The 57,671-nt window shown below is 29.5% G+C and carries 53 protein-coding genes (2 of these 53 running past the window's edge); 39 read left to right on the top strand and 14 right to left on the bottom strand.

Going from position 1 to position 57,671, the window contains the following annotated elements; translation table 11 throughout:
- Nucleotides 1-414: the 5' portion of a DUF4331 domain-containing protein gene (locus OLM55_RS08630; protein ID WP_264558504.1), read on the bottom strand. Its footprint begins 234 nt before the window's first position; the window shows 414 of its 648 coding nt (coding positions 1-414); the start codon lies at nucleotides 412-414; its stop codon lies off the left edge, out of view.
- A 112-nt stretch (nucleotides 415-526) separates the two neighbouring features.
- Here OLM55_RS08630 and OLM55_RS08625 point away from each other — a divergent pair, with 112 nt between their 5' ends.
- Nucleotides 527-1,057, top strand: coding sequence for an RNA polymerase sigma factor (locus tag OLM55_RS08625; protein ID WP_264558503.1), 531 nt, complete (start codon nucleotides 527-529; stop codon nucleotides 1,055-1,057).
- Nucleotides 1,050-1,832 (top strand): anti-sigma factor, encoded by a 783-nt coding sequence (locus tag OLM55_RS08620; RefSeq protein WP_264558502.1) that lies wholly within the window; start codon nucleotides 1,050-1,052, stop codon nucleotides 1,830-1,832. Before OLM55_RS08625 ends, OLM55_RS08620 begins: the two co-directional genes overlap by 8 nt.
- 265 nt (nucleotides 1,833-2,097) lie before the next feature.
- Here the strand turns inward: OLM55_RS08620 and OLM55_RS08615 are convergent, their stop codons facing one another.
- Complete coding sequence (locus tag OLM55_RS08615) at nucleotides 2,098-3,561, bottom strand: hypothetical protein (protein WP_264558501.1); 1,464 nt, start codon at nucleotides 3,559-3,561, stop codon at nucleotides 2,098-2,100.
- Between the two features lie 62 nt (nucleotides 3,562-3,623).
- Between OLM55_RS08615 and OLM55_RS08610 the strand changes: the two genes are divergently transcribed.
- From OLM55_RS08610 to OLM55_RS08450, 33 genes are all read left to right on the top strand, one after another.
- Complete coding sequence (locus OLM55_RS08610; protein WP_264558500.1) at nucleotides 3,624-4,307, top strand: SIR2 family NAD-dependent protein deacylase; 684 nt, start codon at nucleotides 3,624-3,626, stop codon at nucleotides 4,305-4,307.
- 160 nt (nucleotides 4,308-4,467) lie between these two features.
- Nucleotides 4,468-5,814 carry an adenylosuccinate lyase gene (purB, locus tag OLM55_RS08605; RefSeq protein ID WP_264558499.1) on the top strand — a complete coding sequence of 449 codons (1,347 nt, stop codon included), beginning with the start codon at nucleotides 4,468-4,470 and terminating at the stop codon, nucleotides 5,812-5,814.
- A gap of 39 nt (nucleotides 5,815-5,853) precedes the next feature.
- Nucleotides 5,854-8,616 carry a T9SS type A sorting domain-containing protein gene (locus OLM55_RS08600; protein WP_264558498.1) on the top strand — a complete coding sequence of 921 codons (2,763 nt, stop codon included), beginning with the start codon at nucleotides 5,854-5,856 and terminating at the stop codon, nucleotides 8,614-8,616.
- Between the two features lie 56 nt (nucleotides 8,617-8,672).
- A complete protein-coding gene (locus OLM55_RS08595) occupies nucleotides 8,673-9,362 on the top strand; it encodes a M24 family metallopeptidase (RefSeq protein WP_264558497.1) in 690 nt (229 codons plus the stop codon).
- Between the two features lie 29 nt (nucleotides 9,363-9,391).
- Nucleotides 9,392-10,027 (top strand): hypothetical protein, encoded by a 636-nt coding sequence (locus tag OLM55_RS08590; RefSeq protein WP_264558496.1) that lies wholly within the window; start codon nucleotides 9,392-9,394, stop codon nucleotides 10,025-10,027.
- 73 nt (nucleotides 10,028-10,100) lie between these two features.
- Nucleotides 10,101-11,864, top strand: coding sequence for an acyltransferase family protein (locus tag OLM55_RS08585; RefSeq protein ID WP_264558495.1), 1,764 nt, complete (start codon nucleotides 10,101-10,103; stop codon nucleotides 11,862-11,864).
- 81 nt (nucleotides 11,865-11,945) lie between these two features.
- Entirely contained in the window at nucleotides 11,946-13,064 is a 1,119-nt protein-coding gene (locus tag OLM55_RS08580) for a radical SAM protein (protein WP_264558494.1), read from the top strand.
- Nucleotides 13,065-13,161: 97 nt separating this feature from the next.
- Nucleotides 13,162-13,815: a TetR family transcriptional regulator C-terminal domain-containing protein gene (locus tag OLM55_RS08575; protein WP_264558493.1), complete on the top strand. Its 654-nt coding sequence runs from the start codon at nucleotides 13,162-13,164 to the stop codon at nucleotides 13,813-13,815.
- Between the two features lie 2 nt (nucleotides 13,816-13,817).
- On the top strand, nucleotides 13,818-15,128 hold the full coding sequence (locus tag OLM55_RS08570; RefSeq protein WP_264558492.1) for an ABC1 kinase family protein: 1,311 nt from the start codon (nucleotides 13,818-13,820) through the stop codon (nucleotides 15,126-15,128).
- Nucleotides 15,128-15,406, top strand: coding sequence for a TIGR03643 family protein (locus tag OLM55_RS08565; RefSeq protein ID WP_264558491.1), 279 nt, complete (start codon nucleotides 15,128-15,130; stop codon nucleotides 15,404-15,406). Before OLM55_RS08570 ends, OLM55_RS08565 begins: the two co-directional genes overlap by 1 nt.
- A gap of 98 nt (nucleotides 15,407-15,504) precedes the next feature.
- Complete coding sequence (locus OLM55_RS08560; RefSeq protein ID WP_264558490.1) at nucleotides 15,505-17,736, top strand: cation:proton antiporter; 2,232 nt, start codon at nucleotides 15,505-15,507, stop codon at nucleotides 17,734-17,736.
- A gap of 51 nt (nucleotides 17,737-17,787) precedes the next feature.
- Nucleotides 17,788-19,257 carry an FAD-dependent oxidoreductase gene (locus OLM55_RS08555; protein WP_264558489.1) on the top strand — a complete coding sequence of 490 codons (1,470 nt, stop codon included), beginning with the start codon at nucleotides 17,788-17,790 and terminating at the stop codon, nucleotides 19,255-19,257.
- A 355-nt stretch (nucleotides 19,258-19,612) separates the two neighbouring features.
- On the top strand, nucleotides 19,613-20,659 hold the full coding sequence (gene xerA / locus OLM55_RS08550) for a site-specific tyrosine recombinase/integron integrase (RefSeq protein WP_264558488.1): 1,047 nt from the start codon (nucleotides 19,613-19,615) through the stop codon (nucleotides 20,657-20,659).
- 281 nt (nucleotides 20,660-20,940) lie between these two features.
- Entirely contained in the window at nucleotides 20,941-21,870 is a 930-nt protein-coding gene (locus OLM55_RS08545; RefSeq protein WP_264558487.1) for an alpha/beta hydrolase, read from the top strand.
- 169 nt (nucleotides 21,871-22,039) lie between these two features.
- The gene (locus OLM55_RS08540) at nucleotides 22,040-22,492 is read left to right on the top strand and encodes a DUF5063 domain-containing protein (protein WP_264558486.1); all 453 of its coding nucleotides are present in this window, start codon (nucleotides 22,040-22,042) and stop codon (nucleotides 22,490-22,492) included.
- A 452-nt stretch (nucleotides 22,493-22,944) separates the two neighbouring features.
- The gene (locus OLM55_RS08535) at nucleotides 22,945-23,991 is read left to right on the top strand and encodes a hypothetical protein (protein ID WP_264558485.1); all 1,047 of its coding nucleotides are present in this window, start codon (nucleotides 22,945-22,947) and stop codon (nucleotides 23,989-23,991) included.
- 191 nt (nucleotides 23,992-24,182) lie between these two features.
- Entirely contained in the window at nucleotides 24,183-24,647 is a 465-nt protein-coding gene (locus tag OLM55_RS08530) for a hypothetical protein (protein ID WP_264558484.1), read from the top strand.
- Nucleotides 24,648-24,818: 171 nt separating this feature from the next.
- Nucleotides 24,819-25,541, top strand: a complete 723-nt coding sequence (locus OLM55_RS08525; protein WP_264558483.1) for a hypothetical protein — start codon at nucleotides 24,819-24,821, stop codon at nucleotides 25,539-25,541.
- A 171-nt stretch (nucleotides 25,542-25,712) separates the two neighbouring features.
- Nucleotides 25,713-26,111, top strand: coding sequence for a hypothetical protein (locus OLM55_RS08520; RefSeq protein WP_264558482.1), 399 nt, complete (start codon nucleotides 25,713-25,715; stop codon nucleotides 26,109-26,111).
- A 149-nt stretch (nucleotides 26,112-26,260) separates the two neighbouring features.
- A complete protein-coding gene (locus tag OLM55_RS08515) occupies nucleotides 26,261-26,710 on the top strand; it encodes a hypothetical protein (RefSeq protein ID WP_264558481.1) in 450 nt (149 codons plus the stop codon).
- Between the two features lie 191 nt (nucleotides 26,711-26,901).
- The gene (locus OLM55_RS08510) at nucleotides 26,902-27,417 is read left to right on the top strand and encodes a hypothetical protein (protein ID WP_264558480.1); all 516 of its coding nucleotides are present in this window, start codon (nucleotides 26,902-26,904) and stop codon (nucleotides 27,415-27,417) included.
- Nucleotides 27,418-27,607: 190 nt separating this feature from the next.
- A complete protein-coding gene (locus OLM55_RS08505) occupies nucleotides 27,608-28,498 on the top strand; it encodes a hypothetical protein (protein WP_264558479.1) in 891 nt (296 codons plus the stop codon).
- Nucleotides 28,499-29,142: 644 nt separating this feature from the next.
- Nucleotides 29,143-29,679, top strand: a complete 537-nt coding sequence (locus OLM55_RS08500) for a hypothetical protein (protein ID WP_264558478.1) — start codon at nucleotides 29,143-29,145, stop codon at nucleotides 29,677-29,679.
- Between the two features lie 163 nt (nucleotides 29,680-29,842).
- A complete protein-coding gene (locus tag OLM55_RS08495) occupies nucleotides 29,843-30,088 on the top strand; it encodes a hypothetical protein (protein ID WP_264558477.1) in 246 nt (81 codons plus the stop codon).
- A gap of 4 nt (nucleotides 30,089-30,092) precedes the next feature.
- Nucleotides 30,093-30,377, top strand: a complete 285-nt coding sequence (locus OLM55_RS08490) for a hypothetical protein (protein WP_264558476.1) — start codon at nucleotides 30,093-30,095, stop codon at nucleotides 30,375-30,377.
- A gap of 135 nt (nucleotides 30,378-30,512) precedes the next feature.
- A complete protein-coding gene (locus tag OLM55_RS08485; protein WP_264558475.1) occupies nucleotides 30,513-31,256 on the top strand; it encodes a hypothetical protein in 744 nt (247 codons plus the stop codon).
- A gap of 160 nt (nucleotides 31,257-31,416) precedes the next feature.
- Nucleotides 31,417-31,980: a hypothetical protein gene (locus OLM55_RS08480; RefSeq protein WP_264558474.1), complete on the top strand. Its 564-nt coding sequence runs from the start codon at nucleotides 31,417-31,419 to the stop codon at nucleotides 31,978-31,980.
- 154 nt (nucleotides 31,981-32,134) lie between these two features.
- On the top strand, nucleotides 32,135-32,731 hold the full coding sequence (locus OLM55_RS08475; RefSeq protein ID WP_264558473.1) for a hypothetical protein: 597 nt from the start codon (nucleotides 32,135-32,137) through the stop codon (nucleotides 32,729-32,731).
- A gap of 277 nt (nucleotides 32,732-33,008) precedes the next feature.
- Nucleotides 33,009-33,446, top strand: coding sequence for a lipocalin family protein (locus OLM55_RS08470; protein WP_264558472.1), 438 nt, complete (start codon nucleotides 33,009-33,011; stop codon nucleotides 33,444-33,446).
- Nucleotides 33,447-33,617: 171 nt separating this feature from the next.
- Nucleotides 33,618-34,187 (top strand): hypothetical protein, encoded by a 570-nt coding sequence (locus OLM55_RS08465; RefSeq protein WP_264558471.1) that lies wholly within the window; start codon nucleotides 33,618-33,620, stop codon nucleotides 34,185-34,187.
- A gap of 153 nt (nucleotides 34,188-34,340) precedes the next feature.
- Nucleotides 34,341-34,823 (top strand): hypothetical protein, encoded by a 483-nt coding sequence (locus tag OLM55_RS08460; protein ID WP_264558470.1) that lies wholly within the window; start codon nucleotides 34,341-34,343, stop codon nucleotides 34,821-34,823.
- A gap of 174 nt (nucleotides 34,824-34,997) precedes the next feature.
- On the top strand, nucleotides 34,998-36,140 hold the full coding sequence (locus OLM55_RS08455; RefSeq protein WP_264558469.1) for a DUF6794 domain-containing protein: 1,143 nt from the start codon (nucleotides 34,998-35,000) through the stop codon (nucleotides 36,138-36,140).
- Nucleotides 36,141-36,314: 174 nt separating this feature from the next.
- The gene (locus OLM55_RS08450) at nucleotides 36,315-37,010 is read left to right on the top strand and encodes a hypothetical protein (RefSeq protein WP_264558468.1); all 696 of its coding nucleotides are present in this window, start codon (nucleotides 36,315-36,317) and stop codon (nucleotides 37,008-37,010) included.
- 103 nt (nucleotides 37,011-37,113) lie between these two features.
- On the opposite strand, the gene OLM55_RS08445 is transcribed toward OLM55_RS08450, so the two are convergent.
- Nucleotides 37,114-37,605, bottom strand: coding sequence for a thermonuclease family protein (locus tag OLM55_RS08445; RefSeq protein ID WP_264558467.1), 492 nt, complete (start codon nucleotides 37,603-37,605; stop codon nucleotides 37,114-37,116).
- 97 nt (nucleotides 37,606-37,702) lie between these two features.
- On the opposite strand from OLM55_RS08445, the gene OLM55_RS08440 reads away from it, so the two are divergent.
- From OLM55_RS08440 to OLM55_RS08425, 4 genes are all read left to right on the top strand, one after another.
- Complete coding sequence (locus OLM55_RS08440) at nucleotides 37,703-38,506, top strand: hypothetical protein (RefSeq protein WP_264558466.1); 804 nt, start codon at nucleotides 37,703-37,705, stop codon at nucleotides 38,504-38,506.
- 68 nt (nucleotides 38,507-38,574) lie between these two features.
- Nucleotides 38,575-39,027 carry a DUF5675 family protein gene (locus OLM55_RS08435; protein ID WP_153200083.1) on the top strand — a complete coding sequence of 151 codons (453 nt, stop codon included), beginning with the start codon at nucleotides 38,575-38,577 and terminating at the stop codon, nucleotides 39,025-39,027.
- A gap of 12 nt (nucleotides 39,028-39,039) precedes the next feature.
- Nucleotides 39,040-39,303, top strand: coding sequence for a hypothetical protein (locus OLM55_RS08430; RefSeq protein ID WP_264558465.1), 264 nt, complete (start codon nucleotides 39,040-39,042; stop codon nucleotides 39,301-39,303).
- A 4-nt stretch (nucleotides 39,304-39,307) separates the two neighbouring features.
- Nucleotides 39,308-39,550, top strand: a complete 243-nt coding sequence (locus OLM55_RS08425) for a hypothetical protein (protein WP_264558464.1) — start codon at nucleotides 39,308-39,310, stop codon at nucleotides 39,548-39,550.
- Nucleotides 39,551-39,753: 203 nt separating this feature from the next.
- Here the strand turns inward: OLM55_RS08425 and OLM55_RS08420 are convergent, their stop codons facing one another.
- The 11 genes from OLM55_RS08420 to OLM55_RS08370 form a co-directional block, all read right to left on the bottom strand.
- Nucleotides 39,754-40,176, bottom strand: a complete 423-nt coding sequence (locus tag OLM55_RS08420; RefSeq protein ID WP_264558463.1) for a DUF6943 family protein — start codon at nucleotides 40,174-40,176, stop codon at nucleotides 39,754-39,756.
- Nucleotides 40,177-41,147: 971 nt separating this feature from the next.
- Nucleotides 41,148-42,260 (bottom strand): Card1-like endonuclease domain-containing protein, encoded by a 1,113-nt coding sequence (locus OLM55_RS08415; protein WP_264558462.1) that lies wholly within the window; start codon nucleotides 42,258-42,260, stop codon nucleotides 41,148-41,150.
- Nucleotides 42,260-42,835 (bottom strand): hypothetical protein, encoded by a 576-nt coding sequence (locus tag OLM55_RS08410; protein WP_264558461.1) that lies wholly within the window; start codon nucleotides 42,833-42,835, stop codon nucleotides 42,260-42,262. Before OLM55_RS08410 ends, OLM55_RS08415 begins: the two co-directional genes overlap by 1 nt.
- Nucleotides 42,835-44,280 carry a phospholipase D-like domain-containing protein gene (locus OLM55_RS08405; RefSeq protein ID WP_264558460.1) on the bottom strand — a complete coding sequence of 482 codons (1,446 nt, stop codon included), beginning with the start codon at nucleotides 44,278-44,280 and terminating at the stop codon, nucleotides 42,835-42,837. The genes OLM55_RS08410 and OLM55_RS08405 overlap by 1 nt, the downstream gene beginning before the upstream one ends.
- A complete protein-coding gene (locus OLM55_RS08400) occupies nucleotides 44,280-45,641 on the bottom strand; it encodes a hypothetical protein (RefSeq protein ID WP_264558459.1) in 1,362 nt (453 codons plus the stop codon). The genes OLM55_RS08405 and OLM55_RS08400 overlap by 1 nt, the downstream gene beginning before the upstream one ends.
- A 1-nt stretch (nucleotide 45,642) precedes the next feature.
- Complete coding sequence (locus tag OLM55_RS08395) at nucleotides 45,643-49,794, bottom strand: AAA domain-containing protein (protein ID WP_264558458.1); 4,152 nt, start codon at nucleotides 49,792-49,794, stop codon at nucleotides 45,643-45,645.
- Between the two features lie 361 nt (nucleotides 49,795-50,155).
- A complete protein-coding gene (locus OLM55_RS08390; protein WP_264558457.1) occupies nucleotides 50,156-50,479 on the bottom strand; it encodes a helix-turn-helix domain-containing protein in 324 nt (107 codons plus the stop codon).
- A gap of 101 nt (nucleotides 50,480-50,580) precedes the next feature.
- On the bottom strand, nucleotides 50,581-52,062 hold the full coding sequence (locus OLM55_RS08385) for a Fic family protein (protein WP_264558456.1): 1,482 nt from the start codon (nucleotides 52,060-52,062) through the stop codon (nucleotides 50,581-50,583).
- 318 nt (nucleotides 52,063-52,380) lie between these two features.
- A complete protein-coding gene (locus OLM55_RS08380; RefSeq protein WP_264558455.1) occupies nucleotides 52,381-56,208 on the bottom strand; it encodes a hypothetical protein in 3,828 nt (1,275 codons plus the stop codon).
- Nucleotides 56,209-56,317: 109 nt separating this feature from the next.
- Nucleotides 56,318-57,034 carry a hypothetical protein gene (locus tag OLM55_RS08375; RefSeq protein ID WP_264558454.1) on the bottom strand — a complete coding sequence of 239 codons (717 nt, stop codon included), beginning with the start codon at nucleotides 57,032-57,034 and terminating at the stop codon, nucleotides 56,318-56,320.
- Between the two features lie 18 nt (nucleotides 57,035-57,052).
- On the bottom strand, nucleotides 57,053-57,671 hold the 3' portion of the coding sequence (locus OLM55_RS08370; protein ID WP_264558453.1) for a PD-(D/E)XK motif protein. The gene runs 368 nt beyond the window's last position; the window shows 619 of its 987 coding nt (coding positions 369-987); the start codon falls outside the window, past its right edge — the gene reads right to left on this strand; its stop codon occupies nucleotides 57,053-57,055.

Genomic DNA, 57,671 nt, shown 5'->3' with positions numbered 1-57,671 from the left:
AGCTGTTTCTGCATATTCTGTGATTGCAACACTTCCTAAAGCAGATGAAGTTTTTACTGTACTTGTTGAACCTGCTAATCCTGGAGCAACTGGTCCAAAGAAATACATTTTACCATCTTTAGGTACTGCTTGAATAACTAAATCTTCAATATTATCTCCATTATTATCAATGTTAAATTCAACCATAACATTTTCATCAAATGCGGCATCAGCAGTTGCTGAAGGAGAAAGTAAACCTTTAACATTAGCTACAAAAACTAAATTATTAGTATTTGAACCTTGAAAAGAATAGAAATCTGTAATATCAGAAGTTCCACCTTGAACTGCAGGAGCATCAATATGATCTGCAGCGACTAAAACAAGACCTAACACTCCGAAGAATGATAACCCTAAAAGTAATTTTGATTTTTTCATTTTGTTAGTTTTTAAATGATTTATAACTACAGTTACGAGAGGAATTCATTTTTGGTTTTAAAAAAGTAAAAAAAAGTTTATTTTTATTTTTTTAGTACTAACTTTACCCTCTATGGAACAAGAACTTTTAGTAAAAGAATTGCTTAAGAAAGACAATAATTCGTTTACCTTATTATATGACAACTATTCAAAAAGTTTATATGGCGTCATTTATAACCTAATAAGAAATAAGGAAGAAGCGGAAGATGTTTTACAAGAAGTATTCGTGAAGATTTGGAATAATATTGATTCTTATAATGAATCTAAAGGGCGTTTATATACTTGGATGCTCAATATAGCTCGTAATACAACTATTGATAAGTTACGCTCTAAAGGCTATAATAACAGTCAAAAAAACCTTTCTGCAGATAATTTCGTATATATGTTAGAAGACAATTCAAAAACAATGAATAGAATTGATGCAATTGGTATTAAAAAGTTTATTGATAAATTGAAACCAAAATGTATTCAAATTATTGAATTGTTGTTTTTTCAAGGTTATACCCAACAAGAAGCTTCTGAAGAGTTGGAAATTCCTTTGGGAACTGTGAAAACGAACAATAGAAATTGTATGAATGAATTAAGACTGATGATCAATGAATAGTAGAGAATACATAGAATCTGGAATTTTGGAACTGTTTGTTTTTGGTAAACTTACAGATGCAGAAAATAATGAAGTACTTGAAATGGCTAAAAACAATCCTGAAATTCAGGAAGAAATTAAAGCTATTGAAAATGCAATTATGAACCTTTCACAAAGTGTTGCACCCCATTTATCTGCAACAAATTATGAGAAAATTAGAACGCAGCTTTTAGAAAAAAATAAAGTAATTCAATTACAACCTCGTAAAAATTATGCTCAATATATGGGCTGGGCTGCTGCAGCTGTTTTTGTACTTGGGTTTGGATTACAATTTTACAAATTAAACCAATCTAATGAAACAATAAATAAATTGTCAACTGAAAAATCAGTTATGCAAGAATCAATTGTAGATTTAGAATTGAAAAAACAAGATGCAGAATCTGTTTTAGCAATTGTAAGAGACAATAATAATATTCAGGTTGCTCTTGGAGGTCAAGAAGTTGCTCCAAATGCTTTTGCAAAAGCATATTACAACAAAGAAACAAAAGAGGTATATATTGATGCGGCTGGTTTACCGGCTCCACCTGAAGGAAAAGTTTACCAAGTTTGGGGTTTAAAATTAGATCCTTTAACACCAAAAAGTATAGGTTTACTTAACAATTTCACTGCAAGTAACTCAAAAGTATTTAAAGTAGACAAAGCAGATGATGCGGAAGCTTTTGGAATTACATTAGAACCTGCAGGCGGAAGTGTTTCTCCAACATTAGAACAGCTTTATACCTTAGGAAAAGTATAATTCACTAGTATACAAATAAAAAAAACCGCTATATAAGCGGTTTTTTTTATTTGTAGTAGTTACGCACAAACATTTAGGTTTAATCACGTACAACAAACATCTATTATAGTTAAAAAAAGAATTGATAAATACTATATTCCTCTCTAAATAATTAAATACTTGTTATTAATATCACTTACAAAAAGACTCAATTGTTTATATTAGTTGCATAAAAAAATCCCAATGAAATTAATCATTAGGACTTTTGAAAATAAATAACTAACCATTATTCCTTTATATCATACTTTACTTCTCTACCTAAAACAGGTTTTAATCGATTAGGACCTATAGGAAAACGAACACCCACGTGCTCAGAATCTATACTTCCGTCTTCTTTTAAAGTATCTTTTCTATTTGCAACAACATTCCATGAAAAAGAAACGTTAGAATTTCCATTTTGTAATTCTTTTACTAAAAACCCTTTTGCGGTTTTCTCAGTTACATAAACACCTTTACAATCGCCTTCTAGTTGAATGAAAACTTTCATTGGATGTTCTTGACTTACAAAAATGTTTTTTGAAAAAATTGGATCCAAATCAATATAAGCAACTCCATTTATTAGTTTTCCTGTTCCAAAATCTTCAAACAAAATTTCGGGTGTTTCAGTTGCATGAAGAATTCTATTATTCCCGTCATCGTCTTTTACCATAGTAGAAACACTTCCTCCTCCTAAAACTTTATAAGATGTATTATTATTACGTGCACCTACAAAAACATAATCAGAATTTGAAGTGTTTGCATCAAAATAACCTCCATAAGTAACATCTCTTCTTGCTGCTCCACCTCCAAAATAATCAAAATCTTTACCCGCTATTCTTGCTTGAGGGCCATTACTTGTAGATAAGTTATCATCTTGATCATACTCAAAATAAGCTGAATAATAATCGTTACTTCCTGTTTTACCAACTCCTCTTACGTGCAAACCTGTTGTTCCTTGTCCAGAAACACCAACTGATTCACCTGGAAGTTCAGTAAACGTAGTTCTACCAGCAACACCTAAAACCCCCATAACAGTATTTGTAGAGCTAGAAGCTAAATTAGCACTAATACCAATAACTCCTCTACCACCATCAGCATCTAAATTTCCTCCATCAATAACAAATTGTGTATTATCAACATTTAATGCTCTTATTGTTCTTGGTGAATTATCACTGTAAGCAAATAAACCAATTTGTGTTCCGGTTGGAAAAATTGTTGTTAGTGTATTTCCTAAAGGATTTGTTGAGTTTCCAATAATAACTTCGCCTGAATTTTTAGTAGTCATTCGTAATTGATTATTGGTTTTAAATTGTAAATCTCTATTGTCTGATGTTCCCAAATAATTAGTTCCTGGAGTTGTTCCTGCGTTACCTAATAAGGACCAATTTTGTAAACTTGGTGTTCCTGTGTTTGATTTTAGAGCAACCCATTCAGTTCCTGACCAATAATAAAACCCTGGAGAAACCGCTGTTGCTCCCACACCATTTATATTAGTATTATAAACCAAAACACCTGTTGCAATAGGTGCAGGACCTACAGGAGCTTGAATAATTGTTGATGTTAATGCAACTCGAGGAATTAACAATCCTCTTGAACTGCTTTCAATTTGTAATTCTACACCGTTTAAAATATTAGTTGTCCCTATTCCTACTTGAGCAAAAAAAGTAATAGAAAATAAAAGACTAAATAAAACAAGTAATTGCTTTTTCATAAGTTTAATTTTTAGTTATATTTATCATATACGAGAAAGTGTAATCATTGGTTTTAATATTTATGAAAAAATTAGTTGTACTAAGTGGAGCAGGTATTAGTGCTGAAAGTGGAATTAAAACTTTTCGTGATGCAGACGGACTTTGGGAAGGTCATGACATCATGGAAGTAGCTTCGCCAATTGGGTTTGCTAAAAATCCGGAATTAGTTTTAGATTTCTACAACAAACGAAGAGCACAACTCTTAGAAGTGCAACCAAATCAAGCACATAGTATTCTTGCCGAACTTCAAAATGAATTTGATATACACATCATCACTCAAAATGTAGACGATTTACATGAACGTGCCGGAAGCAATAATGTAATTCATTTGCATGGTGAATTATTAAAAGCTCGAAGCGTTTATAACGAACAAATTATTTTAGATTGGAAAACCGATTTATTTCTTGGCGATGTAGATAAATTTGGAAACCAACTTCGTCCTCATATTGTATGGTTTGGCGAAGAAGTTCCCGAAATGGACAAGGCATTAGAAATTGTAGAACAAGCCGATATTTTAATAGTAATTGGAACTTCTTTACAAGTTTATCCTGCTGCTGGATTAATCAATTATGTAAACCAAAATATTCCGGTATATTATATTGATCCAAAACCTGCTACGATTTATGACTTGCCGAATCCTCTTGAAGTAATTCCACTTTCGGCCACCGAAGGAATGAAAATATTGAAAGATTTGTTGGTACGTTGATTTGGTAATTTATTTAACTGTATTTCTTTTAAAAAAGCAATTACAATATCAAGTTTCAACTTCAAAAAAGTAAATGCTAAAAAAAACTAATCACTAATTACTAATTACTAATCACTAATCACTAAATTTGCACTTCGTTAAAAAACAACAACACAACAACATGCAACACTTATCAGAATTAAATGCCATTTCGCCTATTGACGGTCGATACAGAAACAAAACTCAAAATTTAGCTCCTTATTTTTCAGAAGAAGCCCTTATAAAATATAGAGTTTTAATTGAAGTAGAATACTTTATTGCACTTTGCGAAGTTCCATTACCACAACTTTCTGGTGTAGACAAAGCAGTTTTTCCAGCATTAAGAGCAATGTACGAGAACTTCTCTAGTGAAGATGCTCTTTGGATTAAAGAAACAGAGAAAACGACAAATCACGATGTTAAAGCGGTTGAATACTTCATTAAAAGTAAATTTGACGCATTAGGATTAGAAAAATATAAAGAATTCATCCATTTCGGATTGACTTCTCAAGATATAAACAATACAGCCATTCCGCTTTCTACAAAAGAAGCATTTGAAAATGTTTACTTGCCTTCTTTAATTTCTGTTATCCAAAAATTAAAAGAATTAAGCGTAGAATGGAAAGATGTGCCATTATTAGCACGAACTCACGGACAACCGGCCTCTCCTACTCGTTTAGGAAAAGAAATTTTAGTTTTTGTAGAGCGTTTAGAAGAGCAAATGCGTTTGTTGTTCAATGTGCCTTTTGCAGCTAAATTTGGTGGTGCAACTGGGAATTATAACGCACACAAAGTTGCGTATCCAAATAACGATTGGAAAGCGTTTGGTTCTCAATTTGTAGAAGATATTCTAGGTTTACACCATTCTTTCCCAACTACACAAATTGAGCATTACGATCATTTTGCAGCCTTTTTCGATGCTTTAAAACGCATCAATACTATTTTAATTGATTTAGATAGAGATATTTGGACGTACGTTTCAATGGAATATTTCAAACAAAAAATTAAAGCAGGAGAAATTGGTTCGAGTGCTATGCCACATAAAGTAAACCCGATTGATTTTGAAAATAGTGAAGGAAATTTAGGAATTGCCAATGCTATTTTTGAACACCTTTCTGCTAAATTACCTATTTCTCGTTTACAACGTGATTTAACAGACAGTACGGTTTTACGTAATGTTGGAGTTCCTTTTGGACATACCATTATTGCTTTTGAAGCTACATTGAAAGGATTGAATAAATTATTATTAAACGAAGCTAAATTTGCCGAAGATTTAGAAAAAAACTGGGCAGTTGTTGCCGAAGCTATTCAAACGATTTTAAGACGTGAAGGGTATCCAAATCCGTATGAAGCTTTAAAGGAATTGACAAGAACTAATACGGTTATCAATAAAGAATCTATTCAGGCGTTTATTGAAACGTTAAATGTTTCTGACGACATTAAAAACGAATTGAAACAAATTACTCCAAGTAATTATTTGGGGATTTGAGTTTAAATATTATATTTGATAGGTTTTTAAAAATTTTATATGAAAAAATTAATACTTTTATTATTTCTAAGTAACTTTTATTTAGTTAATGCCCAAATTTTTGATGTTGATAATAGTTTTAACCCTTCAGACACAGGTGAATTTGTTCAAAACATTGGGTTTACAGGTGATTTTCTTAATGATGGAAAAATAATTTCTGTAAAAAAAACCTTCAATAATGAAAAAAAAATAGTTCGAATAAATCCTAATGGAAGTATTGACAATTCATTTACACAAACTTCATTTTATTATCCAGAAGCTATTGAAATTAATGTTTTTACAAATAAAATAGATGGAGACTTTTACATTGCTAGAAAAAATCTCAATAATACAATTTTAGAACATTACAATCCAGATGGTACCATTGATACAAATTTTAATATTTGCTTAATAACTTCAAGTTCAGGTTTAAAAGATGTTTATGCACTAAAAATAATGAATGATGGTAATTTAATAGTTGCCGGTAATTTTAATAACGTAAACTCTTTAAACTATTCTAATATTTGTAAAATATCTAATCTTGGAATAGTAGATACAAATTTTAATATTGGAACAGGTTTTAATAATATTATTAGGGCAATTGATATACAGTCTGACAATAAAATAATTGCAGTAGGTGAGTTTGATACATATAATGGTAATAATTATAATAACTCTATTAGAGGAATAGCTCGATTAAATTATAATGGATCTTTAGATACTAGTTTTGGCGTTTATTATTCAATTAGTTCTTTTGGTGGAACTCAAAATGGGTATAATCATTCCTCTGGTCAGTTCTATGATGTTAAAATTCAGAATGATGGAAAAATTGTTACTTCTGGAGTAAATATAAGAAGAAATGGGTCAAATTACAGTCAAGGTTTAGTTAGATTAAATAGTAATGGTTCAATCGACCTGAGCTTTACTTCAACTGCTTCTGGTTCGAAAAAATTTATAATTGATAATTATGGTTGGTTTTATTATCAGAGCGGTAATAGATTGAGATTAGCGAATAATATTGGATTTACACAATACACCTCGTCCTTTATTGACCTTAATACAAGTCCAAATAATACATATTATTTTATATTATTAAATAATAAGATTATTGTTAACGGAAATTATATAAATTCTGATGGTATTACAAGAAATGGTTTTTTTAGATTAAATATGAATGGTAGCATTGATTTAACTTTTAATCCTCATTTTGGACCAAATATGATGAATAATGATAAACTTAAAATATTTAAATTACCAGATAATAAGTTGTTAATGTATGGAGGATTTACAACTTATAATGATATACCAGTAAAAAAACTTTTTAGATTAAATGAAAATGGAACTATTGATAATACCTTTAACCTTGATAGTACATTAACAAACTTAATTTTTTCTTCAAACACTGAAAATCCTTTAGAATTCAATCGTTACAATTATGATGGCAGCATTTATTTATCATTAATAAATCCTTATGGTTCAACATATATCATTAAACTAGATAATAATGGTTCAATTGATAATACTTTCAACAGTATTTATAAGCATCCTCTACAAATGATAGTGACAAACGATAATGAATTAATCTTAGTAGGTGCTAATTCAAATTCTTTTTTTACAAATAATGGATACAATATTTTAAAAAAATTTGATGCTAATGGATTAGTTGACAATAACTTTATGACCCAACCAGGTTTCATTCAAATCAAGCATATTGAATATTTAAACAATGAAAATATTATTTTAACAGCATACAATTCAAGTTATGACGATATTATCACTACAGTAGATTCTAATACTGGTAATAATTTAAATGAATTTTATACAACAACAAATGGGAATAATGGAAAAATTAGAACTAAAAAATTAAATGATAAAATTTATTTTTCCAATGAAGGTGGTGGACTAAACTCTTCTATATCTAGATTAAATAATGATGGTACATTTGATTATAGTTTTAATCAAATTTCAATTAATTATCCAAAATATTTCAATTTTTTTAGCAGTAATAATCACATTATTGTATTAGATAATGACAATCTTAATAATTTAAACAAAATACTAAAAGTATATGATTATGATGGAAATTATTTGTATAATATTGATATACCTGTTAAAAGTGGAACAGATAATAGTACTTTAAATTTTTACAATTCATTTGCTATACAAAATTGCGAAAGTATAATTGTTAGTGGAGATTTTGAAAATATTTTAAATTCAAACAAGTCATTTATTTCTAGAATTAAAAATCCAAATCTTTCACTAACTCCAGCACCAACTGGAGATACCATTCAATCTTTTTCTTTAGGACAGACATTGAATGATTTAATCGTTTATGGTCAAAATATCCAGTGGTATAGCAATCAAAATATTTGTTCAGAAATAACACATAACTGGTATAAAAATTCACTTTCAAACAATTCTACAAATATCCTATTACCAAATAATACGCCATTAGTAGACGGAACTACATATTATGCATCACAAACAATTAATGGTATAGAAAGTAACCATCGACTACCAGTTACAGTCCATCAGCTTCTCAGTAATGATTCTTTTGACAATAAAAAAGTATGGATATATCCTAATCCTACTAAAAACTTTATTAACATTAATACTGAAAAAGAAATTTCAAAAGTAGAATTATTTAACTTGGTCGGTCAAAAAATTAAAAGCTTTAAAGACTTAAATGAAATTGATATTTCTGACCTACAGAATGGAACATATCTAATAAAAATTATCTTTTACGATAATAGTATTATAGATGATAAAATAATTAAATTTTAATTAAATTATTTTGGTTTTGTAGCTAATTCGTATAATCAAAACCATATAACCAAAATATGAAACCAGCCCTTACCCACTTAATCGAAGCCGAGAAAAAAGCAGAAATCTTATTTCAAGAAATTGAAAATAGAAATCTGGTAATTGCTGGAAAAACGGAACGTGAATTGAATAATGAGGTATTTGAATTGGCATTTGAATTGTTTGGCATTCGTAAGTTTTGGCACAAGCGCATTGTTCGTTCGGGTAAGAATACTTTATTGCCTTATAAAGAGAATCCGCCTAACTTAGCTATTCAAGAAGATGACATTCTATTTTTTGATTTCGGACCTGTATTTGAAGATTGGGAAGCAGATGTTGGTAAAACTTATGTACTTGGAAATAATGCGCCAAAACTAAAGTTAAAACAAGATGTAGAACTTGCTTGGAAAGAAGGAAAAGTGTATTTCGATTTAAATAAAGACAAGCTAACTGGCGCTGATTTTTTTAATTACACTAAAGAATTGGCTAAAAAATATGGTTGGGAATATGGAAACCATCATTGCGGACATTTAGTGGGTAATTTCCCGCATGAAAAACTTCTTGGCGAAGATGAAATCAATTATATTCATCCCAATAACGATGTCAATAACGATGTATTAATGTCGGCAAAAGATATTAATGGAGAAGAACGATTTTGGATTTACGAAATTCACTTTATAAACAAAGAGCTAGAAATTGGAGGCTTTTTTGAGCAATTATTGTCTTAAAACAAAATAATTTACACATTTAAAATATCATGATAAAAACAATTATAACATTCACTTTTGCATTAATTTCATGTTCCATTTATGGGCAAAACTCAAAAGAAACCAGTTCTCCCGCTTTCAAAATTGATATTGAAATTAATGGTGAAAAATATCATGTAAATGATGGTGATACTTTAACTGTTAATAACAATAAAATAATTGCTCGAATTTCTAATTCTGTAACGTTTGATTATGGAATTTTAAAATTTGATTATCCTAAACATTTTGCATTTTCAAGCGAAACAGATTTTGGATATCAAAATTGGACGTTAGACGGAAATAATTTTGTTGTTTCCTATTTTAAATTAAGTTCAGAAGTTGAATTAGACATGCTAATAAAAGAGATTGTTATAAAATTTGGTAAAAAGAACTGCACCGTTAACAAAAAAACTTCTAAAATTGGCAATACAAGCCTTGAAGGCAAAAGAATTAACGTTGAATTATTAGGTCAAAAATTAACTTATGACATGTATAAAGTTAAATCAAATGATGGAAGTTCACATTTCATCTCTTTCCAAGATTCAAAAAACGATGATGGAAGTGATTCATTAGAGTCTATAGAAACATTATCTTTAATTAATTCCACTTTTTTTATTAAACAAAACAAGCAAGAAAGAGTTCGTTAAATAAACGAGAGAAAATAGTATTTTAAAACAACTTCAGTGGAGAAATACTATATTTGTTTTTTAGCTTATATAAATGAACAAACATCATTCCTTAAAGTACCGAAAAGACATAGATGGTTTAAGAGCAATTGCAGTATTGGCTGTTATTTTTTTTCATTTTGGATATTTTACAAACGGTTATTTAGGTGTTGATATCTTTTTTGTAATAAGCGGTTTTTTAATTACTTCAATTATTTATAAAAGTGTTTTAGTTCGTAATTTTTCTATAAAAACCTTTTATTTAAAGCGAATTAGAAGAATATTTCCTTTAGTATTTTTCACCTCTGCAACAGCCTTAGTTATAGGTTATTTTACAATGTTACCAGATGATTTAGAAAACTTAGGTGCATCAATCGTTGCCACAAATTTCTTTGCTAATAATATATTACAATTAATTACCACCGGAAATTATTGGTTTACTGTAAATGACTTTAAGCCTCTAATGCACACTTGGAGTCTAGGAATTGAAGAACAGTTTTATATTGTATATCCATTCCTGTTTCTCTTTCTTAAGAAAAAGAATATTTTACCAATACTAATTATTTTAACGTTTTTCTCTGCTTTTGGTTTTCTTTTAACTGAAAATGAATATTATCAATTTTACTTAATGCCATACCGATTCTTTGAACTTTCAATTGGCGGAATTGGTGCTATTGTATGTTTAAATAAAAAAGTAAGCAGTCATTTAAAAGCTATTTGTTTGGTACTAATTATCTTTCTTTTGTGCGTTGACATTTCAATCCCTAAAAATATAATTGTACTCGTTTTAATTAGTTCTACATTGATTGTTTTGTTAGAATCTGAAGCAAAAAATAAACTACTACATAGCGTTTTAGAAAATAAAATAATGATTGGCTTAGGGAAAATAAGTTTTAGCTTGTATATGTGGCATCAAATTGTTTTGGCGTTTACTAGATACATCATTAAATATGATTTTAAACCTATAGATTACTTCTTTATCTTTGGAATTACAGTAGTTTTATCAATTCTTAGTTATAACTTTATTGAACAACCTTTTAGAAATAAAGAAAAAGTAAGTAATACCCAGACTTTACTCATTACTGGAATTTCGTTTTTACTTTTAACCGGAACTTCGTTTTATTTTTATGCAACTTCTGGAATCATAAAAGATATTCCCGAATTAGATATTACTAAAAATAAAACACCTCTTAATTATAATGTATTCAACACCAAAAAAAATCCACATATCAGTTATAATGCTCGGATTTACGATTATGATAAAGAGTTTACATCTAAGACAAAAATTAAGGTTTTAGTTATAGGAAATAGCTTTGCAAGAGATTGGGCTAATGTACTATTAGAATCAAATTATGCTTCAAAAATAGAACTTTCGTATATTGAAAATTCTGATAACTTAATTGAACATCAATCTAAATTTGACTCAGCTGATTATATCTTTTTCTCAGCAATTAAAATGCAAAATTATAAATTGCTGAGAAAACAACTTTCAATTGACTCTAATAAGGTATGGAATGTAGGGCTTAAAAACTTTGGGGTTACAAACGGAATCTTTTATAATGCCAAAAAAGATACTGCTTATTACAAACAAAGAACAATTATGGCAAAAAGTTATTTTGAAGATCATTTAGCCTTAAAAAAAGAATGGAATGAAAGATATATTGATTTAATTGCATTAGTAATTGACAACAAAAAAACGGTTCCTGTTTTTACTCCAAATCATAAATATATTAGTCATGACTGCAAGCATTTTACAAAAAACGGTGCACTATATTTTGTTGAATTATTAAAAATAAATGAAGGGACAATATTTAAATAATTTTTTAACCAATTACTTTCTTTGTTCTTGCCTATTTTTATAATAAATTTACATTTCTATAAAAACATCTTTACTTAAAATATGAGTGATTTTAAAAATACTACTTCTTCACGAAGAAAAAGAAAATTAGAAAAAGCATTTTTTAGAATCAAACATTTACCAAGAGGTTTAGATTTTTTCAGGTATTCTTTTAATAAATTATATACTTATTATTTAAAACTGATAAAAAGTACTAAGGTTGCTCATCCATCAAGTATTATGATAGAAGTAACTAACCATTGTAATTTAAAATGCATTACTTGTCCTAGAGAATATGTTTTTGGCGATGAAATGGACAAAGGCTTTATTCCTATTGAAGAATTAAAAAAAGTTGTTGATCAGGCTTATCCTTATGTAGATTCGATAGGACTTACAGGACTTGGTGAAACCATGTTGTACAAACCACTTGTTGAAGCGGTAAATTATATTAAGTCTAAAAACAAAGGCATAATCATTTCAATTTCTATAAATGCTCATTTACCTAAAAGTATCGAAATTGCTGAACAGATAATTGGAAAAATAGACACTATTCAAATTTCAATAGACGGATTAAGAGATGTATATGAAAATGTACGATTAGAAGGTGATTATTCTTTTTTTATTAAAAACACTGCTGAAATTGCTAAAATTGCTAAAAAACAAAACGGCAATACCGAACTAATGTTTAATATGGTAGTAATTAAAGAAAACTATCATCAAATGGCAGAGATTGTAAAAGTGGCTGGAGAAATAGGTATAAAATATGTAGATTTTCAAACTATGAATGTTACCTCAACACCTGCAGTAAGTACAGATATTTATAAAATGTACGACACTCCACAATTTAAAGAAGCACTTAAAGAAGCCTATAAAGTGGCTCAAGAAAATGGTGTTGAACTAAGTACATTTGATTTTAAAACTGCCAATAACTTTCAAAAATGTTCATTGCCTTGGAGTCATTTTTACGTGAGTTGGAACGGATGGATGTCGCCATGCTGTGCAAAACCCTTTCCTAAAATATTAAACTTTGGAAATGTTTTTAAAGACGGACTAATGAAAACTTTAAACACTCCAGAATATCGAGCTTTTAGAACACAATGGCACAAAAATGAAACTCCCGATTTTTGTAAAAAATGCCATATAATAGATATTCCTCCTATTGATTTAGATAATAAACACTAATTTTCAATAACTCTCTGGTCAATTTTATATTTTGTTTAACTTTTAATACTATTTTTTAAACAAATAATTCTTTATCTTTGAAGTAAAATAAATTGCTATGGCTAAAGAAATAAAAATAAGTAAAGAAAAAATCATAAGTGCATACACTAAAATGATTGTAGAAGAAGGTAAAAAACCAAATTCAATTTACCATTTTTGTCAGTTATTAAAAATAGAAGAACCTCAATTTTATCAATTCTTCTCTAGTTTTGAACACCTTGAGGAAAGTATTTTTGAAAATTTATTTGAAAGTACTTTAAATTTACTTTCAAAAAGCGATGAATACAACAGTTACGATGCTAAAACAAAAGTATTGAGTTTTTACTTTACTTTTTTTGAGCAATTAACTGCCAACAGAAGTTTAGTACTTCATCTTTTAACCGAAGATAGAAATAAGCTTGAAAATCTTAAAAAACTAACAGGTCTTAGAAAACACTTTAAGAGCTATATTGATGGTTTAGGAATTGAAACAATTAATATACCACAAGAAAAGATACAAAAAATCCAACACAAAAGTATTTCTGAAATGGCATGGATTCAAATGATGATGACTTTAAAGTTTTGGATGGAAGACAAATCGCCTTCATTTGAAAAAACAGATATTTTTATTGAAAAATCAGTTCATGCAAGCTTTGACATGTTAGACGTTACGCCTTTTAAAAACATCATTGATTTTGGTAAATTTCTTTGGAAAGAGAAAATGAATAACTAATTATGAAAACACTAGACAGTATTCCTACGTCCAAAATTCAACGTGCTTCTAAACTGATTCAAACAGGTGCAAAAGTAGGTGTGAATTATTTAAAATATTATGGTGATAAATTGGTTAAAACCGAAGAAGAAGCCAAAGAAAGCTTAAATCAATCTAATGCTGAAGATATTTACGATGGCTTGAAACAAATGAAAGGAAGTGCTTTAAAAGTAGCGCAAATGCTGAGTATGGAAAAAAGTATTTTGCCTCGTGCTTATGTAGAGAAATTTTCTCTTTCTCAGTTTTCTGTTCCGCCTTTATCGGCTCCTTTGGTTATCAAAACATTTAAAAGTTATTTTGGAAAAGCGCCAAATGAAATCTTTGATACATTTAACCCAGAATCCATTAACGCAGCAAGTATTGGGCAAGTACATCAGGCGGAATTAGAAGGTAAAAAATTAGCCGTTAAAATTCAATATCCGGGTGTAGCACAAAGCATTTCGTCGGATTTAGCATTGGTAAAACCCATTGCTATTAAAATGTTCAATATAAAAGGAAAAGATTCTGACAAATATTTTCGGGAAGTTGAAAATAAGTTAGTAGAAGAAACCGATTATATCAATGAAGTAAAACAAAGTAAAGAAGTTGCTTTGGCTTGTAAACATTTGCCCAATTTATTGTTTCCAGAATATTATGAACAATGGTCTTCTGACCGCATCATTACAATGGATTGGATGACAGGTAAACACCTTTCAGAATTTACTGCTGTAAATACAAGTCAGGAAACTTCAAATATAATTGGTCAAGCCCTTTGGGATTTTTACATGTATCAAATGCACGTAATTAAAAAAGTACATGCCGATCCGCATCCAGGAAACTTTTTAGTTTCGGAAGAAGGAAAATTAATTGTGCTCGATTTTGGTTGTATGAAAGAAGTTCCAGAAGATTTTTATGTTCCTTATTTTGAATTGGCTAAAAAAGAAAACATCAACAATCCAGCAATTTTTGAAGAAAAGCTGTATGAATTAGAAATCTTAAAACCTGAAGATACTGCTGAAGAAAAAGTATTTTTCTCTAAATTATTTCATGAAATGCTGAGTTTATTTACCCAACCGTTTCATGAAGACTCGTTTGATTTTTCTGATGACGTTTTTTTTGGTAAAATTGCCGACTTGGGTGAAAAATATTCAAAAAGTACTGAGATTAGAAATATGAATGGAAATAGAGGTTCTAAGCACTTTATTTACATTAACAGAACCTTCTTTGGTTTATACAATTTAATGCACGACATAAAGGCTAATAAGGTAATCATTAATAATTATAAGCAGTTTTAATGAAAAGAGAATTAAGCTATATAGAAATTGATAGAGTAATTGAAATGGCTTGGGAAGACAGAACTACTTTTGAAGCTATTGAATTTCAATTTGGTTTATCAGAAATGGACGTAAAAGCATTAATGCGAAATAAATTAAAACGTTCAAGCTATGAATTATGGCGTAAACGAGTAACCAATAGAAAAACCAAGCACGAAAAATTGCGAAGTTTTACAGAAGGTCGATTTAAATGCAAACTACAAAGACAAATTACTAACAATAAGATATCCAAGCGATAAAAAAATCCACTAGAAAACACTAGTGGATTTTTTTGTTAATTTTTCTTAAAATTAAGTTTTGAAAGAAGCAAATTTAGTATTTTTAAAAAAAATCAAAAATGCTAATCCCATTAGTTGCCAATACTACTGTTCATATACCTAATTTAATAAATGATTTAGGATTAATTCTAATTACAGCGGCAATTGCTGTATTGATTTTTAAAAAATTAAAACAACCGCTAGTTTTAGGTTATTTAGTTGCTGGTTTTTTAGCTAGTTCTCATTTTTCATTTTTCCCTTCTGTAAAAGATACAAATAGTATAACGGTTTGGGCCGAAATTGGTGTAATATTTTTACTATTTAGCTTAGGTTTAGAGTTTAGTTTTAAAAAATTAATAAAAGTTGGAGGAACTGCTTCTATAACAGCATTGACGCAAATTATTTCCATGATTATTCTTGGTTACTATGTAGGAAAATTTATGGGTTGGGATGAAATGAACTCAATATTTCTAGGAGTAATTTTATCTATTTCCTCTACCACAATTATTTTAAAAGCTTTTGATGAACTGGGCGTAAAGTCGCAAAAGTTTACCGGAAATGTTATTGGTGCTTTAATTGTACAAGATATTGTAGCTATTTTAATGATGGTTTTACTTTCTACCATTGCGGTAAGTCAGCAGTTTTCGGGAACAGAGTTACTTTTATCGTTACTTAAGTTAAGTTTCTTTTTAGCTATTTGGTTTATATCTGGAATCTTTTTTATTCCTACATTATTAAAAAAATTAAAACCATTATTTACCGATGAAATGTTACTCATCATTTCATTAGCATTGTGTTTATTAATGGTTATTTTTGCGGCTAATGTTGGGTTTTCTGCTGCATTAGGAGCATTCATCATGGGTTCAATTATTGCTGAAACCAATGAAGCCGAACATATTGAACATTTAGTAAAACCAGTAAAAGATTTATTTGGTGCTGTTTTCTTTGTATCGGTTGGAATGCTTATAAATCCTGACACGTTAATAGAATACGCGTTTCCTGTAATGATCTTGACTTTGATTACCATTTTTGGACAATCTATCACTTCTACTATTGGAACTATAATTTCGGGGCAACCTTTAAAAGAATCCATACAAACGGGAATGAGTTTGTCTCAAATTGGAGAATTCTCTTTTATTATTGCCACACTTGGTGCTTCGTTAAACGTTACTGGTGACTTCTTATACCCTATTGTTGTTGCCGTTTCGGCGGTGACTGCTTTTACAACTCCATACATGATAAAGTATGCCACGCCCGTTGCTGGCTTTGTTGAAAATAAACTTCCTAAAAGATGGGTTAAGCGAATTGAAATATATAGTGCTAATGCACAAGCTATCAAAACTGTTAGTACATGGCAAAAAGCAATTAAAGAATATGTTTTTCAAGTATTAATTCATTCTATTATATTATTTGCAATCATTCAAATGTCAAAACGCTTTTTATTGCCTTTTATGAGTGATTTTAGTTATGGAAATATTGTAACGGCAATTATAACTTTTATGATTATTGCTCCTTTTTTATGGGCTTTATCGTTAAGACGAATTGCAACAACTGAAGTGCAAGAATTATTAAAAAACAAGAAACATCATGGTCCTATTTTGGTTTTAATCTTCATTAGAATGGTTATTGGACTATTCTTTATAGGAATGATGTTAAATAATTTCTTTTCGCCTGGAATTGCTGTTTTGGCTTTTGTTCTTTCGGTTGTGTTAATTATGTTATTTCCAAAAAAAATTAATAAGCTTTATTTAAAAATTGAAAATCGTTTTATTAAAAATTATAATCAAAGAGAACTTTCGGTAAAAAAAATAAACCGAAATAATTTATCTCCTTGGGACGGCCATTTGGCCAACTTTATTATTGTTCCTGAATCTGATTTAGTAGGTAAACCACTAGAAGAAATAAAAATTAGGGAAGAAATAGGTGTTAATATTGCCTATATAAAACGTGGAAACTTACACATTAATGTTCCTACAAAATATGAAAAGCTATATCCAAGTGATGAAATTTTTGTTATTGGTACAGATGTTCAAGTGAAAGAATTTGGTGATTATTTGAAAAAACATGAGTTTAAGTTTATTGAAGAAGAAGACTCAGATATTGTGTTACAACAATTTGAGCTAGAACATCAAAATTTTATTGGAAAAACTATTAGAGAGTCTCAATTAAGAGAAAAAACAAATGGTTTAATTGTAGGTGTAGAACATAACGGAAAAAGAATTTTAAATCCTGAATCTAATTTTATTTTAAGTAAAAACGATGTGGTTTGGGTTGTGGGAGATAGAAAAAAGGTTGCTTTGTTTTTTGCATAAACTATTTTATAAGTCCACTGACTGAGTAATTTGTAAAGATATGTTAAGATTATGTTAGATAATGAAGTAAGTAAAAATGAAGCCATTCACTGGACTACTTGTAGGGAATGTAAGGGACTAGGTAAAAAAAGTAGAAGGCCCAGTAAAAAGGCACAACTTCTTTACAAGGCAGCATTTGAACAGTTTGAAAAATCTAATGGAACAGAAAGCGTTCCAAATCGTCCTAAAGGTCATTTTGATTCTTGTAAAAACTGTTCTGGTTCTGGTCTTGTTCCTTCTGACAAACCTACTGAAGTAGATAAAGAAAATTATCCACACGTGGCCATTATTGGTGCTGGTATTGGCGGAGTAGCTTTGGCTGTAGCCTGTTTGCACCGTGGCATACCTTTTACGCTTTATGAGCGCGATACTAATTTTAATGCCCGTTCTCAAGGATACGGACTCACTTTACAACAAGCAAGTAAAGCTATTGAAGGTTTAGGAATTTTCTCTTTAAAAAAAGGTATTATTTCAACACGGCATGTGGTACACAACACAGATGGAAAAATAATTGGAGAATGGGGATTTAGAAATAGAAATAACCTATTAGCTCCAGAAAAACCTTCTAAACGAAGAAATATTCATATAGCAAGGCAAGCTTTGCGTTTGGCTTTACTTGAGCAGCTTGGCGATGAAAATATGGTGCAATGGAATCATCAATTAATGAGTTTTACAGAAAAGGAACATAAAGGTGTTGAACTGACCTTTGAAGTTGATGGTAAAATAAAAAAGGCTAAAGCCGATGTTTTAATAGGAGCTGATGGAATTCGCAGTACCGTGAGAAAATTAGTAATAGGTGAAGAAGTGAGTCCTTTGCGTTATTTAGGTTGTATAGTGATTTTGGGTATTTGTCCTTTATCTGCACTTAAAAATATTGAAAGTTCATTATTGGATTCAGCAACTGTATTTCAAACTGCTAATGGTGATGAGCGAATTTATATAATGCCTTTTACGGCCGACTCGGTGATGTGGCAACTTAGTTTTCAAATGACTGAAGATGAAGCTAAAAACTTGAGTAATTTAGGTACTAAAGCACTCAAAGAAGAGGCTTGTAGGAGAACGCAATGGCATAGTCCGGTTCCGCAAATTTTAGAAGCAACACTAGAAAATCAAATTACAGGATATCCTGTATATGATAGAGCTTTACTGAATGGTGAATTACTAGAAAAAGCAACGCAAGTTTCACTTATTGGCGATGCAGCTCACCCTATGAGTCCGTTTAAAGGACAAGGTGCAAACCAAGCTTTGCTTGATGCTTTGTTGTTGGCTAGAACAATTGCAAAAGAGTGCAAATCTTTACCTTCATGGAGAAGTGCTGGAATTAAAAAAAAGGTGTTAGTTCCTTTTGAAAAAGAAATGCTTAAACGTAGTGCTTCAAAAGTAAAAGATTCTGCAGAAGCTGCACAATTTTTACATTCGGAAATTGTACTTATTGAAGGCGATGAAACGAGAGGACATATTGTAAAGAAAAAAGAAGTTTAAAAAATTTTATTAAATCTGTAAAGTATAAATGGTAGTTGATGATCAATTTTCATTAAAAACGGTTCTCGATACATTTTTTGTTTCGTTTTACTACACAAAAAACACTCGAACTGACGTTATAAATGATTACATCGGATAATTTTAACTCATAGGGGTTAATTAGTCTTAGGTGATTAATTTTCATCAATTTAAGTAAATATTGAAAGAAAAAAATCATAAAAAGAGGTTCTCGATACATTTTTTGTTTCGTTTTACTACACAAAAAATACTCGAACTGACGTTTTAAATAATTATATCTGAATAATAATTCAAATTTTGTATTTTTGGTTGTTTAAACGCCAAAATAATCCATTATATGCCAAAGCCTTTTTCTTATAAAATTGGGATTCATAGAAATCAAAAGGTAATCTTTATTCTTTTTGAAAAAGATTCAAACTTAATTCAAGAAGTAAAAAAAATTCAAGGTAGCATTTGGAGTCAATCTAAAAAAGTGTGGTATGTATTAGATACCGAATATAATCGATCTCTTTTTAACCTAGAGCCTCTATCCTACTCTCTTCCGTCTGAAGAAGGAATAAAGCATGTGCAAAAATTTTCTTATTGGTTAAAATCTAAACGGTATAGTGAAAACACTATAAAAACGTATACTGATGCTTTGAAATCGTTTTTGGTTTTTTATAATACTAAAGATATTTTGACGATAACAAATGAAGATTTAGTTACTTATAATAACGAATATATTATAAAAAATAATTTATCACATTCTTATCAAAACCAGCTAGTAAATGCAATTAAGTTATATTTTAAAACCATTCAAAATATAAGTTTAGAATTAGATAAAATTCATAGACCCAAGCGAGAAAAAGTGTTGCCCAATGTTTTAAGTAAGGAAGAAGTAAAAAAAATACTTGAAGCACATGTAAACCTAAAACACAGAGCTATGTTGAGTTTAATATATAGTTGTGGTTTACGAAGAAGCGAACTATTGCATTTAAAATCTACTGACATTGATTCTAAGAGAAATATAGTAATTATACGACAATCTAAAGGAAGAAAAGACCGAATAGCCCCTTTATCGCCAAAAATACTTGATTTATTACGAGATTATTACAAAATGTATAAACCGAAAAATTATTTATTTGAAGGAAAAACAGAAGAACAGTATTCAGAACAAAGTTTACAAAGCGTATTAAAACAAGCGTTAAAAAAAGTAAACATAACAAAACCCGTTACCTTACATTGGTTACGCCACAGTTATGCCACCCATTTACTTGAAAGCGGAACCGATTTGCGTTATATACAAGAATTACTTGGTCATAATAGTAGTAAAACAACCGAAATTTACACTCATGTAAGTACAAAAAGTTTGCAGCAAATAAAAAGTCCATTTGATGATTTATAAAAACATACTTTACATGGAGTATGTATGGAGTATGTATGGAGTATGTACGGAGTATGTATGGAGTATGTACGGAGTATGTACGGAGTATGTATGGAGTATGTACTTTTTAAATAAGTTATTTTTTTTGTTCAATTATGAATTAAATATAAAAAATTTTATTTAGATTTGGGTAAGAAAAAAGTATGATGCTTATCATACATATACAGCCAAAATTGGGCATATATGTATGACTACATCATACATATAAACAAGTTACCTGCAAGCTTAAGAAAACCAAAACAATGAGAAGAACAATAATACTTTTACTGACAATTTTTATCTCAAACGTATCTTACGGACAGAGAACTGAAACAGTTTACTTGAATGAAAAAGACAGCACCTCAAATATGTTCATAGCTGTTTTACCAAAAAATGAAAGTGTAAAATCGTTTATGATACTGTTGGATGGTTTTGGAAATTCCCCAAATAGTGCATTATCACAAACAGAAATTCCAAAATTTGCCACGAAAAATGGCATCTTGACAATTATGCCTGTTTTAAAGACAGGCTCTACATATTGGGGAAGTGATATTGCATCTCAAGAATCTTTAAAAGAAATTATTCTTCTTGTAGTTTCTAAATATCAATTAAAAGGTAAAGATTTTTATATTGGCGGATTTGGAATTGGCGGGACTTGTGCTGTAAAATATTCTGAATTAGCTGTTCAAGAAAATTATGAAATTAAACCGAAAGCAATTTTTGCAATTAATCCAATTCTTGATTGGGAACGTTATTATAATGGAGCAAAAAGAGTTATAAGACTTTCAGACACTACAAAAGTTAATGATGAAGTTTTCTATATGATTAGCCGAATAGAAAAAGAAATGGGTGGAACACCAGAAACAGTATTGGAAAGTTATCATTCCCAATCACCATATTCGTTCTCTGACATCACACAAAAAGCAATAAAAAACTTAATCAAAATTCCTATTATGATTATTTCAGAGCCTGACATTCAGTGGTACTTAAAAGAACGTAATTATGATTGTTCATATAACAACATTTTTGACCAAGTAGCAATGATTAATGAGTTACAAAGATTAGGTAATAAAAATGCAGTATTAATAACAACAACAAATAAAGGTTACAGAATGCCGAATAAAGTTAGACATCCCAATTCTTGGAGCATTGCAGACCCGAAACAAATAATAAAATGGCTACAGAAAATCTGATAACAAAGCCAGCAGGTAACAGGCGTTTGGCAAGATTGCGAATTTTGTGGTAAATTCACGTTTACATTTCGCAAGAAATTTTATCTTTGATAGAAAATAATCGGTTCCGAAGTTCGCAACCTCGCCAAGCGCCGGAACGTTGTAACACATTTTACCAAACCAAGAAAAATTGAGTAAATTAAGAAAATTAATAGACCAAATAACTGAATTCGGAATTAAACCGAAAGTTGGAATTTCAGACAAAACTGATGTCTTAAAAAAACTATTAGTTGAAATTTATTCTGAATATCTAAATGTAGAATTTGAATTTGACAACAAAGAATATGAAGAAGAACCAGAATTTGATTACGCAGAAATAAGAAAAAATGTAAAATCCAATTTTCCTAATTTTGATTGGTATAGTATGGTTTTGAATTTAAACGAAATACAACCAAATGTTGAAATTGGAATTGGAGATGCTTTAGACGATTTAACTGATATTATAAAAGACTTACTTACTGTAAAATGGAAAATGGACAACACAAGTGAAATGGATGCTCTTTGGGAATTTGATTTTTCTATGAGAACTCATTCGGAAAAACATTTAATTGACCTTTTGAAATTCATAAAAGAAAAAGAATAGCTGTAGATGAGTAAAAAAAAATTAAATATTTTACGACTATATATTATTGGTTTAATATGTATTGTCTGCTATTTCTTTTTGGAGAATACCAACGTGATTTCAAATCTCGTAGAAAAAATGAGTAAGTTTCGTTATGATGGATTTCCTACATTATTTCTAACTGGATTATTGAAATATGGATTATTGATAATCGGAATAGGAATTATTATAATTCTGACTTTTCAGTTAATCAGAGAAAAAACAAAAAAGTAATTTAATAAATAAAAACGTGTTACAACAGCAGTTAAAAGCAATGGCTTAGGCAAGGGCATACTTTCGAATTTTCTCCGAAAATTCAAAAGTTTGCGTTATATTTGTTTGGCTTGGTTTTGGCTCGTCGCCACTTCTTTTAGCTGCAAAACGTTACAAGCAAGGCTAACAGACAACCAACGAAATAAATAAAAACAAAATTAATGGAAAAGAAAAACTCTGAAGTAGGACAGGTTCAAGACTTTCAAAAAGGGTATTTAACTCTACCTTTTAATGAAGACCAATTTAAGGAATTCATAAAAGGACTTCTTGGAACACCGCAAACCATTACAAAAAGAATAAAGGGTAATTTCGAAGTACATTTAAAGGACTTACAAAATTTTCACGACTTAATAAATCAAAGAATTACTCAGCAGAATAACGGAAAACTCGTTCATCTGAAAACTCAAATTTACTATTCGGATGAATCTTCTGTTTTATTGAGTTCATATGAAGAATTAGTCACGTACAATGAAGTGAAACCGGTAATTTCCGAAGCAGTAAGAATGACTTGGGCTTATTTAATTCAATTTGCAGACAAAAATGTGCCTGAGAAGCAAGAAATCGAATTGATGATAGTTTCTACTCCACAAAGAAACGTGATTGAAGATGACGATATTCCTGTAATTTTTCCAAGTTACGGACAGTTTCGCATAATTATTAAGCATACAGCAAGAACTTGGGGAGCAGACATTGAATCTTTAATTACGAATCAAATTAATTCAATTTTGACGCCTTGCTCGAAATTGAAAGAATTTGTTAGACGAAGAAGTGAACGAATTGGACTGTTTACGGGATTGTTATTTTTAATTAGTTCGCTAGTCGGTATATTTTTCTACACACGGTCATTCAATATAAGCGAGATTAACAATGTAACGGAGTTTGTGAAAAACACAACCGTTATAGATGGAAAAATTGACTATTTGTTAAACTATATTGCACAAAACAACCAAAATTTATTTTTCCTTAAAAGTTTATTATTCATTGTTGTATCCATTTTTATCGCAATAATCTTGGGTGTTTGGGTTGAATCACAAGCAGACAATAAAACCAAAAGCTATCTAGTATTAACTAGAGAAGCAAAGAAAAACAGAGACTTACAAGTTAAGAAAAGCGAAAGAAAAGTTTATTGGTTTTGGGCTTCAATTGCTATAAGTATTTTGACAGGAATAGTTGCAAATTATGTTTTCAAATGGCTGACAGGACAATAAGCCCAGCTTGTAACAGCACCTACAAAAAATTGGCGGTTCAGTGGTTAAATGAAGTTTTGTGCTTCGTATCAAGTGTAGTGCTGGCAGACAGTTTAGTGCTTCGAAATCGCCAACTTCCTGTAGCTGCGAAACGTTATGCGTGATTTTGTCGAACGAACAAACAGTAATATTAAAATTAATAAACATATTATATGAAGAAAATAATTATTATTTCTCTTAGTTTCATTATAATGAGTTGTAATGAAAATACTGAACTATCAAAAAGAGCAACTGAATTACAAAAAACAAACGATAGCTTAATGACAGTTCTTAATACGTTGAAAACTAAATACATATTTGATCATGTATTTGTTAGGCATATTCCTGCAGAAAACAAAGAATTGAAAATAGGCCAAAAATATACTGGAGAATTTTTTTTTGTTGCGTATAATGATGAGGATAAAGTTTTGTTTTCACAAGAAAAAAATCCTTCTTTTTATGACACGTTAGAAGTAAAAAGAAAAACTAATGCTGCTTATGTGTATGAATCCACAGTGAGAAAAGACACTAATAATTATGTTTTCAAACCAATCATTAATAACAAAACTGCACTTGAATTTAAAAACTCCATTTATGGAAGTGGAAACCTTATTGCGGACAAAAGAATCGTAAAATAAAAAACCACGCATAACAGCAGTTAAAAGTAATGGCTTAAGCAAGGGCATACTTCCGAATTTTCTCCGAAAATTCAAAAGTTTGCGTTATATTTGTTTTGGCTTGGTCTTGGCTCGTCGCCACTTCTTTTAGCTGCAAAACGTTACCTGCAAGCTGAACAAAAAAATACGCAAATGAATATTTTACAGAAAATAGCTAGACGAATAATCAAAATTTCATTTGACACATCCGTTAAGACAATTGAGTGCTTCAGTGAAATGGATAAGTACCATAAACAAGTTAATGAATTAAGAAATCTTAAAAACGGTACTTTAGGAAAGGAAATTGCAAATTGTCTTGACAGTCATAGTTTGACATTAGTGCCCAAATATGAAAGCCATGATTTGAAACACGTTTTACTTAACTACCAAATGACAGCTGAAGACGAAATCCGAATGCAAGCTTTTATGGTTGGAAATGGAAATTATTCTATTCCTTCATTTGCCATTCTGTTTTTCGGAGCAATTTTACTTCCAGACTTGTGGCGTACTTTTTATTCGGACTTTAAAAAAGGGAAGAACTCTATCGGAATTTCGGAATGGACAATCGAAAAGTATGCAACTCGAAATCTAACTGAATTAAGAGCTGAATTATTAAAACCAGAATTTGAACATAAAACAATATTTGATATGAAACGAGTTACTAAATTTGGAGCTTTTGCTTCAATAGCAGCTGGTATTTTTGGAATGATATTCTGTTTGCCATTTCTTTTTTCATCTAATATGGCAGATTTAGTTGGTGCTGGATTTCCTTTTGTTGGAGGAGCAATATTAGCAGTTGGAGGACTTTTGGCTTTATCGAATTTATCACGACCGAATAAAAGCCAGCAGGTAACAGCCGTTTGTAGCAATTGCTAGGCTCGGTGTGTGTTCGGAATTTTGCTTCGCCAGTTCGCACAAAGTGCTCGAGTCTCCGAAAATTCCACGAGGAGTTTTGTACTTGTAATCTTTTGTCATAAATTTACGCAACTGCCACAAGCGGCAACACGTTAGCAGTGATTTTGCCTCAGAAAAGAAAATTTTTAGTTAATGAAAAAGACAATTAAAATACTAGCTTCTCTCCTATTCGTTCTTTTGATTTTCGGCTATTTGAACTTTTTCTCAAGCATTGTTTTTCCTTGGCAAAAAGCAGAAGCGATTAAAACGACATTAAATTGGGGCGGTTTAGCAGAACTGCCGAAAGAAGTAGAAAATCTTAGCGTTGAAAAATCAGGAAGTATGTTTACCCGAACTTTTACTATTGAATTTAAAGCTGATGAAAAGCAAATTGAAAATTGGATTCTTAATAGTAAGAGACTTAAAAAAAGTAAACCAAAAATAAAAGGAGTAAACAAAACTTACGAAGTTTTTCCGGGCGAAAATGAATCACTTGGTGGAAAAGTAAGTGTTGAAAAAGAAAAGGTCACAATCCGAATGAGTTGGAGTTAAAAAACCACTGCTAACAGCCGTTTGTAGCAATTGCTAGGCTTGGCTTGTGTTCGGAATTTTCTCCGAAAATTCTACGAGGAGTTTTGTACTTGTAAACTTTTGTTATAAATTTACGCAACTGCCACAAGCGGCAACACGTTGTACACAATATGAGAAAAACTTTATACATAATCCTAATTCTGTTATTATCAAATTGTGAGAAAACGAAAGAAATGACACAAGCAGAATATTTAGAAAAAGGGAAATTTATATGGCAAAACTTTGTGCCTAAATCTGGACAAGCAAAAACTGTTCAAGGTGAATTATTAAGAGCTATTGAGAAATTACGTGACGAAGCACACCGAAATGGAAACGGAAATTTTAATAACAATTGCCATAAATTATTAGTAGCATATCTGAGAGAAAAGCTAATTGATGAGAAAATATTTGATATAGAAACTATTAAGCAAATTAATGCTGATTTAGATAAAATAAATATTGAAAATCAACCATATTTGGAAGATGACATATTTGATAGAATTGGCGACCGAATTGTAGATTGGTTTGTCTTTTATGGAGATAAAAAATTACACCTTAATAATTCTGAATTGAATTGTTAAATAAATACTGTGTACAACAGCAGTTAGCCTCAATGGCTTGGTGCAGTTTTTGTCTGGAAAATCCTTCGGATTTTCCAAAGTTTGTCTATATTTGTGTTGTACAGTTCTAAATCATCGCCACTGAAGGCTAGCTGCAGGACGTTAGTAGAAAGCTTGGGATAACAAAGAAGAATCATTTAAAAACAAAAATTATGTTTGAATTAATTTGGGGAATATTTAATGGATTTTTACTTATTTATTTTATTGTAATATGCTTTAAATCAGTAAAAATAATTAAAGAAAAGATAGGAGTTTTTGCATCCCTGATTTTTGTTATAGGCTTATTATCATTTATGTCAAAACCAAATGAAAAAAATTTAGCCGATAAAAATATTGATTTTCTTAACCAATCAAATCCTAAAAAAGCATTTGATGGAAATTCGTTTTTTAAAGAAATCAAATTAGAAAATAATTTAGCTTCAGATATTGGACTATCAATTCTTGTAGGTGAAAAAGAAAATGAATATGTAATTCTGAATGCAAATTGTAGTAGAGCTGGATTCATAAGTGGAACAAATTGGAATGTTGAGAATATTGATATCGATAAAGAGAAAGACAAAAACTATTGTAATTACATCGTGAATGGAATTATGGAATGGAAAATACTCGGAATTACAATTTATTCAGAGCATAAACTATTTAATGGAAAAGCAATTTTAAAAAAATAAAGCCTTCTACTAACAGCGGTTTGCTTCAATGGCTACTTCCGGATTTTCCTACGGAAAATCCGCTGCTGAATGGAATGTTTTGTTATATTTGTAATGGCTTGGTGTTGGTGCAACGCCACTGTGAGCAAGCCGCAGAACGTTAGCAGATAGTTAAAAAAAAACAGAACGTAAAAACAAGAAAATCAATAGAATGAAAAAAAATATTCTCATAATTCTAATATCTATTTTATTAGTGAATTGTAAAGCTAAAAATAATGAGACTAAAATCATAAAAGGCGAAAATTATGAGTTAAAAATTGCAAGTGAACAAAAAGCTATTTTAATACTATTTCCTTGTTTTCCTTGCGACATAGAAAACACTAAAACAGAGGCAAAATTTTTAAAAGATATTGAAAAAGAAGGCATAACAACTCTCCTTTTAAATATAAATCAAAAATTGTTTCTAAAGGAATCTGAAAAAACAGAATATGCGGAATTGTTAAATACAATTCTTAAAAAAAACAAAGTAGAAAAAGAAAATATCTTTATTGGAGGTTTCTCAAGTGGTGGAAATTTATCACTTGTTCTTTCTAACTTTTTGATTAAATCAAAAAATAGTATTCAACCAAAAGGTACTTTTATAGTTGATTCTCCTTTGGATTTGGAAGAACTTTATAAAGGGGCAAAAAGCGACTTAAAGAAAAATGTAGATGCAGAAGCTGTTGAAGAAGGAAAATTTTTAATAAAATTGTTTGAAAATGAAATTGGAATACCAAGTGAGAATATTGAAAAATACAAAACTATTTCTCCATTTCTAATTTCTTGCAATTCCACAAACAATATTGAACATTTAAAAAATATTAAAACAAGATTTTATTGTGAGCCTAACTTGGAATGGCAAAAGAAAAATAAAAACCGAACATACGAAGAACTAAATTCTTATAAACTTGAAAAAACTTATAATGCTTTAATCAAGTTAGGAAGCAAAAAAACCGAGTTTATCAAAACTGAAAATCGTGGAATTAGAGCAAATGGCCAAAAACATCCACATTCTTGGAATATTGTAGAAAGAGAAAATCTAATAAAATGGATTTTAGAATAAAACCATCTGCTAACAGCAGTTACAAGAAATTGCTAGGTATGGGATTTATCAGAAATGGTAATTGTTGAATCAAAGTTTTGGTTATATTTGTAATTGTCAGTGAATGAAGTACGCAACTTCTTGTAGCTGCGAAACGTTGTGCTCAATAGCTCCGAATTTCCGTATAAAAAGAAAATAATCAGATTTTAAACAATAAAATTCGTGTGATTTTTTGTTGATTTCTTGAAAAGAACGAAATGCTTTTTCAAGTATATTTATTGCAAAATAGTATAATCAGAAAACCGAATTGTACCTAAAAATTTGCCGAATTTTGTGCTGAAATTTTGAATATAACAAATCGATTTATCAAGCATATTTTGTGCTAAATAAAAAACCGAATTGTGTCAAAAAGTTCGCTTAAATATCTTTTTTACTTTTAAATGTTTGAATTCAGCATACATAAATTCGTTCCGAATTGACGCAGTCTGAATTAAAACAGCTACTAAGCACAACAGCACCTAAAAACAATTTGCATTGCTTGGTCAACTTTTGGAAAATCCTGTCGGATTTTCCAGTTTTTGTTCTATATTTGTTATAGTTAGTAACAATTCTTGCAAACTGTTTCTAGCTGCAAAACGTTACCAGCAATAGTCCGAAAATTAGTAATGAAAGACATATATAAAATATTCTTAATCTTTTTATTTTTCATTTCTTGCTCCAAAAAAGAAAAGAAAGTAGAAAACTCGAAAGTTTCAGAAACTATTTCTGAAATAAAAATTATTGAATTAGGTCACGGAAAGGGAATAATATTCCCTGCAAACTATAGCAAAGGAGTTTTCACTCATTCTGACAAAGTGAAAGGTGTTTTTACTCTAAATGAGAAAACTGTTAGAACTATTGACAGTCTATTTGTAGAAAATTACGAATCACTTATTACTTCTTATCAGAAGGAAACTCAAGATTATTCAATTCTCAAAAAGGATTTGAAATTTTATGATAAACAATTCTTTGGTTTATTAGATTCAAAACATGATAGCATAGCTCATTGCGTAATTTTTAACCTTACGAAATCGAATCCTTATAACTTGAAAAAAAGAATATTAAATCAATCTGGAGAAGGTTCTGGATTCTGGTTTGACGCAAATATGTTTATATTTGAATATAATTTAAAAACAAAAAAATTCTCAACACAATATGAATAAATTACTGCTGGTAACAGCCGTTTGTTGCAATTGCTAGGCTTGGCTTGTGTTCGGAATTTTCTCCGAAAATTCCATGAGGAGTTTTGTACTTGTAATCTTTTGTTATAAATTTACGCAACTGCCACAAGCGGCAACACGTTGGCAGTAATTTGAGAAAACCGAAATGTTAGACAAATACGACAAGCAAATAATGTTTGAATATTTATGGAAAACTATCAATTTCTTTTACGGAATTATGATTTTGCTTTCCATTTTAGTCGGAATTAGAGCTTTACTTTATTTTCTCGGAGGAATGAAAGACGAGAATTTTAGCGTTAACGGACTTTTAATCGTTTCAAGTTTCATCATTATTTACATTGTTTTAAGAAATCTGACAAAGCCATACTTTATGAGAAAAATAAACCAATAATAAAATGTTAACTGAATTAGAATTAAAGGAAATAGAAAAACGATTAAATAACTCCACAAAAGGAAATTGGATTCCTATGATTGAGGGAATAACTCACGATTCTGGCTCGGATTTTATTATGACTAATGTCAAGAACAGTACTGACTTTAAAAATCCAGAAAGAGGAAACGATATTGAATTGACAGGTGGAACAAAGGATGATATTATCTTTATAGCAAACGCAAAACAAGATATAAGTAAACTTTTAACTGAAATAAGAAAATTAAAAACTACTGCCAACAATGTATAACCGCAATTACGGCGGATTCGACTACGTCCGAATCCACTCGGAATTGCGAGCGTCTGTGCTTAACCGAAAAATAGTAATTTAAAACCCGTAACTGACGGTTATACGAGACCGTTGTACTTAATTTAAAGAGAATCTATGTTTCAAACACCTATTAGACCATCAAATGAATCTATAATTTGGAGATATATTGGACTTGATAAATTCATTGACATTCTGCTAACTGGTACAATCAAGTTTACATTAGCATCAATTGCTACTGACAAAAATGAAATTAATTGGATTTTAAAAAACTTAGAAGAATCCAAAGAATTTGAAACACATGCTGAAAGCGCAAGCAAACATATTAAGAATTTAAGGAATTCAACTTACATCAGTTGCTGGACAATGAAAGAAAATGAATCCAGGTCACTTTGGGCAACATATTTAGACTCGACTAAGCAAGGAGTTGCGATTAAATCCAACGTAGGTAATTTTATAAAAGCAGTTGACTGGAACAAATTTAGCTTCAGTTATGCAATTGTAGATTACAGAAATGAATTTCACTTTGAGGAGTTACAAAACAACATAGTAATTATTAACACTAAGAATAAAGCATATGAAGAGGAAGCGGAAGTGAGATTCTTTATAACTGGTTTGGATGAAATTATAACTCAATTTGATAAACCTGAGATTAAACACAGAATTTTAATGGATTATCTCAATGGGACTGAAAGTCATAAAAAGATAATTTCTTTAAAAATAGATTTAGATCTATTGATATCTGAGTTAATGATTTCGCCTTACAGTTCTGATTGGCAGAAAAAGAATATTATACAGTTAATAAAGGATTACAAACCGGAATTATTAGATAGGATAAGTAATTCATCAGTAAACGAATAAAAAAACTAAGTACAACACCGTATATAATTTATTGCTAGTTCTAGCCTACTTACGAAAATCCTCGCGGATTTTCTATTCGGTTTTTATTTGCTAAATTACGTGCTAAACCACGCAACAAACCATATACAAACACGTTAGCAACAATTTTAAGAAATACTAAATGAAATCTATTAAATTACTTACCATTTTGATATGCATCTCTACTTCTATTTCGTGTGGAACTTTTAACAAAACATCTAAAATAGATAGCAAAACTGGATACTTTCCAGCTAAAAAAAACAAAGCTGTAACTGTCATTAAAGAAGAAAAAATTAGTAAAGACATTTTAAAAAAATTAATAATTGTTCCAAACGATGAGTACACACTTGAGATGGTTAAAAATTTGAATTTTTTTGACAAAATAATGACGTTTGAAGAATTTCAAAAAGATATAATTTCTAAAAATTTGGAAGATAAAATTCCAAGTGTTTCTGATAGAATTGGTTTAAAAAACGCTTATAATCATTATGGTTCTTTTGTAATACTTCACTTTACTAAAGAAAAAAAAGAAACTAACAACAATACTTCTTTATACACTGGAATATCTATTTATGACCCAAGCAAAGCTGATTTTATTTATCAAAATGAAATTTATGTAAATTTAATGTGGGACGGTTGGACAGACCAGGGAACTATGTATCCTTTATATAATTCACTAATTGATTATTTGAACAAGCAAGAATAAAAACTGTTGCTAACAGCCGTTTGTAGCAATTGCTAGGTATGGTTTATGTTCGGAATTTTCTCCGAAAATTCCACGAGGGGTTTTGTACTTGTAATCTTTTGTCTTAAATTTACGCAACTGCCACAAGCGGCAACACGTTATAGCCAATGTTAAAATGACGACTACGAAACAAATAATCATATTTACTTTGACAATTTTGGTTGCTTCTTGCAGTTCAAGGACTGACAGGAAAGACTTCGTACATAGCTATGAAAAATATTGGGACAAATACACAGACCAACAACTTGTTGACACTTTGTTTTCTGACACGTTAGACGTTGGACCAGATACAGAAGGTGGTTGGACAACTAGAGAGTTTTATATTAACACGACCAAAGAACTAATTGCAGACCTAAAGGACGACAAAAACAAAGTTGACAGTTTATATCCAATGACAGCCTTTGACGAACTGACAATTAAAAAAATACCAATTGGGTTTTCAAAGACACTCACAAACGAACAGACTGCCAAATTTTTGGAAATAATAAATGACCCTGTCTCATTTGACTGGGCAGAGACGACATATGAACCAGAATATAAAATTGAATTTTTAAAGAATAGCAAAACTGTTGCAACCTTGACAATCGGTGCGGACAAATCAATAATTAAAACTGAACCCGACTGGCCTGACTTTAAGAAAATGAAATTTGGGCGACTTAAATCGGAAGCATATAACGAAATGACGAAACTACTAAATGAAGTTGGACAATGACAAGAAACACTGGCTATAACAGCCGTTTGTAGCAATTGCTAGGCTTGGTGTGTGTTCGGAATTTTCTCCGAAAATTCCACGAGGAGTTTTGTACTTGTAATCTTTTGTTATAAATTTACGCAACTGCCACAAGCGGCAACACGTTGTATGCAAATTATGAAAAAACGAAATCTGAACAATATATTATAAAAATAGAGCGGACTAAAACTAACTAAAAAAAAGTACCTAAAATATTCGTTCTTAATGGTCAGAAATGGCAAGGGGAAAATTTAAAATTATGAAAAAAAGTTTATTATTAACATTGACATTGGTTTTCGCAGCATCTTTTATTGGTTGTAGTAAAGATGATGACAATAATGAAAGTCCAACAATTGTTGGAAAATGGAGAACTGTAAAATTTGAATATTATACAGATGGTGTTTTAGATGAAACTGAAACTACTGTAGAAGAAAATTCATCTTGTCCAGACTATATAGAATTCAAAACTAATGGAACTTATGTAGTAATCGATAATGACGCAAATTGTAATTCAACAGCTGATGAAAGTGGTACATATGTTTATAATGGTACTACAATATCAACAACATCAGGTGGTTCAACTGATATTTCAACAGTAATTACGTTGACGAATACAGATTTAAAAACTGACTTTACTGAAACATCATCAGGCGGAACAGTATTTAAAAATGTTGGTTACTTCAAAAAAATAAATTAAATTTAATCTGCATACAACATCGGTTAGCAAAAACCACAAACGCTTGGTCAACTTTTGGGAAATCCTGTCGGATTTTCCAAAAGTTATTTTATATTTGTTATGGTTAGTCCTGAATCCTTGTGGCATTCGCTAGCCGCGAAACGTTAGTTGCAATAAAAAAAATCGTTGTAAATGAAAATCCATTTAATTAGTCTTTTTATTATTATACTTATATTTTCTTGTGGTCGCGAAAATCCAAAATCACAAAGTATTTCTACTAAAACTCCAGTTGATAGTATTGTAGTTTTGAAAAATGAGAATAATAAAATGATTTGCGTTTATAGATTTTCAAACGGTAATACCAAAAAACTTAATGAAAAAATCACTTTTTTACCAAATGGAGAAATTGACTATTCAAAGAGTATGTTTCTACAAATAATAGAAAATGATTTAGTTCTTTGGTCACCTAATGAAAAGCAATATCCAATACCAAAAAAAAGATATGCACAATTTATCGGTTGGAAAATTACAAATGATTCAATCGGTAATCAAACTATAAAATTAGACACAACTTTTTTTAGAGAAAACTCGAAAATAGAAAACTATCTTGAATTACTTCCTCCTAAAGGAAAAGTTCTAGAAACCTTGTTTTTAGATACAATTATAAAATCAAAAGGGGAAGAAAATAAAACTATAATAAGAACTATAGAATATGATGTTGACCTTCGAGACCTTTTAATAGATAAAATTAAAGAACTTTAATAGTTTACTGCAACTAACAGTGGTTTTGCACAATGGCTTGGGCTTGGTTTTTCCTTCGGAAAAACCTCTATGAATCAAAATTTTGTCTATATTTGTTGTGGTCAGTCTTGAATCACAAGCCACTGATGCAAAGCCACAAAACGTTAGCCATAATTGATGACAACCGTAGAACTAGAAAATATAAAAATAGAAGTTGACCGAATAGAAACGGAAAAATTCTATGCAAACCAAAACGGATTTATTTGCGATTGTCCCGACTGTTTGAATTATGTTACTAAAATTTCCGATGTTCAATCTGAACTGAATGGACTTGACAAAAAAATTGGAATTGATTTGACCAAAGCTGTCGGACAAGGAATGGATGAATTGATGCCTCACGATTACGAAAATCACCATTTGTACGTCATTCCATATTATGTCATTGGAAAATTATACTCGAATGAAAAAGAACTGAACCGAGAAAACTCTGAGCCGATTTGGCGAAATACAAAAAGAGCTGAAAAAAAATTGACTGAAAATTTATCGCTAACAATAATAAATACGACTGACGATATTGAAATCGATAATGCGGAAAACATTTTGACTATTTGGTTGGAATTTAAAACTGAATTGAGAACCGAAATAAGAACGGAATAACAACTATGGCTAACATCGGCTATAGTTCACTGCTACGGAATTCCCTATCGGAAATTCCAAGCATTTTATTAACTTTGGGGAGTACTCGGAATAATTCTGCCGAATTATTCCGCAGCGAAACCATAGCCAAAACCGTTGTGCGTAATTTTAAGAAACCGCGTAAATTAAAATGAAATGAGATTTTCAATCACAATTATATTTTTAATCTTTTCCGTCATAATCTTTGGACAAGAAACGAAATCACCAAAAAATATAAACCAAGCAATTAGAGCGTTAGATAAAAACCTAACTACAGAAATTAAAGAAAAACTAACAAAAATTTCTTCTGATAGTTTGCTGATATTTTACAAAAATTCCGAATCGAAATTTGATTTAATGGACAATTGGTTTTTTAAATGGACTCAAATGAGTACAACAGTAGATGCAAGCCTTGGAAAATTTTACAAAAAGAAAGGATTGGAAATTCCTTACGATATGATTGAAGTTGTGCTTAGAACTTATCAAAATAAATTGAAAGGAAATAAAGCAAAACACGATGAAATTTTAAAAACATTTCTACTAAGACAACAAAAAAATAATAAAGAAAATGAAATCAGATATGTAACAGATAGCTTAAGTGGATTTTATATTCCTAAAAACCTTGATGATGCAATAAATTCACTTAATAAAATTTATTCAGATAGCGTAAAATTAAAAATCACAAAACTTACAGAAGAAGATTATGTGTCAGGTAATTATAGATTTGGGATTGGATTATGGATGAGAAATAATTGGCAACTTTGGGGCGGTTCTCGCCTATCTAAATTTTTCCGAGATAATAAAATTAATCATCCTGAATCAATGTCTGTCGTTATTTTGGAAAGTTATTATCGTTATTTAAAAAATGAAGACATTAGATTTGATGAACAAATTAAAGAATATGTCGAATGGGAAGAAAAATCAAAAATAAATGAATTAGAACGAGAAAAAAAAGAATTGAAAGAAAAGAAAGAAACATTCGCTGAATTGAAAATAGGTAATGTTTTGGAGTTCAATTATAAATATGGTTTTTCTAACCAAAGTCAAGAAGACAAATGGATGGATGATATTTGTTTAGCAAAAGGAATTTTAATTGAAAAAGATGAGAAAAATTTAAAAATAAAAGTAAAAATTATTGAAAGCTGTGACAAAAAAGGTATTGTAATTTATACTAATGATAATGTAAAAATATATAACAATGAAACTAAAAAATGGTCAGATCCAAAAAAAAGAATTGTAAAATTTTTAAAAAATGAAAAATCAGCTTGGTTTGAACTTGACGATTGGGATTTGGAATAAAAAAACTACGCACAACAGGCGTTTGGCAAGATTGCGAATTTTGTAGTAAATTCACGTTTACATTTCGCAAGAAATTTTATCTTTAACAGAAAATAATCAGTTCCGAAGTTCGCAACCTCGCCAAGCGCCGGAACGTTAGCTGCCATTTAAAAAACCAGAACGTAAAACAATAATTTGAAAAATTTAATTACATACTTTCTCTTTCTCTCTTTGGGTTGTTTTGCTCAAAATAAAGCAGAGGATAATTTTTACGAAGAAAACACTTCGGTAAATTTGTTTGCTTTTGTCGGTAAAAAAATATCAGTTATAGAATTTGACCCAAACGCTGAAAAAGTTGAAAAAGTTGAAATTGATTCAATAACTGGGGAAAAAATAATTCATAAAACTTATAGCATGGATAAAGGGTTTAAGTGTAAATACTTAATCTCACAAAAAGTATTTAATGACATTAAAAAAGACACAATAGATTTTGTAGCTTATGATCATTATGGAAGACCTGGTTTTGAAGATTATGAGAATGTGCTATTATATGTTTCAAAAAGCGAGGATGGAAAATATTACTTTCATCAAAAATATCAATATAATCCGTTATTTGAAGATAAAAAAGGAAGATTATTTGGTTGTTTTTCATTTAATACTGATGAAGATTTCATAATAAATTCAAAGCTGGAATCTTTTAAAATTGATTTAGGAAATTTAATTATTTATGATGTAACAACATATAATGAATATATGTTAAAAACTTATGTCCCAAAACCATTTTACAAAATTAAACATAACAAAGCCAAACCAGTTTTAGGAGCTCGAATTAAGGAATTATTCTTGTCGAAAAAACTAACGAACTTTAAGAAAATGTTTGAAAACAAATAAACGTCAGCTAACAGCGGTTTGTTGTAATTACGCATGTAAAGCATTGTATTTATTGATATTTTTAGTTTTCAAATATCCATTAGTACAACATAAGTACAACAAATCAGAACTTTTTTACATACTTGTAAATACCTCTTTTTTTAAGTTGTGCTTTGCGATTCATTTTTTGAAATTCTGCTAATCGTCCACAATAATACTCGTCTGTTGCTTTTGCAAATCCATTGATCAAAAGCAAATCATTTAAACACTCCCCTCCTGGCAAGATTACATATCCTAATTGTCGATTCCAATAATCGTAGAAGTTATCCTGTTCTGTAATTATCGTTACAACCGTTTTAGGCGGTGCCACTTCCAAAACATAATGTAAGGCTTCCAATCCTAATTGGATTAAAAATTGAGCAGCTAAACGTGTTTTCTGTTCGTCCTCTTTCATCTTTCTATTGTACTTTACTTCTGGTGCATCTAAACCATATAGTCGTATCTCTTTTCGCAAACGAGTGAAAAGATTGCTAATGATTATGCTGTCTCCATCTAAGACTTCATCTATTTGCCAATGGGTTTCCACTAAATAGGGTGCTTTTGCGTTGTATTGCATTGATTTTCAGTATTTTAAGTTATTGTAAATCAAAGATAATGAATGATATTTGAGTATAAAATTTCACTTAAATATTAACTTCTAAAATCTTTACAAAATGGCTAGACAGAAAGGCGTTTTAAAGTATGTGGGAACTCTTGGAGATGTTCGCCACTTTAAAATTAAAGGACAAGAAGGGTACTTTGCCGGAATGGTAGGTGGACCTTCAGGGGAGCAAGTTTTATCAGCTCCAGAATTTGAAAGAACTCGTGAGAACATGAACGAGTTTGGTGCTTGTGCTAAAGCAGGAAAATCAGTTAGAACTGGTTTATCACAAATTGTGAAGCAAATGTCTGATACGCAAGTAGCAGGACGTTTAACTGCTATCATGAAGAAAATCAATTTGGAAGACCAAACCGAAGCCAGAGGGTATCGTAAAATTGAGATTACCACTCAAAGAAATTACTTGGTAGGTTTTGAGTTTGACAAAAACACTTCCTTAAATGGTATTTTCAATGCTCCTTACAGTGTTACGCATGACCCAGCAAGAAACACTGCTGATTTTGTAATTCCTGCGTTTAATCCAGCGAATTTAATTAATGCTCCTGCAGGTGCGACTCATTTTAGATTGATTCACACGCTTTCTGTAGTGAGTGACTTTGCTTACAATGCTGTAACGAATAGTTATGATCCTATTGACACAGCACAAAATGAAGTGAGTGATGTTCAATTCAGCACTTTCTTGGATTTGTATGCTCCTGCAACTGCAACTACCATTACAGCAACTTTGCCAAATGGTATCACTCCATCAACAGATGTTACCGTTCTTCAAGGTATTGGAATTGAGTTCTACCAACAAGTAGGTTCAAACTATTACTTATTTGCAAGTGGAAACTGCTTGAAAATTGAGGACGCATTTTAAGAATCCTACTTACAAATCCCTCAGAACCTCTGGGGGATTTTTTGTTTTAACTTACTAATTCAATTCCCATGGAAACAAAAATCATTCGCGTAGCACAGGGCAAACAAAGTACATTAAGCCAATTATATATCAACGGAGTATTTCAATGCTATTTACTAGAGGATAAAATACGAACAGAAAAAATCAAGGAACATACTGCCATACCTACTGGAACCTATTCATTGCAGCTTAATACTTGGGGTGCAAAAAATGTCAACTACAAAAAAGCATTTGGAAAAGTTCACCAAGGTATGATTGAAATTACAGGATTACCAAATTTCAGTTATGTGTATATCCATACAGGAAATACGATTGAAGATACCGCAGGATGTCCGCTTTGTGGATTTGGGTTCCAACTTATCCAGGGCGATTACCGAGTTACGCAAAGTGTTATGGCTTACCAAATGATTTATCCTAAGCTAGTTGCATTAGCAAAGAACAAAGCAAACAAGATTAGTATCGAAAACAATTTCCAATTTTAAACTTGTAATGCCATGGAACAAGCTCCACAATTAATGGTACTTTTTGGAAGTTTAATAAGCATATTATTATCGGTTGTAGCCTATTTTATCAAACAATTGCACACAGATTTCAAAAGAATGGAAAAAGACCTTGTTGAAGTAAAAACCATGGCATTATTAATCAAAACCGAGTTTAAAAGCAGCAGTGATTTACTGAACCAAAAAGTAGATTATTTAGAACACCGAGTACAAAAATTAGAATTATCCATCTTTAAAAATCACGAACATGAAAAGTAATGAAATGAATATCGTTCAAAGAGTGAAAGCTCCAACACCAAAGTTTTTCAAAGTATTGAGAACAATTGGTTTAGCCTTGGCAACCGTTGGAGGAACTATCATCGCTTCACCAATTGCATTGCCGGCTGGATTAGTAGCAGCTGCAGGTTATTTAGTCCTGGGCGGTGGTGTATTGTCAGCAGTATCGCAAACCGCTGTACAAGATGATGAGAAACCGAGAGTTCCACAGGAAGACAAGGTTAAATAATCTAAAAATTGCTTAAAAATTGCAATCAAAAGCTCCTATTTCAGGGGCTTTTTTTAGTTTTATACCCAATTGCTTCGCTTTTTCCAATTTTATTTAATTGGTGCGTTTATATTGCGGTTATGTATTGTTTTGCTTCGGGATAGGGATTGTTTTGGGAAATTTGTTGAAATGGAAAAACCTAGCCCATCGGGGCCAGGTTTGTGTTATTTGTTTCTGTAACGGAGTAAGATGGCGTTACGGATTTCGTTGATTAAGTGGATATTTTTTGCGTGGTGAGCTTCTTGTTCTTGCAGCAGCTTGAGTGCTTGGATGTTTTTATGGTGCAGCTCGTGTTCACGCATCAATCGGGTGGCTTTTGGATTGAACTCTTTTTTGAATTCATAGAGAGATAAGAACGGAATAACCGAACCGCGAAGAAAAGGCATCCAGAATTTGGATTTCCATAGGCTCATGGCAATCCAAAAAATGTCCTCTTTTTGAGCTTCGGTTTGAAAGACTAATACAAAGCTGTTTGTAAAAGGTTCATTGCTTGGTTTTCCGCTATTTAGTCCTTTTGATAATACGAAAAAGTGCGGTTTGGCATAGTGCGTCCCAGGTTGGTGGGTTTTGATAAAAATTGTGTCCATAGTACAAGGATTTAACAGGTTAACTTCCTTCGTCTTTCCTTCGTGATTGCCCGAAATGTGATTGGAAACCGAGATGCCCCACACACATTTTTGCAAAAGAAAAAAGGAAAAAAAAGAAAGCCCTCTTGCCTTGTGGAGGGTTTCAAAAAAGCAAGTTTTACGGGTAAAATACTACCCATATGCGTCTGTGGAAACGCTAAGTGGATGTTGTGGTATTGAAAATGTATGGGTGGAGATTTTATCCGTAACCGAAGGCTTGAACTTGCTTTTTTGAATACCCGGAACAAACCTTTGGCTTCTTTTTTATCCTTTTTTTTGTAAAAATGTTTACCCCAAATGTTCTTATGAAATGGGGTTTTAGGGGTGTTCAATCGGGATTCGTAAACAAGGGTGTGGTTTTCTTTTTTTTGCTAGACGACCTCGACTGCGCTCGGTTTGACAATGTTTCTTTGTGAAGATGAGAAAAAAGAAAAACACACTCTTGTGATAGTTTGATTTTTGAGGATGCTTGATAGTTCAGTTAGCAGTCGCAGTTTACAGTTAGCAGTTAAAGTCTGATGGAAATGGGAAGCATCTTCAAAAAACAATGAAAATTACGTTAGCGGTAGCGTTCCTATTTTTTTTCGGGTGGGTGCGGCTGGGCGCGGATATTTTACATAATAACCCTTATAACTTTCAGGGGGACTGCGTGGGGTGTTGGGAATGAATTATAAGGTTTATTATGTAATAATAGCTTGGGAGTGGTTTTTGTGTGTTTTTAGCGTTTGTTTTTTGGATTGGGTGTAAGTGGATAAAAAAAGGTGGACTGTGCGCGAGGGGTTGGGAAAACAGGGAGCCTTTTTTTATTTACTTACTTTGGGTAAAACAAGTGCTAAAAACACACAAAATACCACTTGTGCGGTGGGGAGCGTTGGACTGGGTGGGTGAAACTACTTCAGCGAAGCGTTCCTATTTTAATAAATAACATCAAATTACATAGAAGCTTTTCTTTCTACTTCATTAATAAGTTTATTTAATTTATTTAGTGAGTTTACTTCTTTATTTAATGCATTAGTATAAAATAATTCAATGTCTAATTCCTTACATTTTTCAATTATAGATGAATTAGGCAATTCTCTTGAAACTAAAATTGATTTTGCAATAGCACCACCATATGTTTGTTTTACAATCTTCATTTTATTGATGTCTTCTTGTTTAACTAAACCTGATTTACATTCAATAAAAATCAACTTTTTTCCTGTGTTAATTAAAATATCAATTTCGTTTTTTGTTGTATTCTTATCTGATTTGAAATTTAGCTCAAAACCTAAAAATAATTCTTTAAATTTTATTGTTTTAGCAATTTCATTAGCAATTAATAATTCCCACCATACTGCTTTAAAAAACAAGTCTTGTAATATGGAAGAATTTATATTTAATAAGACTTTATTATTAGATTCTATTTTTAAAACTGATTGATTCCAAATCACTTTGAGATTATTATTAATTGATTCATTACCAGATAAAGGCAATGGGTTATTATTACTCAGATATTTTTTTCTAAAATATCCGATAATTACTTTATACCTATTGTCATTATTAGCAAAATTTTTGATTTTCTCAGCAGTTTTTATATCTTCTTCTTTAAAATCTATAATTGTTTTATAATTGTAAGTTTTATGTCCGCTTAAATCAAAAAATTCATTTACAGTTAACTCCAAACTAATATTTTTCCTTTCGTATGAGGGTAATTCCAAATAAGAATCATCTTGATTAATGTAGAAACCTTTTAACTCTTTTTCGTGTATAATAGCTTGGCAAGCTAATACCATAATTTTAGTTCCACCTGTAAGATTGAATTCAATAGTGTCGTTTGGATTTAATTTATAAATTATCTTTTCACAAATGGATTTAATTTCATAAAAGTCAAAAGGATTACATTGATATTCATTAAACGGAATACCTTTAATAATTGGTTTTAAGTTGTTTAAACTTGCAACCGATTCTTTTGAAACAATAAAGTGTATTTTGTCAGGATTAAATTCTTTAATACCTACATATATTGGTAACAATTGACCTCCAACAAGTGAAATTTGATGTTTCATTATATGAATAATTCAGGTTGATTGATTAAAGGATCGTAAACTATATTCAGAATCTCTGATCCTGGTAAAGGTTTTCGTAATTCTTTTAAATATTCAGCAAAATCTACATAAACTATCTTACAACCATAATCTTTTCCAAAGATACTTGCGGCAGCTACCATGGATTTTTTTCCTCCAGTAATATCAAGAGTTATATTTGAGCTTGGATTCAAAATTAAAGATTCTTTTAAAGCCTTATACAAAGTGTTGAAATTTTCATCTTCAATATATATCATTTCATAATTTGTATCTAAAAACTTTTCCAAGTAATCATTTCCGTCACTTTTATTGTTTGTTGTAAAAATAATATGCTTTTCAGGTTCAATGGCTTTAGCAGTTAAAATAATTGGTTCTGGAGAAAAACCTAAAATTGAAAACAATACTCCGCCTGAATCAATTTTATTTTTGTAATTATTTTTAAAATTATCAATAACTGCATTAAAAAGATTTTCATAATACAATTCCTGTGCTTTGTTGAAATTGCCTGAATTTGCTAATTCCAACCATTCTTCTAAGTATGGTATATTCTTTTTCATTAATTGATTTCTAAAATTAAGCTGTAAAATTTCAACAAATATTTTTCTTTATTATATTGGAAAGGCAGTTTGTTTATTATACTAAAAATGTTTCCCGAAAAAGTTGCTTCATATGTAAAATGCCCCACTGTAACATGAGTAAATCTCTCTGAAACATTATAAAATATTGGTAAATTTTTAAAATCTTCAATATCAATATTCATTTCTTTATTCGCGGAAATTATAATTTCCTGAGGAATTGTAGGAGGCTTTAATTTTTTAAAAATTTCGTATTTATAAAAGGTTTTAAATAAATCTGTTCTTTTTTGACGAATTTTAAACCTATGATTACTGTTATAAATTAATTCTTTGTGAAAGTTTAAAAAATCATCATATTGTTCATCATTTAATATATATCCAACCTCAAAACCATTTGTTAAACCATGATTCCCATCAATATTAGCTGTAAAAATCATTGCTTCATTTTCTGTAACAATTCCTTTTGAGTGATTGTCATAATTTGCAAAAATATCACATCCTAATTCAGCTAAAAATTGAGAAGCAACAATATGATCATTACGATAATTCATTGCTCTACAAAATATATTCACTAGTACATCTCTTTGATTTGCTTTTTTAATTGCTTCCACAAATTCCTGAATATTCTGCAAACCTACAATACTATAAGTTGATAAATAAATAAAATCATTTGCTTCATCAATACATTTAATTATTTGTTCTAAAAGATTTGTATGACTTTCCGTAAAAGTGTATCTGAGGTTTGAATCCTCAGGGGCAGGTAAATTTTCGAAAGTATCATCAACATCTGAACTTATTACAAACATTTTATTTGAACTAGAAGAATCTAAAAACTTTGTATAATTAGTGCCTTTTTGATAGATAATATCAAATAACTTATCTAATTCTTGACTACTCTCTTCATCCATATACACCCCAGATTCCATATTTTCATTTAATGATGGAGTTGTGAGGTTTGCGCTAGTAATAAAACCTTTATCTCTATCGGAAATAATAAACTTTGCATGAGCAGATTCAGAAGCTCTGACATGAACACCTACATCATATAATTTTTTGATATTTGATAAATGTTTTACTTCTGGTTTTTCTGCTATTTCCTCCTCTGTGATAAAATCTAAATTATCACTTCTACTTGTCATTTTTTTAGCATCAAACTGAGTTAATATGAATATAACAACATCGGTTGATGTTGCCTTGTCTATTAATACTTCAAAAATTTCATCATCAGTAATTATAAAACTACAAATTTTAAGTACTGTTTCTGCCGAATCGATAATTTCAATTATCTCATTTTTAAGTCTTTTATCTTCTTTATGAGTACAATAAATGGATTCATAATCATAAAAATTATAAATGGATTGTTGGCTCTCTATGCTTATAAATGCTCCTTGATTGAGGACATCAGTATGTTTAACTTCGAAACTCATTAATTAGGTAATATCATGTGATTAAAAATATCTATACTTTCTAAAACTTCAAATTCTCCGGCTGCTATTAGACATTCTCTAAAATCGTATTTATACTCTGGATGAAAAAACACAATGGTTTGAAAATCTTTCTTGTTTTTTGTATATTCATCAATGATTTTTTTAAACTTGATTACTTTATTAACAAATTCATCTGTGGATTTATAATACAAATAGAGCATGAATACATTGTTATAAGTATTTACTATTGTATAGTCTCTTTCCCTCAATAAATTTGATATTAATGTCTTTCTATCATTTGAAGCAAACAACATTTTTTTTGTGATGTTGATACCAATTTCAGATTCTTCATTAATCAAATTTTCTATTTCAACATTTTTTAAGTTATAAAGCTTTTCAACTACTTCTTTTAGGTCTTCTTTACTGAAAATAAAACATTTTTGATTACTTTCTTTGTATTTGTCAATTTCATTCCAATTAGAAGTAATAAGTGGTTTTTTATCTGTATTTACTTCCTCTCCTTTTTTAGGTATTATAATTTTAAATTGTAAATTTTTGATTCTTTCTATACAATTCTTTTCAAATCCTATAACATTTTTGCGTGCTTCATCATAGTATGAATTTTCACTATCAAAAGCATGAAATACAAAGCCATCAATTAATTCTTTTTTTATTCCATTTACACTTTTAGAAACTTTAATTAGAACTGGTAATGAAAGTTTTGTAAATGATATATCTTCAATTTCAACTAAGCCTAATGGAATCGCATAGCTTTCTCTTTCAAGTTCAGGGATATCCATTATTTTATTTACTAAAGTTTCTTTTGTAATTGGAGTATGAACAATATCAGGAGCAAATGGTCTATTAATACTAGTTTTTCCTTTGTTATTTGTATAGTACTCTATATCATTCTCACTAAAAAAATTAGTTTTATAGAATTTGTAAAAATCTTCACTTAATGGGTTTAAATTAACCCCATCTAAATAAAAGTCATATGATTTTTTATGAAGACGTTTTAATGATTTATTAATAAAAACTTCTTTACCTAACTCTGTAATAATAAAATCATTTTCTTTTTTTTCTAAATGGTTATCTACAATTAATTTATCAATGCGGTATTCTATAAGTTTTTTTGAAGTACCTAAAATAGCAGCTAATTGTAATTGTGAATAATTTAATTTTATATTTAAACAATCTATTATTAATTGGTCTAAACTGTCTAAACTATCAATTGAACTGTCTAGAATATTTGTATGAATACAATATATTGGATATTGTATACAAAACATCCCAAGAATCTTTTCACCTTTTACTGAAAGTTCCTTGTAAATTTTCTCTATATCTAAGCTAAATAAACCCATATTATATTTTTACCGCTATTTGTTTTTTATTGTAATCTATTTCATGGATTTTGACTTCAATTTCATCATTTATATTCACAATGTAATTCTCTGGAATTTGTCGATTGTGAAGTAATGCATCAAAAATGTTATCTAATTTGACAAAATAACCGAATTCGACTTTCTTTGTAATTATTGCTTTAATAGTTTTGTCTACAGAAAGATTATCTTTTATTGAATCCCAATACTTATTTCTCTTACTCAAAGCAATACTATCTCTTTCCGTTTTAGATAATGGTAATATTAACGTTATCCTTTCTTGATCTTTATCTATTTTATATATCGATAATTTGATAGTTTGCCCTTTCTCCAAACCTTCAAAATATTTTAATTGATGATTTGGGATATGTGATTTTGGTAATAGTGCTTCAATATTATCAACAAAGAAAAAAGCTCCAAAAATTTTATTATTTTTTTTACCTAATGTTTTAAATTTTGCATCTACAATATCTCCTTCCTTGTAATCTTTATAAAAATTTTTGAATGATTTTATACTACTATTATAATTAGCAATGTTTATGAAGTTTCCAATATCTCTATTTTTACTTAGCTTTACTAACTTTTTAAATAAATCTGTATAATTAAAAAGAAGGTCGAAGTGAGAACGTTTATCGGTTAATGTTGTCGCATTTCCAACTAAAATTAATTTTTTCTTTGCTCTACTAAACGCTACATTCAATCTTCTTGCATCGTCTAAAAAGCCAACTTTATTTGAAACTTTCTTACCATTTACAATTGTTGGTTTTGAAAAGTTTGATGCTCTTGTAAAACTAAAAATAATGATATCATATTCCTTACCTTGGAAGGAATCTAGTGTAGCCACATCAATATTTTTTTGTTGGCATAACGTTGATTTCTTTATAAAGTTCTTAATATTTGAAACTTGAAATTTATAAGGAGCTATTATCGCAATATTTTTTTTATCAATATCGTTTTTGAACAATTCAGGCAAAATAAATTCAGATATATATTCTGCTTCAGTATCATTTTTTACTGCATTCTCACTTTTCATTTCATAAGGATTTGAGGTATTTGAAGTATCAAAGAATATGATTTCTTTATCAAATGGAGCAGGTAAATTTAATCTATTTAGATGTGTTCTACTTCCCATTTCTACTTCAGCACCATAAAATGATTCTGATACAAATTTTCCAATATTTGGATGCATTCTATGTTGATAATTCAACATTTCTTTATTGTCTTTGGGAAACAAATCTACATCAATGCGATTTACTATAAATTCAAAAAACGATGTCTTTAAAGCATGCGCAATTTCATCTTCGGTGAAACCATAGCCATATATTGAATTTGGAAAGCTATTTTTATCATTTTTATCCAAAAGTGAACTATCCATATATGGTGGTAATTGCATTTGATCTCCAACAAGGATTATTTTCTTACCTAACTCCATTGCTACTAATGATTCTGCTATATTTGCTTTACCTGCTTCATCAATAATAACCGTATCAAATTTGAAATTAGTTTCCCTAAAAATCTTATCCCCTTTTATTCCAATACAAGTAGCAAATACAACGTCTACAGAATTGTAAATAAATGGTTGTAATAAAATTTCGTATTCCTTACTAAATGAGTTTTCCCAGTTTTCAAGTATTGTAATGGTTTCAATTAACTCTTGCTCAGAAAGATTTGATACATTGTCTCGTAAAAGAAAATGCTTTTGTATAAATGTTTCCTTTTGTGAATTATAGTTTTCGGCTAGTTGATAAACTTTATCTTTAAACCTATTTCTTTGTTCTGTAAATTCTGTATTATTTTCATTAAATGCTAGTAATAACTTTGTTAACTCTTTTTGATTTGTTATAAATTTTTTGAAATCCAATTTATACTCTTCAACCAAATTCTCATAACAATATTTCACCAAACTTTCATCAATTCTCTCAATATTTCCTACTCTCAAAAGATTTAAATTTGGCTTTCTTGAGATTTTTTCAAGAACATTATCAACTGCCACGTGATTTTGACCTGTTACTAAAATTTTTTCTCCTTTTTTAGTTAATTGCTCAATGATTTCTGCAATAACTGTTGTTTTTCCTGTACCTGGAGGACCTTGTATTAAAAATATATTTTGATTACCAATAGCTTTTTCAACAGCTTTGATTTGATTGTTATCTGGTTGTTCTTCTTTTGTTCTTTGTAAATCTTCATTAATAAAGGTAACCTGTTTTTTTATTGGATTTTTTACCTTTTCAGGATTAACTAACAATGATTCTATGTGATCAATTTTAATTTTTCTTTCTAAGAAATCTTTGATGATTTCTCTTTGAATATCAAATTGTCTCGTTGATACTTTAACATCAATATAAAAACCATTTTCTAAATTTGTTAAATTTATTTCATTAATAAAATCAATTTGATATTCGTCATTTACTATTGAAACTACACCTTCACTTATTTTTTGTTTTTTTTGGTCTTTTACTACTCTGATGTTAACAATATTATCCTCTGCTAATTCTAATCTATCTCCTACTACCTGAGGAATTTGAATAGCACTATTACCTTTATTACTTTTTACTCTTTTGAAATCTTTAATTTCTATACTATTTGCTTTGTCTTTTTTTAATAGATCAATTTGAAACTCTAAAAATTTATCGATGATTCCTAATGTTCTTCCTTCTTGTTTTAAAATTTCCCCTGATTCTATTTTAAGATTTTGATAAATTTCAAAACACTCTGTTTTTGTAATACAATAATTTAAAAATTTACTTTGAGAATCGTCAAATGGAATTATACCATTTGGTGCTACCAACTTTACTTTATTATTTAAAAGAAATGAGCCATATTTTTCATTATTCTTTTTTGCTACAGAAGCAAATTGAAAAGATTGGCCAAAACTGAAATTCTTAATCAAAAACTTGACATCTTTACCTTTATTATCTTTTATAACCTCACCGTAAAAATTAATTTCATTATTATATAGAGTAAACTCTATTATCTCATTAGGTTCGTTCTCTTTATTGTTTTTTTTGTCGATTCGTGTATTTAATTTGAACCAATATTTTTCATTAGACAATTTATCTAATAGTATTTTTTCATTTTTATCGTTATACTTTTCACCATTTAAAAAATAAGGTATGGCTTGAGATTTAAAATTATTTTCATAAGAAGCATCACTCATTCTAAATTGAATGTAAAATGTTACTCCAGTATCAATTTCTTTACTAAAAATATCTTTGTCTAATTCAAAACCTTTTTCAATACCTTTTAACTGTTCTTTAGAAGCTGTGTTGCCTAAAATTGATTGTTTAAAATTTGAAAATGTTCTTAATTCGGGTTCAATGAAACTTGCATGTTCTTCAATTAGTTTTTCATATTTAGACTCATCTAATTCCTGATGAACTATAGGAATGAATTCTAATAAATTTGCTTCATTTAGTTTAGCATTTATCCTGAAATTCTCATTTTTTATAGTGTCTTTTCCAACATTTTTATTTAGTAAACCAAATAATAAGTTGTTTGTTTTTACAATGTAATTTTTGTGTAGATTTTGTACAATTTCTAAATTAACTTCTTCTCCTCTTGTTATTTTTTCCCATTTAGCTGTTTGATTTAAAGGTTTTACTAAATGTTTTTGAGATAGAATGATTTGCTTTTTCTTTTCATCAACTTTTAAAATAACTACTTGTATATTGGAGCCAATTTTATATTTTTTAAATACTTCTTCTCCTTGTGGTAATGACCAAGAAATATCTAAAACCGATAGTCTTCCAACGAATCCTCCTACATAAGAAGTTACAATTTGAGAAGGGGCTATTATTTTTGTTATTGAAACATTTACAACATTACCAGGCGTGAAAAGTTTTTTATCGTTTTTTATTATTTTATAATTCTCATTACTTTGAATCTCTCCCTTTAAATCATTTTCCGTATTTTTCTTTTCTAATAATTTGAATGAAACCTCAAGAGAGGCAATCTTATTACCTTTATCCGAAGAAAATTGATTACAAAGTATTTTATATTCTTTTTGAGAAATTTTTGCATTAGGGCTGCTTTCAATATGAATATCCTTTTCTTTTAAAAAATCTACAGCTCTATCTAATGATAAATTTAGCTCTCTTAAAACTTTATTAATACGAATTACTCTTTTTTCAGCCATTGAAATCAAATTTTAATAAAATCAACAAAAAACAATCATAGCATGAAAATGATTATTTCAGTTGTTAAGAATAAATACGAGTTTAATTTTGTGATTTTTAGTTAAAAAACATAAAACTAATCGTATTTACGATTCAGTTTATAAAAATATATAAAGCAAATGAATGAAAAATGAGGAAAACCTCATTTTGAATCAAAAATATTAACAATTCTTGTTAACAACATTACAAAGTTCAAATTAAAATTTGCACTAAATGAATTTATTTAGGTCAGAAGCTTTTATATTTAAAGACTATTATTTTGTAATAAAAAGAAAGATTTTAATTTATCTATATTAATATAAGATTAATATTTTTATTCTTTTATCTAAAAGGATTTCGTTTTCGAGCAATGTATTCATTGGCTTCATTTTCTATGTCTTGTCTTGTTTTGACTTTATTTGCATATATCCATTCATCTATCTCTTCTTTTTTAAAAAATAGCTTTTTACCTAATTTGTAATGTGGGATTTCTGCAGTTGATGTTAACTTATAAATTGCAGATGTAGAAGTCCCCATATAGGCAACTACTTCTTTTAAATTCATTGGTTTGGGTTCTGCTACAATACTATTATCTGTTTTTAGATTGGATATTGCTTTTTCAATTCTATCTAATCTTTCCATTATTAACTCAAAAGGATTTTCCATAATCAAAAGTTTTTAGTTTTAGTAAAATTAGCGAAATGAAGCAACCGATACTACTATTTTCATCTTAGTATAGATCTTTTATTCATGGAATCCATACTGTGTTACAATGTTATAATTTTCAGTTTAGCTTCGTCGTGTTCTTTGAAGGCGTTGCTTTTGGTAAGCTGATTTTCCAATGCTTCCATTTCAGTAGCTACTAGTGTTGAGCTGAATTCTTGCGCTCTTTGTAACATCCTGATATAAACTGCTGGATCACCGTTTCTTGTTAGTCTTCTTAATGCTCCCAAATAATCATCGCGGTAAACTGTTGGAATTATGATTCTTGTTTGGTTTGCTTTCACTAATTCGGCATTCATCATTACTCTTGCTATTCTACCGTTTCCATCTAAGAATGGGTGTATTTCGCTTATCATAAACATGATGTAAGCTGCTTTGGCAAATGGTTCTTGTAATGCTTGATAATAGTCAAACCCCTTTATTAAAGTTCCTTTTACTAAGGTATGGTCAACAAAATGTGTTTCTCCCGCACGGTTGTTTTTATCTTTGAATTGACCAGGCTTTTTTGAAGTTCTGGCTGCTAAAAGTATTTGATGTCTGTACTGTAAAATATTCAACAATTCCTCTGAATTTGGTGGCGTTGTAGCCATTTCCTTTTGATTGCTTACTAATTTGTAGGTTCCTAAAATGTCATGAGAATCTTCATCACGATTTGGAATTGGGGTTTCAGTTTGAATGATGCTTTTGGCTTCTTCTATTTCAAAAATAGTGCCTTCGATATAGTTTGAAAAATACGCTTCAAAGAAAGCAAAGTTTCTAAACGCACTTGTTTCTGTATTTATATCTTTTCGGTCTTTATAGGGTTGTTGCTGTAATTCTATAAATAATTTTTCAAACAACTCTATTCTGTGTTTGTCATATGGATTTCCTAATGCTCTTGCTACAGCAATTGGTGAAGTAAGTATTTTTGAAGGTTTTGTTGTTAATAAAGCGCTTATTAGTTTGTTTAGTTTTTCAAACTCCGATTGCATTTCCAGTTTTTCTGCTATTTCTCTGGCTTTGTCTCTGAATTGATTTAGCCCTTCTTCTCCTTTTACTTGAACGATTTGCTCTAGTTTGTTTTCGATTTCGGGTAGTGTAAGCGTTTTGGAAGTTGGTCCTACTTGTCGAGACGTTTGCATGTTTTCTAGAAAAGCTCTTTCTTGTTGCGCTACAAATAGTTCGCCAGCGAATGGGTTATCGCCTTCAATTGCAGGGCTTCCTTCCATAAAACGAATTGTAATTCCAGGAAGTTCAATTTTTTTGGTATAGGTATAGGTAACAAAAATTTGATTCGCCGCTGTTGGTTTAAATTCTAAAGCAGAACGATGACTTAACACCGCTCCTGGATACAACTTACCCAAAATGGAAAAGATGTTTCGTTTAATAATTATATCTTCTGATTCATTAAGATTTGAAGAATAGATACGTGGTGCAATTTTTTTAATTTGCCCTTCTTTTTCCAATTTACTTAATTGCCTATTTAAAGCAGTATCGCTTGTTGCAAAAATGATTTCTTGTAAGTGGATTGGGATATTATTTTCCATTATAATTGCTTTTGAAACTCAAAATTAGCTTTTATTTTCCATTAAAGAGTGGTTTTTCGCAAAAATTTTCCATTATAAATACATTGATTGTGTTTTTTCATTTCCACTACATGTACTTTTTAGTGGAAAATAGTATTGTATTTTCCATTATAGGCCTATTTTTTGCAAAAATTTTCCAGTAACTACTCTTTTTATTATTGTTAATTAACGAAATGAAGCAAACAAAGAATTGATGCTAGGAATACTTGGACTAGGAGCGATTTTTGTGCAGATGAATGAGGTAATTGTTGCTTATTATGAATTTATCAATATTCATTTTTAGTAACCTAAATATTCTTCTTCATCATTAATTTCCTCCATTTTTATACTTTTTAAGTAGTTTTCTATTTCTTCGTTAGCCCATATTCTTACTTTTTCAATTTTATGATTTTTAAGTTGTTCTACCAATTTTAATCTTGATTTTAAATACGGTACTCTGGAACCCCATGTAGTCATTGAATGAAGATTCGCAGACAACTCGTTTATGAAATGTTCATTGTCACCAAAAGCATTAATTAATGATTCTGTAAAATAGAACCAATTAATACCATCTTCATCAAAAAGTGGAGCTACTCTAATAATCCAAGGTGCAAATTCTTTATTTTTTAATAACCAAGCTAACAGATGGTTATTTCTTTTTTCATTATTAAAAAACGGATGATTAAAACTTACACCACTGATGAAATTCATATCGAAAATATTCCAAAATTGGAACATCTTTTTTTCAAATAATAATTTTGAATATATATTCCAACAATTTTCAAAGTCAATATCTAAAGTCATATTTGAAATATTGGATAAATATTTATCACTACTTGAAAAAAGTGATAATGATTCCTGAAATTCAACAATTTGATTGGATATCGTAGATGTAAGTTCTTTGTCAAACTTATCTAATAAAAGTTTTATTATTTGATGTAATGAGTAGAAATCTAAATTCCTCGAGCTATTAATTTTTATAAATATATTTTCTTCTTCAATTAATTTTTTAATATAACCTAAAATATCCTCCTCAAGTTTTAAATCATTATTTTTTGATAACCATATTAATGTACTGAAAGTATCAAGAATTATGACATGACCATTTTCAAAAGGCTTTATCAGTTCAAAATATTTTATTTTATCAATAGAATTTAACTTAGCTATTTCATATTTTATGATGCTTAACTTATTTGATGAAATGCCACTTTCTTTTATCAAATTGAATAATTTCAATACATTTTCAAAATTAATCTCCACAAAACGTAAAATATTGAAAGCAAAAGATGATTTATTCTTTATGAAAGTATTGAATATTTCATTTCTTTTTTCATCGGATAAAACAGAAATATAACCAAATAGAAAAGAAATATTACATTGTTCTTTTTCAAGCTTTATTAATTCCAAAATAAGATCATCAATAAATTCTTGATTATAATCACTTAATTCTGAAAGTTTTTTCCCAAAATCGAATGTATAAAACTGATTGCCAAGAATTAAATTTTTGAAATATGGTCGAATATCTATCTTTTCTGCAATGACATCTACAGCAAATTGTTCAGCAAGTTTTTTACCTTTAACTTCATAATCATCTTCATCTTTTAAACTTTTAATTATTATACGTGGTTCTGAAACATTATATAGTATTCTTTCTTCAATAGAATTTGTTTTTAGAAGTTCAATATATCCTGTTAAAAAATTTCTTTGATTTATACTTAAATTTATTGAACTAACTTGAGAATACATACTCTTAATAAAATCATCTTTATCTATAATATTTTCACAAATTACCTTAATGTATTTATCCAGTTTTTCAATGTTGAAGTTATATTCAAATAAATCAATAATGTTCGAATAAATCGCTCTTTGTGCAGCTAATTGATGATTGTTTTCTTTAGAAACAAAATTTAATAATATTTCAATTATTTCTGTCCTATATTCATTAATCTCTTCTACAGTATGGGGTTTATATTCTTCCAAGGGCAATAGACCACCTTGATTTTCTGCACCACCCATTTTGTGAATACAATGAATTGGAGTGAATGCACGTTCACATGCTTTTACAATTATTTCATCAAAATCTGTATCATTTTTTTCTAAAGCCCATTTTAGTACCTCTATCCTAGGCTCAAAATTTGTTTCTGTACCGGCTAAGAATATTCTAAAAAGTTGAGTAAAATAATCAGTAGCATTATTAGAATAATATGTTTCAATTTCTGCAACTGAAAAACACATTAAAACTTTCGCAGCTTCAACAAATGTTTCTTTCCTAAAGCATAATCTTTCAAGTGCCCAAACAAGATTCTGTCTGCCTTCAACTATTGTTACAAGATAATCTTTAGGTTTATCTAAATAATTTTTTGTTAATACTTTTATGGTAGCCTCTGGATTCACTGTAACAATTGAGCGAAAAAGGTGTGAACCCATATTAGAATTTAAAATTTCCGCTTTTGAAAAATTTCCATCTACACCCCAAGCTTTTTCAACAAAATTTTTAGCATAATCAACATTACCAAGTTGCTGTAATTGTTCTACTAATGGTTTTCTTAGTGATTGTGGAAGTTCGTTGAGGAAATTTTCATAATCTAAAGGATCTAAAGATTTCCAAAAAATTAAAGATAATTTTAAAGATAGTGGATTTGGACGTATTATAATTTTATGTCCTCTTCTTTCTAAAACACCTTTATCTAAATATTTTATAATTAAATCTCTAAGGCTTTGTTTAGAAATATTTAATCTTTTTTCAAAATACTCTAAATGTTCTTGTAGGGATTTATAATGTGATGGATTAAAATTAATATAATCATCAGCCGGATATTCAAAATATTTAAATGCTGAAAAAAAACATAGTACTCTATAATCATCTTCATTATAAGTGCTTCTACCAAAAATTAGTTTTTTAACTAATTCATCATCAAAACTTTGACCTAGATTAAGGTCTCTTAAGGCAGCTTTAACAAAATTAATTGCCATTTTAGGATTTCCTTCTGAAAACTTTACAAGAGAATTAATTTCAGAATCACTCAGTTTATTTGAATACTCATCTTTCAATATATCTTCTACAACAGAATTGTAATATTCACTCTTTAGTTCAATAACATCACAATCAACAAAATCAGTATTTGACCATTTTTCATAATCAATTGAAACAATTTTAATTAAGCCACCATTCCTTTGTGTTTCATTAATAAATTGTTGATGATAAAAGGGATCACAATTGTCTAACACAAGAATCGCTGGAAAGGTAGCACCTAAACTTCTTACAAAATCAAGAACACCCTGACCATTATTTGTACCCAAATCAAAATAAATTACACTATCTGAAATTGATTTTGTTATTATATCATAATCTTCATTTTCGTCTTTTTCTCCTGGTGATAATGCTTCACAAACTAACCTTGTTTTACCAATTCCTGAAACACCTTCTATTCTTAGATTTTTACTGTTTTCAATTCTATTTCTAATTTGTTCAATTATGTCATCTAATTTTGGATTACTTTTAAATAAAGATTGATTATTGCTATATGATTTTAATTCACTCCAAATTAACAGACCTAGAGGTCGATTCATACCATTACAAAGTTGAACGTATGAAATTGCAGTTATATATTCATTAGTCCAATCTCTAATTAAATTAGCATCATAGATTTTTATTTTGGCACTATCAGCATAAGTTTTTCCTTCAGCTTTTTCAATGCTATCTCTGATAGATTTAATTCTTTGATTTAATTCTTCATTCCTTACTGATTCTACAAAAGCCTGTCTTACAAAGAGTATGTAAGTGCCGTCTTTGTCAAAAACAACTTTGACTTGAGATTTTAAAACATCTTTATCTTTAGCTTTCTTCTTTTTTTCTAATATTTCTTTTGAACAATCTGATATTGACATATCAGTTGCTTTTGATTGAAATAAACAAAATTTATCTATTACCCATCTTGAATCTTTATTATCATCAGTTGTTATCCGACCATCTTCACCACCATCTGCGGTAGTAATGTTTTGAGGAACGTTTATGTAACAATTTGGGAAATTATATTTTTTATATTCTAAATGTAAAAGCATTAGCAATAAATTAGTTAATTGATCCGCTTTTAAATTTAATATGTCGTCGTGAGTAATTGAGTTCATTTGCAAAGAGTTGTTGCTTATGTTGGTTGTTTTTTTAAAGTGGCAATGATGATATGCTTATATCTCTTTATTTATTTTGAGACAATGGTGATGTATGAATTTGTATTATTTAATTCATTTTTTTATACAAATCGTTAATTAATTTAAACCAGTCTTTGAAAGTCATTTCTTTGAATTTGTTTTCATAATACTTCATGCAAATTTCTACAGCTTCAAGAACTCTGTTTTTTTCTAATACAGGTTTTATCAAATTTAGTAATTCAATATCTGTAATTTGATTAATTTTTTCTGGAAAATAAATTTCTATTGGTTCGGAAACGTTATCAATATTGTCTTTATTAACTGTTTGATTGAAGTTAAATAAAGTAGGTAGTTTTGTAAAAAACAATTCCAAGTTTTCTCTATTGAAAAGTATTATTTTTTCCCCGTTTGAAAGAACTCCTGTTCTAAACTCATCATTTTTTATATCAGATTGAAGAGAGTTTCTTGAATATAGTGAAACATTACTTTTTGCATTTAATCTTTCCTTAATTTTTAATGGATTCCAACACACCATCGTATCATTATCAACATCATAACCAAGAATAATAAAAGGAATATTATCTTTAAATATTTTATCAAAATGGTCACTAAATGGCAACTGAACACGAGTTACATCAGGAGAATTTTTAAAATATGCCGGAGATAAATTTTTGAGAAAAATAAAAAACGGATTATCATATATTTTTATGAGAAATGGATTTCCATCTTCATAACTAAATCCATCAACATTGCTAAGTGTTTCAACGAATTTTATTTTTAGTTCTTTTGCTAATATATTTCTCATTCTGTTTAATAACCAATTTTAAGATTTAAATAAAGCTTTATGCAAAAAAGAATTTGTTTTTATCTTTTTTGTTTCCTGTATTTTTGATAAGTCACAATCAAAATGAATATTAGAGATTTCTTGTTTAATTGATGAGGCATCTATTTTTGGAACAATCTCACTATCAAAAAACGCTAGAGAATCTATAGCAAGTTGATAATCAAAATAGTGTTCAAATGTTTTTTCAAAATCTCTACCCAACGTATCTAAAAGTACTTCGTTAATCCTAAACATGACTTCTTTGTTTTTTACTTTTTCGTCAATTAATTTTACAAGATTAAGAATAGTTTTCCCCTTTCCTGTTTCAACTGCGAATATAGAAGCTATAATGAGTTTTGAATTTTTATTAGGATTTAATTGTTCCATAGAAAAACTATGAATTCTTCTGCTTTTTGCTGTGCTTTTAACCTCTATTTTATCAATGCCATCATTGAAATCAAATTTATCAGTTGATGAAAAATGCCATGCTTTAATCAAGTATTCTGGATTACTCGACTGTTCAATAACTAAGAGTTCTGCCCAAAGTCCTTGGATTGTTTTTGTTGGTAACCTTGAGAATTTATTGAATAAACTTATTAATTTTTCAACCTCTATTTTA

It is taken from the genome of Flavobacterium sp. N2270, from assembly GCF_025947225.1.
Classification (GTDB): domain Bacteria; phylum Bacteroidota; class Bacteroidia; order Flavobacteriales; family Flavobacteriaceae; genus Flavobacterium.
The sequence above is the reverse complement of the archived record's forward strand: the minus strand, read 5'-3'. Positions and strand labels throughout refer to the sequence as shown.

What these genes read in the sequence shown, in the direction of transcription:
- OLM55_RS08515 (WP_264558481.1), top strand. Translation starts at nt 26,261, where the DNA reads ATGAGAAAAACTTTATACATAATCCTAATTCTGTTATTATCAAATTGT.
- OLM55_RS08485 (WP_264558475.1), top strand. Translation starts at nt 30,513, where the DNA reads ATGTTTCAAACACCTATTAGACCATCAAATGAATCTATAATTTGGAGA.
- OLM55_RS08580 (WP_264558494.1), top strand. Translation starts at nt 11,946, where the DNA reads ATGAGTGATTTTAAAAATACTACTTCTTCACGAAGAAAAAGAAAATTA.
- OLM55_RS08500 (WP_264558478.1), top strand. Translation starts at nt 29,143, where the DNA reads ATGAAAGACATATATAAAATATTCTTAATCTTTTTATTTTTCATTTCT.
- OLM55_RS08480 (WP_264558474.1), top strand. Translation starts at nt 31,417, where the DNA reads ATGAAATCTATTAAATTACTTACCATTTTGATATGCATCTCTACTTCT.
- OLM55_RS08575 (WP_264558493.1), top strand. Translation starts at nt 13,162, where the DNA reads ATGGCTAAAGAAATAAAAATAAGTAAAGAAAAAATCATAAGTGCATAC.
- OLM55_RS08465 (WP_264558471.1), top strand. Translation starts at nt 33,618, where the DNA reads ATGAAAATCCATTTAATTAGTCTTTTTATTATTATACTTATATTTTCT.
- OLM55_RS08555 (WP_264558489.1), top strand. Translation starts at nt 17,788, where the DNA reads ATGTTAGATAATGAAGTAAGTAAAAATGAAGCCATTCACTGGACTACT.
- OLM55_RS08530 (WP_264558484.1), top strand. Translation starts at nt 24,183, where the DNA reads ATGAAGAAAATAATTATTATTTCTCTTAGTTTCATTATAATGAGTTGT.
- OLM55_RS08380 (WP_264558455.1), bottom strand. Translation starts at nt 56,208, where the DNA reads ATGAACTCAATTACTCACGACGACATATTAAATTTAAAAGCGGATCAA.
- OLM55_RS08565 (WP_264558491.1), top strand. Translation starts at nt 15,128, where the DNA reads ATGAAAAGAGAATTAAGCTATATAGAAATTGATAGAGTAATTGAAATG.
- xerA (WP_264558488.1), top strand. Translation starts at nt 19,613, where the DNA reads ATGCCAAAGCCTTTTTCTTATAAAATTGGGATTCATAGAAATCAAAAG.
- OLM55_RS08600 (WP_264558498.1), top strand. Translation starts at nt 5,854, where the DNA reads ATGAAAAAATTAATACTTTTATTATTTCTAAGTAACTTTTATTTAGTT.
- OLM55_RS08525 (WP_264558483.1), top strand. Translation starts at nt 24,819, where the DNA reads ATGAATATTTTACAGAAAATAGCTAGACGAATAATCAAAATTTCATTT.
- OLM55_RS08625 (WP_264558503.1), top strand. Translation starts at nt 527, where the DNA reads ATGGAACAAGAACTTTTAGTAAAAGAATTGCTTAAGAAAGACAATAAT.
- OLM55_RS08375 (WP_264558454.1), bottom strand. Translation starts at nt 57,034, where the DNA reads ATGAGAAATATATTAGCAAAAGAACTAAAAATAAAATTCGTTGAAACA.
- OLM55_RS08385 (WP_264558456.1), bottom strand. Translation starts at nt 52,062, where the DNA reads ATGGAAAATAATATCCCAATCCACTTACAAGAAATCATTTTTGCAACA.
- OLM55_RS08545 (WP_264558487.1), top strand. Translation starts at nt 20,941, where the DNA reads ATGAGAAGAACAATAATACTTTTACTGACAATTTTTATCTCAAACGTA.
- OLM55_RS08445 (WP_264558467.1), bottom strand. Translation starts at nt 37,605, where the DNA reads ATGCAATACAACGCAAAAGCACCCTATTTAGTGGAAACCCATTGGCAA.
- OLM55_RS08455 (WP_264558469.1), top strand. Translation starts at nt 34,998, where the DNA reads ATGAGATTTTCAATCACAATTATATTTTTAATCTTTTCCGTCATAATC.
- OLM55_RS08490 (WP_264558476.1), top strand. Translation starts at nt 30,093, where the DNA reads ATGTTAACTGAATTAGAATTAAAGGAAATAGAAAAACGATTAAATAAC.
- OLM55_RS08595 (WP_264558497.1), top strand. Translation starts at nt 8,673, where the DNA reads ATGAAACCAGCCCTTACCCACTTAATCGAAGCCGAGAAAAAAGCAGAA.
- OLM55_RS08570 (WP_264558492.1), top strand. Translation starts at nt 13,818, where the DNA reads ATGAAAACACTAGACAGTATTCCTACGTCCAAAATTCAACGTGCTTCT.
- OLM55_RS08585 (WP_264558495.1), top strand. Translation starts at nt 10,101, where the DNA reads ATGAACAAACATCATTCCTTAAAGTACCGAAAAGACATAGATGGTTTA.
- OLM55_RS08620 (WP_264558502.1), top strand. Translation starts at nt 1,050, where the DNA reads ATGAATAGTAGAGAATACATAGAATCTGGAATTTTGGAACTGTTTGTT.
- OLM55_RS08425 (WP_264558464.1), top strand. Translation starts at nt 39,308, where the DNA reads ATGAATATCGTTCAAAGAGTGAAAGCTCCAACACCAAAGTTTTTCAAA.
- OLM55_RS08475 (WP_264558473.1), top strand. Translation starts at nt 32,135, where the DNA reads ATGACGACTACGAAACAAATAATCATATTTACTTTGACAATTTTGGTT.
- OLM55_RS08510 (WP_264558480.1), top strand. Translation starts at nt 26,902, where the DNA reads ATGTTTGAATTAATTTGGGGAATATTTAATGGATTTTTACTTATTTAT.
- OLM55_RS08560 (WP_264558490.1), top strand. Translation starts at nt 15,505, where the DNA reads ATGCTAATCCCATTAGTTGCCAATACTACTGTTCATATACCTAATTTA.
- purB (WP_264558499.1), top strand. Translation starts at nt 4,468, where the DNA reads ATGCAACACTTATCAGAATTAAATGCCATTTCGCCTATTGACGGTCGA.
- OLM55_RS08415 (WP_264558462.1), bottom strand. Translation starts at nt 42,260, where the DNA reads ATGAAACATCAAATTTCACTTGTTGGAGGTCAATTGTTACCAATATAT.
- OLM55_RS08535 (WP_264558485.1), top strand. Translation starts at nt 22,945, where the DNA reads ATGGAAAAGAAAAACTCTGAAGTAGGACAGGTTCAAGACTTTCAAAAA.
- OLM55_RS08520 (WP_264558482.1), top strand. Translation starts at nt 25,713, where the DNA reads ATGAAAAAGACAATTAAAATACTAGCTTCTCTCCTATTCGTTCTTTTG.
- OLM55_RS08610 (WP_264558500.1), top strand. Translation starts at nt 3,624, where the DNA reads ATGAAAAAATTAGTTGTACTAAGTGGAGCAGGTATTAGTGCTGAAAGT.
- OLM55_RS08420 (WP_264558463.1), bottom strand. Translation starts at nt 40,176, where the DNA reads ATGGACACAATTTTTATCAAAACCCACCAACCTGGGACGCACTATGCC.
- OLM55_RS08435 (WP_153200083.1), top strand. Translation starts at nt 38,575, where the DNA reads ATGGAAACAAAAATCATTCGCGTAGCACAGGGCAAACAAAGTACATTA.
- OLM55_RS08390 (WP_264558457.1), bottom strand. Translation starts at nt 50,479, where the DNA reads ATGGAAAATCCTTTTGAGTTAATAATGGAAAGATTAGATAGAATTGAA.
- OLM55_RS08410 (WP_264558461.1), bottom strand. Translation starts at nt 42,835, where the DNA reads ATGAAAAAGAATATACCATACTTAGAAGAATGGTTGGAATTAGCAAAT.
- OLM55_RS08440 (WP_264558466.1), top strand. Translation starts at nt 37,703, where the DNA reads ATGGCTAGACAGAAAGGCGTTTTAAAGTATGTGGGAACTCTTGGAGAT.
- OLM55_RS08395 (WP_264558458.1), bottom strand. Translation starts at nt 49,794, where the DNA reads ATGGCTGAAAAAAGAGTAATTCGTATTAATAAAGTTTTAAGAGAGCTA.
- OLM55_RS08495 (WP_264558477.1), top strand. Translation starts at nt 29,843, where the DNA reads ATGTTAGACAAATACGACAAGCAAATAATGTTTGAATATTTATGGAAA.
- OLM55_RS08470 (WP_264558472.1), top strand. Translation starts at nt 33,009, where the DNA reads ATGAAAAAAAGTTTATTATTAACATTGACATTGGTTTTCGCAGCATCT.
- OLM55_RS08400 (WP_264558459.1), bottom strand. Translation starts at nt 45,641, where the DNA reads ATGGGTTTATTTAGCTTAGATATAGAGAAAATTTACAAGGAACTTTCA.
- OLM55_RS08615 (WP_264558501.1), bottom strand. Translation starts at nt 3,561, where the DNA reads ATGAAAAAGCAATTACTTGTTTTATTTAGTCTTTTATTTTCTATTACT.
- OLM55_RS08590 (WP_264558496.1), top strand. Translation starts at nt 9,392, where the DNA reads ATGATAAAAACAATTATAACATTCACTTTTGCATTAATTTCATGTTCC.
- OLM55_RS08505 (WP_264558479.1), top strand. Translation starts at nt 27,608, where the DNA reads ATGAAAAAAAATATTCTCATAATTCTAATATCTATTTTATTAGTGAAT.
- OLM55_RS08430 (WP_264558465.1), top strand. Translation starts at nt 39,040, where the DNA reads ATGGAACAAGCTCCACAATTAATGGTACTTTTTGGAAGTTTAATAAGC.
- OLM55_RS08405 (WP_264558460.1), bottom strand. Translation starts at nt 44,280, where the DNA reads ATGAGTTTCGAAGTTAAACATACTGATGTCCTCAATCAAGGAGCATTT.